The 56321-nt window shown below is 71.3% G+C and carries 54 protein-coding genes (2 of these 54 only partly in view); 29 read left to right on the forward strand and 25 right to left on the reverse strand.

Features of this window, described 5'->3' with window-relative positions; genetic code table 11:
* Positions 1 to 324: the 5' portion of an aminoacyl-tRNA hydrolase gene (pth, locus tag Q5425_RS15935; protein ID WP_308672997.1), read on the reverse strand. 270 nt of this gene lie to the left of the window's left edge; 324 of the gene's 594 nt are visible here — the first part of the coding sequence; it begins with the start codon at positions 322 to 324; its stop codon lies off the left edge, out of view.
* Between the two features lie 22 nt (positions 325 to 346).
* On the reverse strand, positions 347 to 946 hold the full coding sequence (locus Q5425_RS15940; RefSeq protein ID WP_308672998.1) for a 50S ribosomal protein L25/general stress protein Ctc: 600 nt from the start codon (positions 944 to 946) through the stop codon (positions 347 to 349).
* Positions 947 to 1288: 342 nt separating this feature from the next.
* On the opposite strand from Q5425_RS15940, the gene Q5425_RS15945 reads away from it, so the two are divergent.
* A complete protein-coding gene (locus Q5425_RS15945) occupies positions 1289 to 2383 on the forward strand; it encodes a hypothetical protein (protein WP_308672999.1) in 1095 nt (364 codons plus the stop codon).
* Positions 2384 to 2482: 99 nt separating this feature from the next.
* Entirely contained in the window at positions 2483 to 3124 is a 642-nt protein-coding gene (locus tag Q5425_RS15950) for an NAD(P)H-binding protein (protein WP_308673000.1), read from the forward strand.
* A gap of 78 nt (positions 3125 to 3202) precedes the next feature.
* Here the strand turns inward: Q5425_RS15950 and Q5425_RS15955 are convergent, their stop codons facing one another.
* Positions 3203 to 5938, reverse strand: coding sequence for an FAD-binding and (Fe-S)-binding domain-containing protein (locus Q5425_RS15955; protein ID WP_308673001.1), 2736 nt, complete (start codon positions 5936 to 5938; stop codon positions 3203 to 3205).
* Between the two features lie 84 nt (positions 5939 to 6022).
* On the opposite strand from Q5425_RS15955, the gene Q5425_RS15960 reads away from it, so the two are divergent.
* From Q5425_RS15960 to Q5425_RS16025, 14 genes are all read left to right on the forward strand, one after another.
* A complete protein-coding gene (locus tag Q5425_RS15960; protein ID WP_308673002.1) occupies positions 6023 to 7162 on the forward strand; it encodes a GAF domain-containing protein in 1140 nt (379 codons plus the stop codon).
* Positions 7159 to 7782 (forward strand): response regulator, encoded by a 624-nt coding sequence (locus tag Q5425_RS15965; protein WP_396135178.1) that lies wholly within the window; start codon positions 7159 to 7161, stop codon positions 7780 to 7782. Before Q5425_RS15960 ends, Q5425_RS15965 begins: the two co-directional genes overlap by 4 nt.
* Positions 7783 to 7914: 132 nt before the next feature.
* On the forward strand, positions 7915 to 8937 hold the full coding sequence (locus tag Q5425_RS15970; protein WP_308673004.1) for a polyprenyl synthetase family protein: 1023 nt from the start codon (positions 7915 to 7917) through the stop codon (positions 8935 to 8937).
* A 25-nt stretch (positions 8938 to 8962) separates the two neighbouring features.
* On the forward strand, positions 8963 to 10474 hold the full coding sequence (locus tag Q5425_RS15975) for a prenyltransferase/squalene oxidase repeat-containing protein (RefSeq protein ID WP_308673005.1): 1512 nt from the start codon (positions 8963 to 8965) through the stop codon (positions 10472 to 10474).
* 7 nt (positions 10475 to 10481) lie between these two features.
* The gene (locus tag Q5425_RS15980; RefSeq protein WP_308673006.1) at positions 10482 to 11687 is read left to right on the forward strand and encodes a cytochrome P450; all 1206 of its coding nucleotides are present in this window, start codon (positions 10482 to 10484) and stop codon (positions 11685 to 11687) included.
* Complete coding sequence (locus tag Q5425_RS15985) at positions 11684 to 12577, forward strand: sulfotransferase domain-containing protein (protein WP_308673007.1); 894 nt, start codon at positions 11684 to 11686, stop codon at positions 12575 to 12577. The genes Q5425_RS15980 and Q5425_RS15985 overlap by 4 nt, the downstream gene beginning before the upstream one ends.
* A complete protein-coding gene (locus Q5425_RS15990) occupies positions 12574 to 13356 on the forward strand; it encodes a class I SAM-dependent methyltransferase (RefSeq protein WP_308673008.1) in 783 nt (260 codons plus the stop codon). The genes Q5425_RS15985 and Q5425_RS15990 overlap by 4 nt, the downstream gene beginning before the upstream one ends.
* Positions 13346 to 15634: a PEP/pyruvate-binding domain-containing protein gene (locus Q5425_RS15995; protein WP_308673009.1), complete on the forward strand. Its 2289-nt coding sequence runs from the start codon at positions 13346 to 13348 to the stop codon at positions 15632 to 15634. Before Q5425_RS15990 ends, Q5425_RS15995 begins: the two co-directional genes overlap by 11 nt.
* Positions 15631 to 16239 carry a gamma-glutamyl-gamma-aminobutyrate hydrolase family protein gene (locus Q5425_RS16000; protein ID WP_308673010.1) on the forward strand — a complete coding sequence of 203 codons (609 nt, stop codon included), beginning with the start codon at positions 15631 to 15633 and terminating at the stop codon, positions 16237 to 16239. Before Q5425_RS15995 ends, Q5425_RS16000 begins: the two co-directional genes overlap by 4 nt.
* Entirely contained in the window at positions 16227 to 16970 is a 744-nt protein-coding gene (locus tag Q5425_RS16005) for a phosphocholine cytidylyltransferase family protein (protein ID WP_308673011.1), read from the forward strand. The genes Q5425_RS16000 and Q5425_RS16005 overlap by 13 nt, the downstream gene beginning before the upstream one ends.
* Positions 16967 to 17491: an adenylyl-sulfate kinase gene (locus Q5425_RS16010; protein ID WP_308673012.1), complete on the forward strand. Its 525-nt coding sequence runs from the start codon at positions 16967 to 16969 to the stop codon at positions 17489 to 17491. The genes Q5425_RS16005 and Q5425_RS16010 overlap by 4 nt, the downstream gene beginning before the upstream one ends.
* Positions 17488 to 18315, forward strand: a complete 828-nt coding sequence (locus Q5425_RS16015) for a PHP domain-containing protein (protein ID WP_308673013.1) — start codon at positions 17488 to 17490, stop codon at positions 18313 to 18315. The genes Q5425_RS16010 and Q5425_RS16015 overlap by 4 nt, the downstream gene beginning before the upstream one ends.
* Positions 18312 to 19202, forward strand: a complete 891-nt coding sequence (locus Q5425_RS16020; RefSeq protein WP_308673014.1) for a terpene synthase family protein — start codon at positions 18312 to 18314, stop codon at positions 19200 to 19202. Before Q5425_RS16015 ends, Q5425_RS16020 begins: the two co-directional genes overlap by 4 nt.
* Positions 19203 to 19207: 5 nt before the next feature.
* A complete protein-coding gene (locus Q5425_RS16025; protein WP_308673015.1) occupies positions 19208 to 19402 on the forward strand; it encodes a hypothetical protein in 195 nt (64 codons plus the stop codon).
* On the opposite strand, the gene Q5425_RS16030 is transcribed toward Q5425_RS16025, so the two are convergent.
* Positions 19371 to 20405, reverse strand: coding sequence for a Glu/Leu/Phe/Val dehydrogenase dimerization domain-containing protein (locus Q5425_RS16030; RefSeq protein WP_308673016.1), 1035 nt, complete (start codon positions 20403 to 20405; stop codon positions 19371 to 19373). The two genes, Q5425_RS16025 and Q5425_RS16030, sit on opposite strands and share 32 nt — an antisense overlap.
* A gap of 80 nt (positions 20406 to 20485) precedes the next feature.
* On the opposite strand from Q5425_RS16030, the gene Q5425_RS16035 reads away from it, so the two are divergent.
* The 3 genes from Q5425_RS16035 to Q5425_RS16045 all read left to right on the forward strand — a co-directional run bounded on the left by Q5425_RS16035 (position 20486) and on the right by Q5425_RS16045 (position 21952).
* Positions 20486 to 20941, forward strand: coding sequence for an Lrp/AsnC family transcriptional regulator (locus Q5425_RS16035; RefSeq protein ID WP_308673114.1), 456 nt, complete (start codon positions 20486 to 20488; stop codon positions 20939 to 20941).
* A 139-nt stretch (positions 20942 to 21080) separates the two neighbouring features.
* Positions 21081 to 21338 (forward strand): hypothetical protein, encoded by a 258-nt coding sequence (locus Q5425_RS16040; protein WP_308673017.1) that lies wholly within the window; start codon positions 21081 to 21083, stop codon positions 21336 to 21338.
* Positions 21339 to 21379: 41 nt separating this feature from the next.
* A complete protein-coding gene (locus tag Q5425_RS16045; RefSeq protein WP_308673018.1) occupies positions 21380 to 21952 on the forward strand; it encodes a GNAT family N-acetyltransferase in 573 nt (190 codons plus the stop codon).
* Between the two features lie 67 nt (positions 21953 to 22019).
* Here Q5425_RS16045 and Q5425_RS16050 read toward each other — a convergent pair whose 3' ends face one another.
* Genes Q5425_RS16050 through Q5425_RS16065 form a run of 4 tightly spaced genes read right to left on the reverse strand, consistent with a single transcriptional unit; the run spans position 22020 to position 26113 of the window.
* Positions 22020 to 22853, reverse strand: coding sequence for a carbohydrate ABC transporter permease (locus Q5425_RS16050; RefSeq protein WP_308673019.1), 834 nt, complete (start codon positions 22851 to 22853; stop codon positions 22020 to 22022).
* On the reverse strand, positions 22850 to 23782 hold the full coding sequence (locus Q5425_RS16055; RefSeq protein WP_308673020.1) for a sugar ABC transporter permease: 933 nt from the start codon (positions 23780 to 23782) through the stop codon (positions 22850 to 22852). Before Q5425_RS16055 ends, Q5425_RS16050 begins: the two co-directional genes overlap by 4 nt.
* Positions 23782 to 25122 (reverse strand): sugar ABC transporter substrate-binding protein, encoded by a 1341-nt coding sequence (locus tag Q5425_RS16060; RefSeq protein WP_308673021.1) that lies wholly within the window; start codon positions 25120 to 25122, stop codon positions 23782 to 23784. The genes Q5425_RS16055 and Q5425_RS16060 overlap by 1 nt, the downstream gene beginning before the upstream one ends.
* Entirely contained in the window at positions 25109 to 26113 is a 1005-nt protein-coding gene (locus Q5425_RS16065) for a zinc-dependent alcohol dehydrogenase family protein (RefSeq protein ID WP_308673022.1), read from the reverse strand. Before Q5425_RS16065 ends, Q5425_RS16060 begins: the two co-directional genes overlap by 14 nt.
* A gap of 127 nt (positions 26114 to 26240) precedes the next feature.
* Between Q5425_RS16065 and Q5425_RS16070 the strand changes: the two genes are divergently transcribed.
* A complete protein-coding gene (locus Q5425_RS16070; RefSeq protein WP_308673023.1) occupies positions 26241 to 27230 on the forward strand; it encodes a sugar-binding domain-containing protein in 990 nt (329 codons plus the stop codon).
* A 154-nt stretch (positions 27231 to 27384) separates the two neighbouring features.
* The gene (locus Q5425_RS16075; RefSeq protein WP_308673024.1) at positions 27385 to 28071 is read left to right on the forward strand and encodes a hypothetical protein; all 687 of its coding nucleotides are present in this window, start codon (positions 27385 to 27387) and stop codon (positions 28069 to 28071) included.
* Here the strand turns inward: Q5425_RS16075 and Q5425_RS16080 are convergent.
* Positions 27959 to 28285, reverse strand: coding sequence for a helix-turn-helix domain-containing protein (locus tag Q5425_RS16080; protein ID WP_308673025.1), 327 nt, complete (start codon positions 28283 to 28285; stop codon positions 27959 to 27961). The genes Q5425_RS16075 and Q5425_RS16080 overlap by 113 nt on opposite strands.
* Positions 28286 to 28354: 69 nt before the next feature.
* Here Q5425_RS16080 and Q5425_RS16085 point away from each other — a divergent pair, with 69 nt between their 5' ends.
* A complete protein-coding gene (locus tag Q5425_RS16085; protein ID WP_308673026.1) occupies positions 28355 to 28936 on the forward strand; it encodes an NAD(P)-binding domain-containing protein in 582 nt (193 codons plus the stop codon).
* A gap of 20 nt (positions 28937 to 28956) precedes the next feature.
* Here the strand turns inward: Q5425_RS16085 and Q5425_RS16090 are convergent, their stop codons facing one another.
* Positions 28957 to 31461, reverse strand: coding sequence for a DUF3516 domain-containing protein (locus Q5425_RS16090; protein ID WP_308673027.1), 2505 nt, complete (start codon positions 31459 to 31461; stop codon positions 28957 to 28959).
* A 151-nt stretch (positions 31462 to 31612) separates the two neighbouring features.
* Between Q5425_RS16090 and Q5425_RS16095 the strand changes: the two genes are divergently transcribed.
* On the forward strand, positions 31613 to 32878 hold the full coding sequence (locus tag Q5425_RS16095; protein ID WP_308673028.1) for a primosomal protein: 1266 nt from the start codon (positions 31613 to 31615) through the stop codon (positions 32876 to 32878).
* 187 nt (positions 32879 to 33065) lie between these two features.
* Here the strand turns inward: Q5425_RS16095 and Q5425_RS16100 are convergent, their stop codons facing one another.
* On the reverse strand, positions 33066 to 34274 hold the full coding sequence (locus Q5425_RS16100) for an MFS transporter (RefSeq protein ID WP_308673115.1): 1209 nt from the start codon (positions 34272 to 34274) through the stop codon (positions 33066 to 33068).
* A 101-nt stretch (positions 34275 to 34375) separates the two neighbouring features.
* Entirely contained in the window at positions 34376 to 35470 is a 1095-nt protein-coding gene (locus tag Q5425_RS16105) for an adenosine deaminase (protein ID WP_308673029.1), read from the reverse strand.
* Positions 35471 to 35682: 212 nt separating this feature from the next.
* On the opposite strand from Q5425_RS16105, the gene Q5425_RS16110 reads away from it, so the two are divergent.
* Positions 35683 to 36807, forward strand: a complete 1125-nt coding sequence (locus tag Q5425_RS16110; RefSeq protein WP_308673030.1) for a PA containing protein — start codon at positions 35683 to 35685, stop codon at positions 36805 to 36807.
* Positions 36808 to 36974: 167 nt separating this feature from the next.
* Here Q5425_RS16110 and Q5425_RS16115 read toward each other — a convergent pair whose 3' ends face one another.
* From Q5425_RS16115 to Q5425_RS16145, 7 genes are all read right to left on the reverse strand, one after another.
* A complete protein-coding gene (locus tag Q5425_RS16115) occupies positions 36975 to 38252 on the reverse strand; it encodes a thymidine phosphorylase (RefSeq protein ID WP_308673031.1) in 1278 nt (425 codons plus the stop codon).
* Positions 38249 to 38641: a cytidine deaminase gene (locus tag Q5425_RS16120; RefSeq protein WP_308673032.1), complete on the reverse strand. Its 393-nt coding sequence runs from the start codon at positions 38639 to 38641 to the stop codon at positions 38249 to 38251. The genes Q5425_RS16115 and Q5425_RS16120 overlap by 4 nt, the downstream gene beginning before the upstream one ends.
* Positions 38641 to 39870, reverse strand: a complete 1230-nt coding sequence (locus Q5425_RS16125; RefSeq protein WP_308673116.1) for an ABC transporter permease — start codon at positions 39868 to 39870, stop codon at positions 38641 to 38643. Before Q5425_RS16125 ends, Q5425_RS16120 begins: the two co-directional genes overlap by 1 nt.
* A gap of 32 nt (positions 39871 to 39902) precedes the next feature.
* Positions 39903 to 40994: an ABC transporter permease gene (locus Q5425_RS16130; protein ID WP_308673033.1), complete on the reverse strand. Its 1092-nt coding sequence runs from the start codon at positions 40992 to 40994 to the stop codon at positions 39903 to 39905.
* Positions 40991 to 42562 (reverse strand): ABC transporter ATP-binding protein, encoded by a 1572-nt coding sequence (locus tag Q5425_RS16135; RefSeq protein ID WP_308673034.1) that lies wholly within the window; start codon positions 42560 to 42562, stop codon positions 40991 to 40993. The genes Q5425_RS16130 and Q5425_RS16135 overlap by 4 nt, the downstream gene beginning before the upstream one ends.
* An 80-nt stretch (positions 42563 to 42642) precedes the next feature.
* Positions 42643 to 43785 (reverse strand): BMP family ABC transporter substrate-binding protein, encoded by a 1143-nt coding sequence (locus Q5425_RS16140; RefSeq protein WP_308673035.1) that lies wholly within the window; start codon positions 43783 to 43785, stop codon positions 42643 to 42645.
* A gap of 322 nt (positions 43786 to 44107) precedes the next feature.
* Positions 44108 to 46099, reverse strand: coding sequence for an NPCBM/NEW2 domain-containing protein (locus Q5425_RS16145; protein ID WP_308673036.1), 1992 nt, complete (start codon positions 46097 to 46099; stop codon positions 44108 to 44110).
* 393 nt (positions 46100 to 46492) lie between these two features.
* Between Q5425_RS16145 and sdhC the strand changes: the two genes are divergently transcribed.
* Genes sdhC through Q5425_RS16165 form a run of 4 tightly spaced genes read left to right on the forward strand, consistent with a single transcriptional unit; the run spans position 46493 to position 49937 of the window.
* Positions 46493 to 46975 (forward strand): succinate dehydrogenase, cytochrome b556 subunit, encoded by a 483-nt coding sequence (gene sdhC / locus Q5425_RS16150; protein ID WP_308673037.1) that lies wholly within the window; start codon positions 46493 to 46495, stop codon positions 46973 to 46975.
* A gap of 1 nt (position 46976) precedes the next feature.
* Positions 46977 to 47393 (forward strand): succinate dehydrogenase hydrophobic membrane anchor subunit, encoded by a 417-nt coding sequence (locus tag Q5425_RS16155; RefSeq protein WP_308673038.1) that lies wholly within the window; start codon positions 46977 to 46979, stop codon positions 47391 to 47393.
* Positions 47394 to 47412: 19 nt separating this feature from the next.
* The gene (gene sdhA, locus Q5425_RS16160) at positions 47413 to 49167 is read left to right on the forward strand and encodes a succinate dehydrogenase flavoprotein subunit (RefSeq protein ID WP_308673039.1); all 1755 of its coding nucleotides are present in this window, start codon (positions 47413 to 47415) and stop codon (positions 49165 to 49167) included.
* Entirely contained in the window at positions 49167 to 49937 is a 771-nt protein-coding gene (locus Q5425_RS16165) for a succinate dehydrogenase iron-sulfur subunit (protein ID WP_308673040.1), read from the forward strand. The genes sdhA and Q5425_RS16165 overlap by 1 nt, the downstream gene beginning before the upstream one ends.
* Positions 49938 to 50326: 389 nt before the next feature.
* On the opposite strand, the gene Q5425_RS16170 is transcribed toward Q5425_RS16165, so the two are convergent.
* Complete coding sequence (locus Q5425_RS16170; RefSeq protein WP_308673041.1) at positions 50327 to 51724, reverse strand: S8 family serine peptidase; 1398 nt, start codon at positions 51722 to 51724, stop codon at positions 50327 to 50329.
* Between the two features lie 70 nt (positions 51725 to 51794).
* Entirely contained in the window at positions 51795 to 52034 is a 240-nt protein-coding gene (locus tag Q5425_RS16175; RefSeq protein ID WP_308673042.1) for an SCO4848 family membrane protein, read from the reverse strand.
* 43 nt (positions 52035 to 52077) lie between these two features.
* Here Q5425_RS16175 and Q5425_RS16180 point away from each other — a divergent pair, with 43 nt between their 5' ends.
* Positions 52078 to 53319, forward strand: a complete 1242-nt coding sequence (locus Q5425_RS16180; protein WP_308673043.1) for a D-alanyl-D-alanine carboxypeptidase family protein — start codon at positions 52078 to 52080, stop codon at positions 53317 to 53319.
* On the opposite strand, the gene Q5425_RS16185 is transcribed toward Q5425_RS16180, so the two are convergent.
* The 4 genes from Q5425_RS16185 to Q5425_RS16200 all read right to left on the reverse strand — a co-directional run.
* The gene (locus tag Q5425_RS16185; protein ID WP_308673044.1) at positions 53316 to 53753 is read right to left on the reverse strand and encodes a helix-turn-helix domain-containing protein; all 438 of its coding nucleotides are present in this window, start codon (positions 53751 to 53753) and stop codon (positions 53316 to 53318) included. The genes Q5425_RS16180 and Q5425_RS16185 overlap by 4 nt on opposite strands.
* The gene (locus Q5425_RS16190; protein WP_308673045.1) at positions 53750 to 54859 is read right to left on the reverse strand and encodes an acyl-CoA dehydrogenase family protein; all 1110 of its coding nucleotides are present in this window, start codon (positions 54857 to 54859) and stop codon (positions 53750 to 53752) included. The genes Q5425_RS16185 and Q5425_RS16190 overlap by 4 nt, the downstream gene beginning before the upstream one ends.
* Before the next feature lie 57 nt (positions 54860 to 54916).
* Positions 54917 to 55927 carry an inner membrane protein YhjD gene (yhjD, locus tag Q5425_RS16195; RefSeq protein WP_308673046.1) on the reverse strand — a complete coding sequence of 337 codons (1011 nt, stop codon included), beginning with the start codon at positions 55925 to 55927 and terminating at the stop codon, positions 54917 to 54919.
* A 92-nt stretch (positions 55928 to 56019) separates the two neighbouring features.
* Positions 56020 to 56321, reverse strand: partial view of an ATP-binding protein gene (locus tag Q5425_RS16200; RefSeq protein WP_308673047.1) — the 3' portion only. Its footprint extends 199 nt past the window's final position; 302 of the gene's 501 nt are visible here — the last part of the coding sequence; its start codon lies beyond the right edge, outside the window; it ends in the stop codon at positions 56020 to 56022.

The following is a 56321-nucleotide window of genomic DNA, read 5'->3' on the forward strand; positions in this document are numbered from 1 at the left end:
GCCGAAGTCGACGTCGAGCTCGTCGTGCACCACGACCAGGCCGGACGGCGGCACCTTGTAGAACTTCGCCGCGCCGACGACCGGCCCGCCGGAGAGGTTCATGTACGAACGCGGCTTCACCAGCACCACGCGGCGGCCGGCCAACCGGCCTTCGAGCACTTCGCCGCCGCTCTTGTGCGTCTTGAACTTGCCGCCGATGCGGGCGGCGAGCTCGTCCAGCACCATGAACCCGACATTGTGCCGGTTTCCGGCGTACTGGGGTCCGGGATTGCCGAGGCCGGCGAGCAAAATCAGCTCGCCGGCCCCGGGCACGTCTTCGGTCACGCTCGAAACGGTAACAGCGGCGTTATTCGGCGGCTTCGGCCGACTCTTCGCCCGCTTCGGCGTCGTCGTCGGCCTCTTCACGCTGCGGCTCGTTGACGGCCACGACGAGCGACTCCGGGTCCGTGATCAGGGTGGCGCCCTGGGGCAGCTCGACCTGGCCGGCCAGCACCTGGGAACCGATCTCCAGGCCCTCGATCGAGACCTCGAACTGCTCCGGGATGTGCAGCGCCTCGACCTCGACCTGCAGGGTGTCGACGTCCTGGTTGACCAGGCCGCCCGGGCCGGGGTTGCCGGTCACGACGACGGGGACGTCGACGACGATCTTCTCGCCGCGCTTCACGACCAGCAGGTCGACGTGCTCGATGTAGTTCTTCAGCGGGTGGACCACGATGGTCTTGGTCAGCGCCAGCTCGACCGAACCCTCCAGGTCCAGCGTGATGACGGCGTTCGAGCCGTTCTCGCGGACGACGCGGGCGAACTCGATCGCCGGCAGCGCGAAGTGCCGCGGGTCCGACCCGTGGCCGTAGAGGACGGCGGGGATCTTGCCGGCGCGACGCGTGCGGCGCGCGGCGCCCTTGCCGAACTCGGTGCGCGGCTCGACGGACAGACGTACCTCGGACACGGTGTGGCACTCCTTCAAATCACGACAGCATGCTGCGGCGGGGAAGCGTTGTGTTGTTCAGAAGTATCGGCGGCGAGTTTCCGGGCGTGCACGACGACGGGGGCTACTCGAGCCGCCGCGTCGATCACGCCGGGCACCCCAGAAGGGCCCCGCCTCGCCGAGACAACCTCAAGAGTGTAAACCAACCTCATCACGGTGGGTTGCGGCGGGTGCCCGGCCCAGGCTAGAACCCTCCTGAACCCCGGTGCGTGACGACACAAATCCGGTGGCGGGACGACGCCGGCCGAGGTGTGCTCGGTAGCGGGAGAGCAGGGGGCGGGAATGCGGGCTCGACGGAGCAGGGTGGCGGCGGTGCTGCTGCTGGGCGGGCTGCTGGCCGGCTGTCAGGTGGCGGTCGCCGGCACGGCCGGTGTCTCCGCGGCCGACCAGGCGACGGCGGACCGGCGCGCCGAGCAGCGCGCCGCGGTTGACGCGGCTCTCACCGCGCTGGGCCAGGCACCCGCGGTGGCGCTGAAGTCCACGGTCAAGGGCGCCGACCAGCAGTTCCGGGTCACCCGCGGCGGCAACGCCGTCGGCGGGCTGCCGCTGGACGGCCGCTTCGTCCAGGTGACGGCCGCCGCCGGCCAGTTCTACCTGCAGGCCGACGCCGACTACTGGAAGGCGCACGCCATCGACGAGGGTGCGCAGTTCGGCACGAGCTGGGTGCGTTCGCTCGGCTCCGAACTGCCCTTCGACCCGGCGGCCCGGTTCGCGCCACCGGCGCTGGCCGAAGGGCTGCGCAAGGCGCTGGCCGGTCTCGACCGCCTCGACGAGCCGGTCAAGGCGAAGCTCCAAGACGGCACCGAGGTCTACCAGCTCGGCGCCGCGCCCAGCGTCCTGCGCGTCACGACGGCCAAGCCGAACCGCGTCGTCAGCTTCGCCCCGGCGCTGCTCGACCCGCAGGCCGGCCCGAAGTACGGCGCCGAGTTCCAGGTCACCGCGCTCACCGGGGACGCGCTCAAGGCGTTCCACACCGACCTCGACGCCACCGTCGGCGGGCTGGGGCAGCCGTTCGAGGGGCTGGTGCAGGCCAGCGCCGTCGTCACGAACCAGGTCCTCGACTGCAAGGACTTCGTCGGCTCCTGCACGACGACGGTCGACGTCTCCAACAGCGTGGTCGGCACGCCGGCGTCGGGGGAGAAGAGCGTCGTGCACATCTCCCTCTCGGTCGAAGTCAGCGCCGAATCGCTCGGCGCGCAGACCTGCACGGCGGCCGGGGACGCGGAGCCGTACGCGACGATCAAGCTGTCCTGCGCGGTGAAGTTCAAGCTGCCCAACCGCACGGCCAGTTACCAGGTGCTGTCCAAGCCGAACGCGACGGCGGAGGTCCGCGCGGGCCTCGACGTCAACGCCGTCAAGCAGAAGGTCGCGGCCGAGTTCGCGGGCCTCGGGGGCTGACCTGGACGCATACCCCCAGGTGTGTAGCTCCCGTTGAAGTAGGTGATCTTCCGTTCCTAGCATCGGCTGCGGACAGCCGAGACGAACGGAGAAACAGACATGGCCAAGCTGGTCATTTTCGGGGCGACGGGGTACGCCGGGGGCAAGATCGGGGCCGAGGCGCTGCGGCGCGGGCACGAGGTCGTCGGCGTCGCGCGCCACGCCGGCTCGGTGCCCGAAGGCGTCGACGAGCGGCAGGGTTCGCTGCACGACGAGGAGTTCGTGGCGGGCTTGGCGAAGGACGCCGACGTCTTCGTGGTCGCCACCCCGGCCCGCGAGATCGACGGCAAGAAGCTCATCGACGCCGTCCCGGCCCTGGCGCGGATCGCGACCGAGCACGGCGTCCGGCTGTCGTTCGTCGGCGGCGCGGCGAGCCTGCACGTGGCCGAGGGCGGCCCGCGGCTGTTCGACACCCCGGAGTTCCCGGCCGAGTACAAGGAGGAGGCCGGCAGCCACGCCGAGGTCCTCGGCCTGCTGCGCGAGCAGCCCGAGAGCCTGGACTGGTTCTACGTCAGCCCGGCCGCCGAGTTCGGCGCGTGGACGCCCGGCGAGCGCAAGGGCGAGTTCCGCGTCGGCGGCGACGTCCTGCTGACCGACGAGAACGGCAAGTCGCACATCGGCGGCGACGACTTCGCGATCGCGTACGTCGACGAGATCGAGCAGCCGAAGCACCGCCGCGCGCGCTTCACCGTGGCTTACTGAAGTCTGCCGCGGCTGGTCGTGAGTGGTAAGGCGGGTTCGAACCCGCCTTACCACTCACGACGACTTGCGGGAGGCTCGTCACGGCAGCGCCCGGCGGAGCAGCTCCGCGAGGTGCACCGGCGTCCGGCCCGACTCCTGGGCGATCTGCGTCCGGCAGCTGAAGCCGTCCGACACGACCACCGTGTCCGGGGCGGCCGCGCGGATCGCGGGCAGCATCCGGTCCTCCGCCACCGCCTTCGAAACCTCGTAGTGGCCGCGCTCGAACCCGAAGTTGCCGGCCAGCCCGCAGCAACCCGAGTCCAGGGTCGTGTTCCGGACACCGGCGGCCGCCAGCGCGGACTCGTCGGCGCCGAAACCCAGCACGGCGTGCTGGTGGCAGTGCACCTGCGTGATCGCGTCGACGTCGAGCGCCGCGAACGGGATCGGCGCCCGCTCCAGCAGTTCCGCGAACGTGAAGGTCCGCGAAGCCAGCAGTGAGGCACGCGCGTCACCCGGCATGAGCGCGGGCAGGTCGCCGCGGAACAACGCCGTGCAGCTCGGTTCCAGGCCCGCCACCTCGCAGCCGTCTTCGAGGTAGGGCATGAGCACGTCCAGGGTCCGGTCCAGGACGCGCCGCGCGACGCCGAGCTGGCCCGTCGACACCCAGGTCAGTCCACAACAGACGCCACGGTCCGGCAGCACGACGTCGTACCCGGCCGCGGTGAGCACCTCGTGGGCGGCGTCGAGCACCGACGGCGTCAGGTAGTTGTTGAACGAATCCGGCCACAGCACCACCCGGCGCTCCCCCGTGGCCCGGCGGCGCAGATCCGCCCGGGCGCGGGTGAACGGCGACGGCGCGAACGACGGCAGCTCGCGTTCCGGGGCGATCCCGCCGAGCCGTTTCACCCAGCGCGCCAAGGACGACCGCCCGACGGCGTTGGCCAGCCGCGGCACCCGCGCGCTGAGCCGCAGCCACAACGGCAGCCAGCCCATCGAGTAGTGCGACGCCGGGCGCAGCCGCCGCCGGTAGTGCTGGTGCAGGAACTCCGCCTTGTAGGTCGCCATGTCGACGTCGACCGGGCAGTCCGACAGACACCCCTTGCAGGACAGGCACAGATCGAGCGCGTCGCGGACCTCGGTGGAGCGCCAGCCGTCCGTGATGACCTCGCCGTTGAGCATTTCCGCGAGCAGGTGGGCGCGCCCGCGCGTCGAGTGCTGCTCCTCGCGGGTGGCGCGGTAGCTCGGGCACATCACACCGCCACCGCCGGTGTTGCGGCACTTCCCCACCCCGACGCAGCGCCGCATCGCCTGGCCGAAGTTCCCGCGGTCCTCCGGGTACCCGAGGAAGACGGTGTCCTCGACGGACGACGGCGTCGATCGCACCCGCAGGTCGGCGTCGACCGGCCGCGGCGCCACCAGGATGCCGGGGTTCATCCGCCCGGCCGGGTCGAAGACCGCCTTGAACCGCGCGAAGACGTCCAGCATTTCCGGGCTGTACATCCGGGACAGCAGCTCGGAGCGCGCCTGGCCGTCGCCGTGCTCGCCGGACAGCGAGCCGCCGTGCGCCGCGACGAGGTCCGCGGCCTCCTCCAGGAACCGCCGGAACCCGGCGATCCCCGGCGGCGACAGCAGGTCGAAGTCCAGCCGCAGATGCAGGCAGCCTTCGCCGTAGTGGCCGTAAACGACGCTGCGGCGCCCGTGCCGCCGCATCAGTTCCTTGAACTCGCGCAGGTACGCGCCGAGCCGCTCGGGCGGGACGGCGGCGTCCTCCCAGCCGGGCCACGCCTCCGAACCGTCGGCGAGCCGCGTCGCGAGCCCGGCGCCTTCCTCGCGGATGCGCCACAGCCGGCGTTGCGCGGCCGGGTCGTCGAGGACGGCGAAGCCGGTGAGGTCGAGCGACGCGGCCAGCGCGCGGGCCCGCTCGGCGGGGTCGTCCCCGGCCAGTTCGACGAACAGCCACGCCCCGCCCGGCGGCAGGTCGCCCGCCCGGCCGGGGAGCATCGCGACGAGCTCGGCGTCCACACCTTCGACGGTCAGCGGGGACCACGGCAGGATCGACGGCACCGCGTCGGCCGCCGCGATGTCGGAGGGGAAGCCCAGCACCGCCAGCACCTTGTGGTCCGGGAGCCGCGCGAGCGAAACCGTCGCCTCCAGGATGGTCACGCACGTGCCTTCCGAGCCGACGAGCGCCTTGGCGACGTCGAAGCCGTTCTCGGGCAGCAGGTGTTCGAGCCCGTAGCCGGAAACCCGGCGCGGCCACGTCGAAAGTTCCCGGCGCAGCAACGCCAGGTTGTCCCGGACCAGTGCGCGCAGCTCGTCGAAGATCCGGCCCTCGGTGGGCTCGTCCGGGCCCACCCGCAGCCGCGTGCCGTCGTAGAGCAGGACCTCCAGCGAGCGGACGACGTCGACCGTGCGCCCCCACGCCACCGAGTGCGAACCGCACGCGTTGTTGCCGATCATCCCGCCGAGCGTGCAGCGGCTGTGCGTCGACGGGTCGGGGCCGAACCGCAGGCCGTGCGGGGCCGCGACCGTCTGGAGGTCGTCGAGCACCGTTCCGGGCAGCACCCGCGCGAGCCGGGCCTCGGGGTCCAGGGACAGCACCCCGCCGAGGTGGCGCGAGGTGTCGATCACCAGCCCCGGCCCGCACGCGTTGCCGGCGACGCTCGTGCCCCCGCCCCGCGCGATCACCGGCAGGTCGCGGGCGCGGGCCTCGGCGACCGCCGCGACGAGGTCGTCGACGGTCTCCGGCAGCACCACGCCGCGGGGCACGTGGCGGTAGTTCGATGCGTCGGTCGTGTACAGGGCGAGCGTGGCGGCGTCGGTGAGGATCTCCACACCCCCATTCAAGTCGACCGGAGGCCGTCGTACCTCTCCAGCCGGGTATGTCCGGAACCACACCCGGTGTGCGATCGTGACTGCGTGACGGCAAAGGAGCACGTCGCCGAGTACAGCGCGGTGCTGGGCGAGCTGCTGCGCGAGCGCGAAAAGCTGCTCGGCACGCTCGACCGGGTCGCCGCACTGCACGGGACCGCGCGCCTGATCCGGGAAGCCGTCGGCGCGAAGGCCGGGTTCGTCGCCGAGCTCGACCGGCCCGAGCCGGCCGTGATCCGCTGGATGTCCGGGACCCGGACGAACTCGCTGCAGGACCTCGAAGTGCCGGTCGGCCAGGGCATCGGCGGGCGGGTGCCGGCGCTGGACCGCCCGGTGCGGGTCGCCGACTACGTCAGCTCACCCGCCATCACCCACCACTTCGACGCCCAGGTCCGCGGCGAGGGCCTGGCCGCGATGCTCGCCGTCCCGGTCGTCGCGCGCGGGGAGACCGTCGCCATCGCCTACGCCGCCATGCGCGAGCCCGCCGACTTCGGTGACGACGCCGTCCGGCGGATGGAGGAGGTCGCGCGCGAGGCCGGCACGGCGCTGCACCTGGCGAGGGTCGCCGAAACGGACCGCACGGCGGCGGTGGCGGGCGAGCGCCTGCGGATGCAGAGCGCGCTGCACGACTCCGTCGGCGCGCTGCTGTTCTCCATCGGGGTCCAGGTGCGCGACCTGCACGAGGACTTCCACGGGAACCCCGGCCTGGAGGCGCGGCTGCGGCGGCTGGAAGGCGACGTCTCCGCGGCGGCGGGCGCGTTGCGCGAGTCCCTGCTGGCGCTGTCGGAGTGCAGCCCGGAGCGGGCGCTGCCGGTCGAGCCGGCCGAGCACTGCCGCTCGTTCCGGGCGCGCTGCGGCGTCCCGGCGCGGTTCGTGCAGCTCGCGGCGGTGCCGCCGCTGGACGCCGAGCGCACCGCGCTGCTGGTCGCCGCGGTCCGCGAAGGACTGCTCAACGTCGAGAAGCACGCACGGGCGTCTTCGGTGATCGTCAGCCTGCTGCCCAGCGACGACGGCGTGCAGGTCGTCGTCGCGGACGACGGCGCGGGCACCGACGTCGTCCCCGGCACCGGCATGGGCCTGCGGACGCTGACCGAGCGCGCCGCGCGGCTCGGCGGCCGGGTCAGCCTGGTCCGCGACGACGACGACGGCTGCACCCTGCGCGCGTGGGTGCCCCTGGTGCGACGGTGACCCCCGCGACCGTCTTCGTCGTCGACGACCACCCGGTGGTCCGCGACGGCGTGACGCTGCTGCTGCGCTCGGACCCGTGCCTGACCGTGATCGGCTCGGCGGAGTCGGGGCGGCCGGCGATCGAGCGGGTGGCGTCGCCGGCCCCGGACCTGATCCTGCTCGACCTGCGGCTGCCGGACATGCTCGCGCCGGAGGTCGTCACCGAGCTGCGCCAGGTCCACCCCGACGGCAAGATCGTGGTGTTCACCGCGCACGGCGACCACCAGGGCGTGCTGGCGGCCTCGGAGTCGGGCGCGCACGGCTGCCTGCTGAAGGACGCGGCCGGCGCGCAGCTGGTGACCGAGCTGCGCCGGGTCCTGCGCGGCGAGCGCGTGGTCGACCCGCGGATCCTCCCGGACGCCGGGCAGCGCTCGGACGCCGTGGCCCGCAGTGGCCTGACCCGCCGCGAGTACGAGGTCCTGCGGCTGGCCGCGCAGGGCCGGACGAACCCGGAGATCGCGGAGTCGACGGGGCCGGCGCGCAACACGGTGAAGACGTACCTGCAGTCGGCACTGCACAAGCTGGGCGCCCGCAACCGCGTCGAGGCGATCGGCAAGGCCGGCGAAGCCGGGCTGCTCTGACCGTCCACTGAGGACCGACGCGCGCCGGTCATGCGAAATCCACTTCCCTTCCGTGCGCCATCGACTGGTGGCCGGGTGCGCGCCCGCAGGACGATGCCAGTTCCGGATCGATCCGGCGAGGGAGGTGGTCACGTGGACGGGACGAGCCGAAGCGGCGAAGACCTTTCCGCCGCGGAGATCGTGGCTTGGGGCCGGGACCTGGTGACCCCGGCGCTCCAGGTGGTGGTGAAGCGCCTGCCGACGGAGATCGCCGACCTGGCCGCGCACCACTTCGGCTGGGCGTCCGGCGGGGACGGCGGGAAGGCCGTCCGGGCCACCCTCGCACTGCTCTCCGCGGAAGCGGTGGGCGGGCAGGCCGCCGACGCGCTCGACGCGGCGGTCGCGGTCGAGCTGGTCCACAACTTTTCGCTGCTGCACGACGACGTCATGGACGGCGACCGGACGCGCCGGCACCGGCCCACCGCCTGGGTGGCCTTCGGGGTCCCGGCGGCGATCCTCGCCGGGGACGCGCTGCTGGCGCTGGCCGGGCACGTGCTCGCCGAGAGCGACGGCCCGCTGGCCGGACCCGGGCCGTCGTGGCTGGCCGAGGCGCTCCTCGCCCTCGTCGAGGGGCAGAACGCGGACCTCAACCTGGCCGGCCGCGCACAAGTCGGGCTGACCGAGTGCGTCGAAATGGCCGCGGGCAAGACCGCGGCGCTGCTGGGGGCGTCCTGCGCGCTCGGCGCCTGCGCCGGCGGTGCCGGCACCGCTCGGACCGCCGCGCTGAAGGAGTTCGGCGACCAGCTCGGGCTCGCCTTCCAGCTGGTCGACGACCTCCTCGGGATCTGGGGTGACCCCCGGGTCACCGGCAAGCCGGTGCGCGCGGACCTCGCGGCCCGCAAGCGGTCCCTGCCGGTGGTGGCCGCGCTGAACGCCGGTGGCGCCGCCGCCCGCGAGCTGGCCGAGCGCTACGCCTCGCCGGAACCGTTCGGCGAGGAGGGGGAACTGGCCGTGGCCGCGCTGATCGAGCGGGCCGGTGGCCGGGACTGGGCCCGCGCCGAGGCCCGCCGCCGGCTCGACGCCGCACTGGCCGCACTGGCCGCCGCCGGCCCGGTCCCCCGCGCCGCCGCCCGGCTGACCCGCATCGCCCACCTGGTCGTCGACCGGGATCGCTGAGGCTGTCCGCGCCCGAGGAGACATGGTGCCCACCGTCAACGAACTGCTCGACAGCCTGCTCGCCGAACCGGCGGGCCGGGTCTCGCCCTCGGTCTACGCGACCGGGCGGCTGGTGACGTCGGCCCCCTGGCTCGCCGGGCACCGCGATCGCTGCGAATACCTGCTGGCCGGGCAGCAGGCCGACGGCACGTGGGGCGGGCCGGTGGGCTACCGGCTGGTCCCCACCCTCAGCGCCACCGAGGCGCTGCTGACCACCGTGGCCCGGGACGCACCGGATCCGGCACTGCGCACCCGCCTGCGCACCGCGGCCGAGTCCGGCCTGGCCGCCCTGGTCCGGCTGCTCGGCACCGGCGAGCCCGTCACCCTGCCCGACACCGTCGCCGTCGAACTGCTGGTGCCGGACCTGATCGGGCAGCTGAACGACCACGGGGCCGTCCGGCTGCCCGTGCCGCGCAACCTCGACGCCGCGAAGCCGGGCAAGATCCGGGCGGCCGTCGCCGCCGGGGCGCCGATCCCGGTGAAACTCGCCCACTCGCTGGAACTGGCCGGTTCGGCCGCGGCGGGCGCGGCCTCGGTCACCGCGTACGCCGGGTCGGTCGGCTGCTCACCGCCGTCCACGGCCGTCTGGCTGGCCGACGCGGAGTTCCGCCGCCGGCACCCCGAGAGCGTCGCCCACCTGGAAGCCCTGGTCGCGCGCCACCGCGGGCCGGTGCCGACGGTCGTGCCGATCACCGAGTTCGAACGGGCGTGGGTGGTGGCGGACCTGGTGCGCGGGTTCCCCGGCGTCCGCGTACCCGCACAGCTCGTGGCGGCCATGGCCGCCGCCGTCGCCGGCGGCCCCACCGGCGGCGCCGCCGGCCTGCCGCCGGACGCGGACACGACCAGCGCGACCCTCTTCGCGCTCTCCCGGCTGGGACGGCACCGCAGCCCGGAGTGCCTCTTCGAGTTCGAACTGGACACCCACTTCTGCTGCTGGCACGGCGAACGGACCGCGTCGCCGACCGCCAACGCCCACGTGCTGGAGGCTTTCGACGCCCACCTGGTCCACCGGCCCGCCGACGCCGTCCGCTACCGCGCGGCGATCGCGAAGATCGTCCGGTTCCTGGGCGAGGCCCAGGAGGCGGACGGCAGCTGGACCGACAAGTGGCACGCCTCGCCGTACTACGCGACCAGCTGCTGCGTCCAGGGACTGACCGTGCCGGAAGCGGCGGGCCTCGGTGCGGCGGCGGCCGTCCGCCACGCGGTGAACTGGGTGCTGGGCACCCAGCGCCCCGACGGGTCCTGGGGCCGCTGGGGCGCCACCGCGGAGGAAACCGCTTACGCACTGCGCGTCCTGCTGGCCGCCGAGACCCCCGAAGCGAGCCGGGCCATCGACCGGGGCAGCGCGTTCCTGCGCGGCATGGGCGGCCGGTTCGACCTGGTCCCGCTGTGGCACGACAAGGACCTCTACACCCCGCCCGCGGTCGTCGGCGCGGCGATCCTCGCGACGTCGAACCAGCTCCGGTACCGCTCGGCCGTCCGCCGGATCGCGAGCTGAGGCCGCGATGACCACCGAGGACCTCGCCCCGGCGATCACGCTGGACGACGCCTACGTCGACGACCTGTTCGGGGTCTCGGCGCGGCTGCGGGCCGCGGGCCCGGTGCACCGGATCGTCACCGCCGAAGGGGAAACCGCCTGGCTGGTGACGCGCTACGCCGACGTCCGGGCGGCGCTGGCCGACCCCGCGCTGTCGCTGGACAACACGAACGCCCGGTCCGGGTACCGCGGGTCCTCGCTGCCCCCGGCCCTGGCCCGGCACCTGCTCAACACCGACCCCCCGGACCACGCCCGGCTGCGCCGGCTCGTCGGCCAGGCCTTCACCGCCCGCCGGATCGACGGGCTCGCGGACGGGGTCCGGGCCACCGCCGACGCGCTGCTCGACCGGCTCGCCGGCCGGGCGGAGGCGGACCTGGTCGCCGACTACGCCGCGCCGCTGCCGATGGCCGTCATCTGCGACCTGCTCGGCGTGCCCGCGGCCGATCAGGACGAGTTCCGCGCCTGGACGCACACCCTGGTCGATTCGGCGCCGGACCGCGGGCGGCAGCTGCGGGCCGCGGTGGCCGGCATCGACGGTTACACCCGCGACCTGATCGGGCGCAAGCGCGCGGACCCCGGCGACGACCTCCTCTCGGCCCTGATCGAGGCCCGCGACGTCGGCGACCGGCTGTCCGAGGACGAGCTGACGTCGTTCACGTTCGTCCTCTTCGCGGCCGGTTACGAGACGTCCATGGGGCTGATCTCCGTGGGGCTGCTCGAAGTCCTGCGCCGTCCGGGCCTGCGCGCGGCCCGGCGCGCCGATCCGGCCGGGCTCGTCGAGGAACTGCTGCGGTTCTGCGTCCCCGCCGCGCTGGCCACCCGGCGGTTCGCGCTCGAACCGGTCGAGATCGGCGGCGTGCGCATCCCGCCCGGCGAACTGGTGCTGCTCTCGCTGGCGTCGGCCAACCGGGACCCGGACCGGTTCGACAACGCCGACGACCTCGTGCCGTCCCGCGCCGGGCACGGCCACCTCGCCTTCGGACACGGCGTCCACCACTGCCTGGGCGCTCCCCTGGCCCGGCTCGAGGCGCGCATCGCGATCGAGCGGCTGCTGGACCGCTTCCCCGGGCTCGGCCTGGCCGACCCCGCCGCGCCGCCGGAGTGGCGGCCGTCCACCCGCACGCACGGGCTCCGCCGGCTGCCCGTCACCTTGGAGAAGGAGCCAGCATCGTGACCGAGGCAGCCCGCGGCGACGTCGCGGAACAGACACAGGCGTTGTCCGACCGGTACCAGCGCAACGCGGCCCTGCTCGGCGCGGGCGACATCGTGGTCGCCACCGTGCCGGGCTCGGGCTCGTCCCTGTTCGGCACGCTGATCCTCGAACTGGGTTTCCAGCACCTCGACCAGTACTTCAACATCCTGCACGAGGACGGTTCGATCGGCACGGACCCCGCGTTCGCGGCGATCCGCGCCCGGATGTCCGGGTACGCCGCCCTCGACAGCGGCGAAAAGGCGGGCCCGGACGACCGGCGGGCCCGGTTCTACCGCTGCCAGGTCCCGCCGGCCGGCTTCGACCTCGGCGCGCTGCACGGCGCGGTCGTCCTGGTCCGCGACCCGCGCGACGCCGTGCACTCGCTCTACCAGTTCCTCGGCAAGTACGCCGCCCGCCAGGGACTCGCCGCTCCCGGCACGTTCGCGGAGTTCCTGGCGAGCACCGGGTTCAACGGCTCCCCGCCGGTGCGCGCGTGGACCGACGTCTACGCCGGCTGGCTCGCGGCGCGGCCGGAGCTGAAGCGGTTCGCGGTCGTGCACTTCGCCGACCTCAAGCAGCGGCCGGTCGAGGCCGTCACCGAACTGCTCGCGACGCTGGAGCTCGACGTGGCACCGGCGGTGGTCGAACGGGCCGTCGAGCGCAGCTCGTTCGAGTCGATGCGCGCCCACGAGGAGCGGGCCGTCACGAAACTGTCCGAAAAGGACGCTCCAGACCTGCGCATGATGCGGCGCGGCAAGGTCGACGAGTGGCAGGAGTGGTTCACGCCGGAACTGGCGCCGTTTTTCGCCGATCCCGAGTTGCGCGCGGTCGCCGCCGAACTCGGCTACCGCTGGGAAGGAACCGATCGATGACTCAGGTCGAGTACGGATACGCCGACTACACCGAGTACGCCGCGACGTACGAACAGCGGCCCGACTACGCGCCCCGCGCCATCGAGGCCGCCTTGCGCACGACGGGCGTCGTGCCGGGCGACCCCGCCTGCGACATCGGCTCGGGTTCGGCCCACCTGGCGCTTCCCCTGCTGGAGTACGGCCTCCGCGTCGACGCCGTGGAGCCGACGGCCGCGATGCGCGAGATCGGGCAGCGCCGCACCGCCGGGTTCGGCACCGTCGCCTGGTTCGACGGGCTGGGCGAGCGCACCGGGCGGCCGGGCGACGCCTACGAGCTGGTGACGTTCGGCAGCTCGTTCGACCGGACCGACCAGCCGGCCGCGCTGCGCGAGACGGCGCGGCTGCTGCGGCCCGGCGGGCACTTCCTGTGCTGCTGGAACCACCGCGACTTCGACGACCCGCTGCAAGGGGCGATCGAAGACCTGATCGCGAGCCGGATCCCCGGGTTCCGGCACGGCCTGCGGCGCGTCGATCCCACGAAGGTCATCGTGGCGAGCGGCCTGTTCACCGAGCCCGTGCACATCGCGAGCACCGTGGTGCACGAAGTCGACAGCGCGGCGTGGAGCGCGGCCTGGCGGTCGCACAAGACGCTCGGCGACCAGGCGGGCGAACACTTCGAGGAGATCCTCGACGGCATCGCCGCGCTGGTCGGCGAACACGCCGGCGACCGCGTCCGCGTCCCGTACACGACGCGGATGTGGGTCGCGAAGCTGCGGGAGGGCACCGGGGATGCGCGGTGACCCGATCCCCCTCGGCACCAAGGCCCGCACGCTGGCGCGGCTGACCGGGCGGATCCGCACGGCCGAGGTGCTCCCGCTCGACTTCGTCGACCACGCCACCTGGCAGGCCTCGCGCCGGGACACCCTGCGCCGGCTGTACGCCCACCCGTGGGCGGGCGGCGCGCTGATCGTCCGCAGCAGCGCGCTGGGTGAGGACTCGGCGACCGCGTCCGGGGCCGGCCAGTACCTGACGCTCACCCGGGTGCACGGCGCGCACGCCCTCGAAGTGGCGGTGGAGAAGGTGTTCGCCTCCTACGGCGAACCGCGGCCCGGCGACGAGGTGCTGATCCAGCCGGAACTGCTCGACGTCGTCCGGTCCGGGGTCGCGTGCACGCACGAAACGACCAGCGGGGCACCGTACACGGTGATCAGCTGGAGCGAGGAAGCCGACACCGACGTCGTGACCGGCGGCCGCGAAGGAGACCTGCGGACCTGGTACGGCGCCGCCTACTCCGGTGCCACGGGCCCCGGGCCGGTGCCGGACGTGCTGGCGCTGCTGGCGGAACTGCGCGCGCTCACCGGGCACCGGCGGCTCGACGTCGAGTTCGCCGTCGCCACCGGCGGGCGCCTGGTCCTGCTCCAGGTGCGCCCGCTCGCCTGCGTGTCCGACGAAGTCCCGGAGCCGGCGCACGACGCGCTGCTGACCCGCGTCGAGCACGCGGTCGAGGCGGCGACGGCGGCCCCCGGGGACGGGCTCGGCACCCGGACCGCGTACGGGATCATGCCGGACTGGAACCCGGCGGAGATGATCGGCCTGCGGCCCCGGCCGCTCGCGCTTTCGCTGTACCGCCGCCTGATCACCGACACCGTGTGGGCCGGGGCGCGGCACCGCTACGGCTACCGCGACCTGCGCGGCACCCCGCTGCTGGCGAGTTTCTGCGGACTGCCCTACGTGGACGTCCGGGCGAGCGTCAGTTCCCTGATCCCGCGCGAACTGCCGGACGGCCTCGCCACGCGGCTCACCGAGGCGTGGGTGGCGCGGCTGCTGGACCGGCCGGAGCTGCACGACAAGCTCGAGTCGCGCATCGTGATCTCGTCACTGGGGCTGCGCGAGCCGGGCCGGCTCGCCGGGCTGCGCGAGCTCGGCGCCGGGGACGTCCGGCTCCTGGAATCGGTGCTGCGGCGGCACACCGACCAGCTCCTCAACAGTCCGTTGTGGATTGAAGACCTGAACCGCGTCGGCCGGCTGCGGTCCCGCTCCGGCGGGCAGCCGGGACTGCTCGCCCGCCTCGGCCACTGCGCGGAGTACGGCACCCTGCCGTTCGCCGGGCTGGCGCGGGCGGCGTTCGTCGGGAACGAGCTGCTCGACGACCTCGTCGCCGAAGGGGTCTTCACCGAGGACGAGAAGGCGCGGTTCATCGGGGGCCTCGGCCTGGTGACCGGCGAGCTCAACCGGGACTTCGCCGCGCTCAGCCCCGAAGCCTTCCTCGCCCGCTACGGGCACCTGCGGCCGGGCACCTACGACATCCGCTCGCTGCGCTACGACGAGGATCCGGCGCACTACTTCGACTGGTCGGCCCGGCGGGCCGAGGAGCCGCCGCCGGCGTTCGCCCCGTCAGCCGCCCAGCTCGGCCGGATCGGCGCACTGCTGGAGCGGGCCGGCCTGACCGCCGGGCCGCAGCGGCTGCTGGACTTCATCGGCAGCGGCATCCGGGGCCGGGAGCTGGCGAAGTTCGAATTCAGCCGGGTGCTGTCCGACGTGCTGCGCGACCTGCGCCTGCTGGGCGAGCGGCACGGCTTTTCCGCGTGCGACCTGTCCTTCGCCGAGATCGGCGTGCTCGGCGAGCTGACCGGGGACCGCGGCCACGATCGCGCGGTGCTGGCCGCGGCGATCGAGCGCGGCAGGCACGAGTTCGAGGTGACCCGCCGCGTCACGCTGCCGCCGTTGCTGGCGGGGCCGGAGGAGGTCCGCAGTTTCACGCTCTCGTCGGTGCAGCCGACCTACGTCACCCAGGCCCGGGTCCGCGCGAAGGTCGCCGACGTCGACGCGGGCGTGCGGCCGGACGGCGCGATCGCCCTCGTCAGCAGCGCCGACCCGGGGTACGACTGGCTCTTCGCGCGCGGCATCGCCGGGCTCGTCACGGCCTACGGCGGGGTCAACTCGCACATGGCGATCCGGGCGATCGAGCTCGGCGTGCCCGCCGTCATCGGCGTCGGGGAGCAGGTGTTCCGGCAGTGGTCCGCGGCCACGGCACTGGACCTGGACGCGGCCAACCGGCACGTGGCGGTGATCCCGTGACTCCGGTCGCCGTCGGGATCACCCAGCGGAGCCTGCCGCCGACGGAGTTCGGCGAGCGCCGCTACGGGCTGGACAGCCGGTGGTTCCGCTTCCTCGCCGCGTGCGGCCTGGTCCCGGTGCCGCTGCCGAACCTCGCCGGCGTCGCCGTCCACACCGCCGAGGCGCTGGACCTGCGCGGCCTGATCCTCACCGGCGGAGACGACCTCGCGCGCTACGGCGGTCCGACACCGGAACGCGACGAAGCCGAGCTCGCCCTGCTCGGCTGGGCGCGCGCCGCCCGGCGGCCGGTACTGGGCGTCTGCCGCGGCGCCCAGCTGCTGCTGGACGCGCACGGTTCGGCGCTCGAGCCGGTCGACGGGCACGTCGCCGCCCGGCACGTGCTCTCCAGCGGCCGCTCGGTCAACAGCTACCACCGGTACGCGGCCTTGTCCGCACCGTCCCCGCTCCGGGTCACCGCGACCTGCGGCGGTGTGGTGGAGGCCTTCGACCACGAGCACGCGGCGATCACCGGCATCATGTGGCACCCCGAGCGGGAGGAACCGGCGGCGCCGGAGGACATCCGGCTGGTGCGGGAGCTGTTCGGAGGCCCGCCATGCGCGCGGTGATCCTGGCCGCCGGCCGCGGCAAACGGCTCGGCCCCTACACCGCAGACCGGCCCAAATGCCTCGTGGAACTGGCCGGCCGAAGCCTCCTCGACCGGCAACTGGCCGCTCTCCGGGCAGGCGGAGCCACCGACGTCGCCGTCGTCGCGGGCTGGCACGCCGAGCTGTTCGACCGCACCGGGCTCACCGTGTTCCGCAACGAGCGCTGGGCCGAGACGACCCAGGTGGAGTCCCTGCTGGCCGCGGACCCGTGGCTGCGCGCGGGTCCGGTCGTGGTGAGCTACGGCGACATCGTCTACTCGGCGGCGACCGTCCGGGAGCTGGCCGGCTGCCCGCACGACCTCGCCATCGCCTACGACCCCGGCTGGGCGGCCGTCTGGGCCCGCCGGTTCGCCGATCCGCTGGACGACGCCGAGACCTTCCGGCTCGGCGACGGCGGGCTGCTGGCCGAGATCGGCGGCCGCCCGGAGTCGGCCGAGGAGGTCGAGGGCCAGTACGTCGGGCTCCTCAAGTTCACCCCCGAGACGTGGGCGCCGCTGCGCGAAGCCGTGCTGACCGAGGTCGCCGTGCACGGCGCCGACCTGACCGGGTTGCTCCGGTACCTGCTGCGCGAGCGCGGCACGGCGATCGGGACCGCGCCCGTGCGCGGCCCGTGGTGGGAGTTCGACCAGCCGTCCGACGTCGAAGCCGGGCTCGGCGTGCTCGCCGAGCTGGACCAGCGGGAGCGGGCATGACCGAATCCGGTGTCGTCTGGCTGACCGGGTTGTCCGGGGCGGGCAAGAGCACGGTCGCCGAGCTGCTCGACGCGCGGTGGCGCGCCGAAGGCCTGGCGCCGGTGCGGCTCGACGGCGACGAACTGCGGGCGATGCTGCCCGTCCGGACCGGCTACACCCGGGAGGACCGGCTCCGGCTCGCGCGGTTCTACGCCCGGCTGGCCGCCGGCTTCGCCGCGCGGGGCCACCTGGTGATCTGTGCGACCATTTCGCTGTTCCACGAGGTCCACGCGTGGAACCGGGCGCACGTGCCCGGCTACTTCGAGGTCTGGCTGCGGGTGCCGGTGCCCGAGCTGCGCACGCGGGCGGGGCGCGCGGCGCTCTACCGCGGCGCCGACGAGGTCGTCGGCGCCGGGATCGAGCCCGAGCTGCCGCGGCGGCCGGACCTCGTGATCGACAACCGCCCGCCGGTGACCGCCGCGCGAGCGGCCGAGCTGGTCCACGCCGCCTGGCGGCAGCGGAACCGGAGGGAAGCCGCATGACGATCGACCTGCACACGCACAGCACCGCCTCGGACGGGACGACCCCGCCCGCGGAGATCCCGCTGCTGGCCGCCAAGGCCGGGCTGGACGTGGTCGCGCTCACCGACCACGACACGTTCGCCGGGCTGGCCGAAGCCGGCCGCGCCGCGGCGGACGCCGGGATCGAACTGGTGCCCGGGGTCGAGATCTCCTGCCGGCTCGACGACGCCGAGGTGCACCTGCTCGGCTACTTCGTCGACCCCGCCGACGGACCGCTGGCGGCCGAGCTGGAGCTGATCCGCACCGACCGCACCCGCCGCGCGGTCCGGATGGTCGAGCGCTGCCGGGAACTGGGTGCCCCGATCACCCTCGACGAGGTCCGCGCGATCGCCGCCGGCGCGCCGCTCGGGCGCCCGCACGTCGCGGCGGCGCTGGTCGCGGCCGGGGTCGTCGCCGACGCCCGCGCGGCGTTCACCGACGACTGGCTCGGTGACGGCGGCCGCGCCGACGTCCCGAAGCACGTCCTGCCCACGGCGGAGGCGATCGCGCTGGTCCGCGGGGCCGGGGGTGCGGCGGTGCTGGCCCACCCGCGGTCGGAGAAGCGCCGCGCCGAGGTGTCCGACCCGCAGCTGGCCGCGCTGGCCGGGGCGGGCCTCGCCGGGATCGAAGCGGGCCACCCGGAACAACCGGCGGAGGTCGCGCAGCGGCTGTGGGCCGTGGCCGCCGGGCTGGGCCTGCTCACCACCGGGTCGAGCGACTTCCACGGCGACCGCAAACCGGTCCGCCTCGGGGACTTCACGACGCCGCCGGACGTGCTGGCGGCCCTGCGGGAGAGGACGCGATGACCGCCGCCGCGCTCGACCTCTCGGGCGCGCCGTCGCCGGAACGCTACGCCACGCTCTGCGCCCGGTTCCTGCGCACGCACGGCGACCTCAGGACGTGGGCCGCGGGCTACGGCGACCTGCTGCCCGACTCGCTGCTCGAGCCGCTCTGCCTGATGCACGTCTTCCACGCGCCCTGGCAGAGCGCCGCGGAGCTCCGGCTGCACAACCGGATGGCCGCGTGGCTCTTCGCGCTGGACAACCACGCCGAAGAGGCGGCGACCCAGGCCGACCTGGACGCGCTGACCGACCGCTGCCGCCGGGTGCTCGACGGCGGCGAACCCGATCCCGCCGACGCCTTCGGCCGCTGCCTGAAGGACATCCGCGCCGAGCTGCGCACCCTGCCCCTGTGGCCGGCGCTCGGGGCGCGGTGGCGGGAGCTGCTCCTGGACACCCTCGCGGCCATGCGCGGCGAACGGCTGCTCCGGCACCGCATGGACACCGGCGGCGGCGCGCCGACGGTCGAGGAGTACATCGCCAACTGCGACAACGCCGAGGTCCGGATCGCCTACTTCACCTACTGGCTCTCGATGGACGGGACCGCCCTGCTCGACCACCCCGGCGTCCTGATGCCCGCGCTGTGGGAGGCCCAGGTGGCGACGCGGTGGGCGAACGACTACCGGAGCGCCCACCGCAAAACCGGCGAGCCCACCGCGCTCAACGCCCGGCTGCTCGGGATCGAACCGGCGGAGAGCCTCCGGCGGGCCCACGCGGCGGCCGAGCGGTGCCACCGGCTCCTGGAGCCGCTGCTGGCGGCCTCGGTGCCGGAAGCGGTCGTGCTCGACCGGATGGCCCGCGCGGTGGTCGGGTTCTACGGCACCAGCGACTACCGCCCCGAGGGCCGCATCTGACGGCCGTGTCCGCCTCGGCGGGTGCACCACCTCGCCGAGACCTGGTCGCGGCGCTCGACTTCTCCAAGCCGGGGACACCGGCGACGCGCCAGGTGTACGCGGCCACCCCGGACGCCACCGCGGACGGCGGCGTCCGGTACGTCAAGCCGCTGTTCGAAGCGCCCGAGGCTAAGGAGTACGTGGCCCCGCACCAGAAGTGAGCCTGCGCCCGGCCAGCGCGGCCGCCTCGTGCAGCGGGGTGGTCGCGTTGGCCTCGGCCGCGGCGAGGAGGGTGCGCACGGTGTCCTCGATCGTCTCGACGCGGGCGAGGGCGGCCTCGTGGTCCAGGCCCTCGGCTTCCCTCGAAAGGGTGTAGAGGATGCCGCCGGCGCTCGCCACGTAGTCCGGGATCCACCGCACTCCGCGGGCGGCGAGGAGGTCGGCGACGCTGTCGTCGGTGAGCTGGTTGTTGGCCGGGCCGACGACCAGCGGCGTGTCGAGCCGGGCCACCGTCTCGGGGCCGAGCACACCGCCGACGGCCGCGGGGATCACCACGTCGGCGGTGAGGGTGAGGGCCTTCTCCGGCTCGACCCAGGTCAGGCCCTGCTGCTCGGCGCCGGCCCGCTTGGCCGGGTCGATGTCGGAGACGACGACGTCGGCTCCGCCGGTGTGCAGGCTCGCCGCGAGGTGCGCGCCCACCGAGCCGTAGCCGTGGATCACCACCCGGCGTCCGGTCATGTCCGCCGAGCCCGCCGCCGCCCGGAGCGCCGCCAGCACCCCGATGGCGGTCGGGCCGCTGGAGGAACCGGTCCCGCCCGCGGACTCGGGCGTGCAGAACGCGTACGGCGAGGCTTCGCGGAGCACCAGCATGTCGGCCGGGCCGGTGCCCACGTCCGGGCCCGCCCGGTAGCGGCCGCCGAACTCGGCGACCAGGTCGGCGTGGTCGAGCAGGACGGCCCGGCGCTCCTCGGGCGAGAGCACGCGGCCCGGCTCGGGGGCGATGACGCTCTTGCCGCCGCCGAACGCCAGCCCGGCGACGGCGCACTTCGCCGTCATGGCGGCCGACAGGCGGAGGACGTCCCCCACGGCTTCTTCGAGCGTGGCGTAGGGCTTGAAGCGGCAGCCGCCGACGGCGGGGCCGAGAGCGGTCGAGTGGATCGCGACCATCGTGGTGATGCCGGATCGACGGCCCCGGCGGGCTACAAGCTGCTCATGTGCGGTCATGAGGGCCGAAGTTAGAGTGATGATCGGCAGGCCGGATTGGCTGCCGAACGAAATTCGGTACGGACCGGGAGGGTGCGGTGCTGGACGAACTTGATTCGGCGATCGTGCGGTTGCTGCAGGAAGACGCCCGCCAGACCAACCGGGACATCGCCCGCAAGGTCGGCATCGCGCCGTCGACGTGCCTCGAACGCATCCGGCTGCTGCGCGAACGCGGTGTCATCCGCGGCTACCACGCCGACATCGACCTGCCGAGCCTCAACCGCGGCGTCCGGGCGCTCGTCACGGCGCAGGTGCGGCCGCTGAGCCGCGCGGTGATCGATTCCTTCCAGCGGTCGATCGCCGAACTCCCGGAGGTGCTCTCGGTGTACGTCACGGCGGGAAACGACGATTTCCTGATCGAAGTGACCACCCCGGACATCGACGCGTTGCACGCATTCCTGACCGACCGGCTGGCGTTGCGCCGGGAGATCGTCGGGTTCCGGACGTCGATCGTTTTCCGGCACCTGCGGAAGACGACGCTTGAACCGCTCCCGTAGGGGTATCCGGGGGTACCCCGGAACGGCACGACACGCCGACCCCTACGTGGACCCCTGAAATACCCGGGTTCGCACGCTCGGAGGCGGAAACTGTCGGTGGCGGGGCGTCTAATGAGCACGACGGGAAGGAGGCGCCGCCATGATCACCACATTGAACCATCGTGAGCGGGCCACGTTGAGAGCCGTGGCCGGGGGTCACGCCGAGATCAGCTGCAGTTGCGAGCCCGACCTCTTCATCGACGGCCTGAGCTGCTGCGACCAGTCCACCGTGCACCGGCTCGCCCGGCTCGGCCTGATCGCACCGGCCCGCTCCGGCAAGTGCGGCGAGCGCGTGCCCGCCCTGCTCACCGAGGCCGGCTCGCAGGCGCTGGGCGAGGTCCTCGCCATCGCCGCGTAAAAGACGTTGCTCACCACTGGGGTCACTGCCAGCATCACCCGATGCACGTATTCCTCGAAACCGAGCGGTTGATCCTCCGCCGGTTCACCGAGAACGACGCCGACGCGCTCTTCGAGCTCTACGACGACCCGGCCGTGATGAAGTACCTCAATGGGGGACAGCCGGCGGACCGCGCCGAGATCGTCGCTTTGGATCTCCCCGCGTTCCTCGGTTACTACGAGCGTTTCCCCGGTTACGGGTTCTGGGCGGCGATCGAAAAGAGCACCGGCGACTTCCTGGGTTGGTTCCATTTCCGCCCGAAGCCGGAAGATCCGCCGGACGAGCCCGAACTCGGCTACCGGCTGCACCGGAAGGCCTGGGGCAAGGGCTACGGCACCGAAGGCTCGGCGGCCCTGCTCGCGCAGGGTTTCACCGAACTGGGGGTCACCCGGGTGACCGCGTTCTCCATGACGGTGAACACGCGCTCGCGCCGCGTGATGGAAAAACTGGGGATGAAATTCGTCCGCACGTACTTCGAGGAGTTCCCGGAACACGAGCGCGCCCCGGGTAGCGAGCACGGCGAGGTCGAGTACGCCATCACCCGCGACGAGTGGTCTGCCGCGGCCGGGTCGTGAGTGGTAAGGCGGGTTAGAACCCGCCTTACCACTCACGACAGCCAGCCACCTGCCCAGCGGAAGACGCTTACTTGACCGCGCCCATCGACAGGCCGCGGACCAGGTGGTTCTGCGCGATCCAGCCGACGATCATCACCGGCAGCGAGGCCAGCAGCGCGGCGGCGGACAGCTGCGCCCAGTACAGGCCCTCGCTGGTGATGAACCCGACGAGGAACACCGGGACCGTGCCGGCGCGGGCCGCGGTCAGGTTGACCGCGTAGAAGAACTCCGTCCAGGAGAAGATCACGCAGATCAGCGCGGTCGCCGCGATCCCGGGCGCGACCACCGGCATGATGATCTTGCGCAGCAGCGTCGGCAGGTTCGCGCCGTCGATCCGGCCCGCTTCGATCATCTCGTGCGGCACCTCGAGGAAGAACGACCGCATCATCCAGATGGCCAGCGGCAGGTTCATCGACGTGTACAGGATGACCAGCGCCCACACCGTGTCGAGCAGCTCGGTGTTCTGCGAGATGATGTACAGCGGGATGATCGCCGCCACGATCGGCAGCATCTTCGTCGAGAGGAAGAACCCGAGCGCGTTCGACGTGCCCTTGACCGGCGCCAGCGACAGCGCGTAGGCGGCGGGGATGCCGAAGAGCAGCACCAGCAGCGTCGAGACGATCGTGACGAACGCCGAGTTCGACAGGTACGGCAGGAACCCGCCGCCCAGGACGTTGCCGAGCTGCTCGAACGTCGGGGTGAACAGCAGCTTCGGCGGGTCGGTGTAGGCGTCCGCCTCCTGCTTGAACGCCGTGAGGATCATCCACAGCAGCGGGAAGACGAACAGGATCGCGATGATCCAGGTCGCGACGGTCAGCGCACCCTTGCCATAAGCTCGCTTGCGGGGAGCAACGGTCGTCATTTGATTCCTCCGCTCACGGAAAACGTGCGGAACATCAAGCGCAGCGCGAAGGTCGCGACGATCATCGTCAGGATCACGACGATCACGCCCATCGCCGAGGACTGGCCGACGTCGAAGCCTTCGAACGCGCGCTGGTAGATGTAGTACGGCAGGTTGGTGCTCGCCGTGCCCGGCCCGCCCTGGGTCATCAGGAAGATCGCGTCGAAGCTGTTCACGATGTAGATCGCGCCCAGCAGCGTGGCCAGCTGCAGGAAGCGGGCCAGGTGCGGCAGCGTGATGGAGACGAACGTCCGCCACCGGCCCGCACCGTCCACATTGGCCGCTTCGAGGACGTCCTTGGCCTGGCTCTGCAGGCCGGCGAGGATGAGCAGCATCATGAACGGCGTCCACTGCCAGACGATCTGCGCCATCACCGCGGCCAGCGGGAACTCCGAAAGCCAGTCGACGTCGGTGCCGAAGACGAAGTGCAGCAGCCCGTAGGTCGGGTCGAACACCGTCGTCTTCCACAGCAGTGCGCCGGCCGCCGGCAGGATCAGGAACGGCGTGATCAGCAGCGTCCGGACGACGCCGCGGCCGAGGAACTTGCGGTCGAGCAGGATCGCCAGGCCGAGGCCGAGCAGCAGCGCGACGAACACGCACACCACCGTCAGCACGACCGTGTTGAGCAGCGCGACCAGGAACGTCGTGTCGCTGAAGACGTCGACGTAGTTCTGCAGGCCGACGAAGTGCCGCGAGCCGGGCCGGACCAGGTTCCACGACTGGAACGAGTAGAACACGGTGAGCAGGAACGGCAGCTGCGTCACCGCGATGACGAAGATCAGCGCGGGCAGCAGCGGCAGCCGCCGCTTGGCCGCGGTGCTCAGGCCGCGTTTCTCCTCGACCTTCGCCTGCGAGGTGGACTTCGGCGTGGATACGGAGAGTGTGGACATCACTGCACCGCCTTGTACGAATCGCCCACGGTTTGCGCGTAGTCCTGGGACTGCTTCAACGCGTCTTCGACGGATTCACGGCCGGCGATCGCCGCCGACAGCTGCTGGCTCACCCGGGTGCCCAGGTCCTGGAACTCGGGGATGCCGACGAACTGGATGCCGGGGTAGGGCACCGGGCTCGCCATCACCTTCTGCTGGTTCGCGTCCGCGATGCCGTCCAGCGTGGGCTTCGCGTAGGCCTTCGCCGCGTCGGCGTACTCGGGGATCGCGTACGTCGACTGCCGCACGCCCGGCGGGACGCGGTTCCAGCCGTAGGTCTGGCCGACCTTCTGCACGTACGCCTTGTCGGTCATCCAGGCCATGAACTTCCAGGCCGCGTCCTTGTCCTTGGCCACCTTCGGGATGCCGAGGGCCCAGGTGTAGAGCCAGCCGCTGGCCTGGGTCTTGACGACCGGCGCGGGCGCGTAGCCGGACTTGCCGACGATCTTGCTGCTGGAGGGGTCTTCGTTGGTGCCCGCCATGACCGTGGCGTCGTACCACATCGCCGCGTTGCCTTGGGTGTAGCGCGTGCCGCACTCGGAGAACCCGGCGCTGGAGGCCCCGACTTCACCGTGCTCGCGGATCAGGTTGACGTAGAAGTTCGCGGCTTGCGTGAACTCCGGCGACGTCAGCTTGGCGTTCCAGTCCTGGTCGAACCACTGGGCGCCGAATGTGTTGGCCACGGTCGTGAACGGCGCGAGGCTCTCGCCCCAGCCGGGCTTGCCGCGCAGGCAGATCCCGGCGACACCGGCGGCCTTGTCGTCGAGCTTCGCGGCGAAGCCGGCGATCTGCGGCCAGGTCGGTTTGGCCGGCATGGTGATCCCGGCCTTGTCGAAGAGGTCCTTGCGGTAGGCCAGGAACGACGACTCGCCGTAGAACGGCACCGCGTACATCTGGTTCTGGTACGACAGCGACTGCTTGATGCTGGGGATGAAGTCGCCTTCGTCGTAGCCCGGGGTCGCGGCCATGTGCGGTTCGAGGTTCTCGAGCCAGCCGTTGGCCGCCCACTGCGGGGCCTCGTAGTTGCTGATCATGACGACGTCGAACTCGCCGCCCTCGGTGGCGGTCGACGCGGTGATCTTGGCGCGGGCCTGGTTTTCCGGCAGGGACACGAACTTCAGCCCGATGCCGGTGGCCTTCTCGAACTCCGGCGCGAGCGCGATCGCGTCCTTCATCTGCGGGTTGGACACGATCGCGATGACGAGCGTGCTGCTGCCGGTGCCGAGCGAGCCGGCACCCGCGCAGCCCGTGGCCAGCAGCGACGTCGCCGCGAAGAGGGTGAGGAGCTTACGCACGGCCACCTCCGGGGAGGACCTGCACCTTGAGGCCCGAGCCGCTGCGCATCTTGGCCAGCGCCTCGGGGTACTGCTCCAGCGGCAGGGTGTCGGTGAGCAGCGCATCGGTGTCGATCGCGCCGCTCGCGACGAGGTCGAGGGCGGCGCCGAAGCTGTGCAGCACGGCCATCGAGCCGACGACGGTGATCTCGTCGTTGTAAATGCGGAACGGCGAAAGCGCGACGCGGGCTTCGGCCGGGGCGACGCCGAAGACGAGCAGCCGTCCCCCGCGGCGGATCGAGTCGAAGGCGGCTTCGATGGCGGGCGCGGCGCCGGTGCAGTCGACGGCGACGTCGAACTTCTCGCCGTTCAGGTCGCCGACGTCCTTCGCGGTGGCGACGGCGCCGAGGGTCGTCGCCCGGGGCAGCCGGGCTTCGTTGCGGTCGACCACCGTGACCTGCGCGCCCGAGCGCTGCAGCAGCTGCTGCATGATCAGGCCCATGGTGCCGGCACCGACGACGAGGAAGCGCTCGCCGGCTTCGACACCGACGCGGCGGACGCCGTGCACGGCGCAGGAGACCGGCTCGACCAGCGCGCCCTGCTCCCAGGTCATCGAGTCGGGCATCCGGTAGCAGGTGGACGACGGAACGGCGACGTACTCGGCGAAAGCGCCGTTGACGGTGTCGCCGGTGGCGCCCCAGTTCGCGCAGAGGTTGCCGTGGCCGGCGCGGCACGGGCCGCAGTAGCCGCAGAACAGCGACGGGTCGACGGCCACGCGGTCGCCGATCTTCCACTCGCCCGGCACGTCGGCGCCGAGCTCGACGATTTCCCCGGCGAACTCGTGCCCGGGGACGATGGGGTACGGCGTGGGCGGGAAGTGCCCGTCCGCGATGTGCAGGTCGGTGCCGCAGATGCCGCACGCTCCGACCTTGACGACGACCTGACGTTCCCCGGGTTTCGGATCGGGCACCTCGCCGACCCTGATCTCACCGGGCCGGTCGACGATGGCGGCACGCATGCCTGCCCCTTCCTCGCGCTCAAACGAGCAACGTTGACCTATGGCGTCGAGAACATGTGAAGGCATTACAGGTCTGACGTCGGTATCTCGTCAACCTTTCGGGTGGATTTCGCGCTATTATGCTCATATGAGCGCCACTAAGAAGCAGGCTTCGTTGACTGAAGCCCTGCTGCTCGCCACCGTCGCCCGGCGCTTCTACGTGCAGGGACGGTCCAAACTGGAGATCGCCGACGAGTTCGGGGTCAGCCGGTTCAAAGTGGCGCGAATGCTCGACACCGCCATGGAGTCCGGCCTGGTCAGGGTGGAGTTCTCGCTGCCGGCGCCGGTGGACCTGGCGTTGTCGGACGAGGTGCGCTCGGCGTACGGCCTGAAGCGGGCGCTGGTGCTCGAACGCTCAACCGAGCGCGAGCCGAAGGAGGTCGTCCGAGCGAAGATCGGCGCGCTGGCGGCCCGGTTGCTCGAGGACATCGCCGTCCCCTCGGACGTCATCGGGCTGTCGTGGGCGCGGTCGGTGAACGCGATGGCGGAGGCGATCCGGTCGCTGCCGCGCTGCCCGATCGTCCAGCTCTGCGGGGTGCAGGCCGGGATGGACATGCGCGGCCGCTCGGTCGAGACGGTCAGCCGCGTGACGTCGGTGTCCGGCGGCGACGCGTACCCGATCTTCGGCCCGCTGGTGCTGCCCGACCGCCGGACGACGGAGACGCTGCGGCGGCAGCCGGGGATCGCGGAGACGTTCGGCCAGTTCCGGCTGCTGACCAAGGCCGTGGTCAGCATCGGCGCGTGGCAGCCGGGCGAATCGACGGTGTACGACGCCCTGGACGAGACCGAGCGAGCGGCGATCGCGGCCCGTGGCGCGACGGCGGAGGTCGCGGCCCGGCTCTTCGACGCGTCCGGCAACGCTCTCTCCACCGGCTTGGCCCACCACGTGCTGGCGATCAGCCACGAGGAGCTGACGGCGGTCCCGGAGGTGATCGCCCTGGGCTACAGCAAGCCGAAAGCGGCGGCGGTGGACGCGGTCCTCCGTTCCGGCATGGTCTCGACCCTGATCACCGACGCCGCCGCAGCAGTCCCGCTCCTGGCCCTGGCCGCGAAAAACCCCGTCGTGAGTGGTAAGTAGGGTTCTAACCCGCGTTACCACTCACGACCACCTGGGGAGTACGGCCGGTGCGGTGGTGTACTCCGGTGGGAGTAGGCGAGCGCGTCTCGGGTCCGGGGCGAAACCCGGGTCGCGCCCGATGTGCCCGCGCCGACGCTCGGCGAGCCTGGTTCCCGTGACTACCAAGACTTCTCCGCGCTGGCGCCAGGCCGTCGTCTGGCTGCACGTCGTGTCCTCGGTCGCCTGGATGAGCCAGGCCCTCGCCCTCGTGGTGCTGATGTCGCTCGCGGCGACGCGCCCCGCCCAGGCCGGCGCCGCGACTTCGATGGCCGCCCGGCTCGACTCCGTCCTGCTGGCGCCGATGGCGAACGTCTCCGCGTTCACCGGCCTGCTGCTCGCCGGCGCGACGGCGTGGGGCTACTTCCGGCACTGGTGGGTGCTGACCAAGTTCGTCCTGACGCTCGCCCAGCTCTACGCCGGGATCTTCCTGCTCTCCCCCGCGCTGCACGCCGCCGTCGCGTCCGGAGTCGTGCCCTGGCTGCAGATCGCCGGGACCTCGCTGATGGTGACCGCCCTGGCCTTCCAGGCGTGGCTCTCGGTCGCGAAGCCGGGGAAGAAGACGTCGTGGTCTCCGGCCGCAAAGCCGCCGACCGCACCGACCTGGGTGTTCGTGGCGGCAATCGGCGCGCCGGCCGTCGACGTCGCCGCCGGGATCACCCTCGGCTATCCGCTGCCGGCCTTGGAGCTGGTCATGCTGATCGTTCTGCTCGGGTTTGAGCGGCGACGACGTCGTCGCCGTGCTCAGCGGCCCAGCGCCCGAACCCCTCGATCGGCTCCAGCAGCGTCAACCCCAACGGCGTAAGCGCGTACGCGCCTTCGCGCCGCTCGACGAGACCGTCGGACTCCAGGCGCCGCACGGTTTCCGTGAGCACCTTCGCGCTGATGCCGCCGATGGTGCGCCGCAGGTCGACGTGCCGCTGCGGGCCGTCGCGCAACGCCCACAGCACAACCGGGTTCCACGTGTTGGCGACCAGGTCGAAGGCGAGCCGCGTCCGGCAATCCGCGAGGAAGTCCATGGTTACCGTTCGGTTCCTTCCCGGGTTCCTACCGTCGTGCCGGTAGCAAGCCAAGCACAAGGAGGACGCATGCGGATCGGCATTTTCGGGACCGGCGGGATGGCGGACGCGCTCGGCACGCAGTGGGCGCGGGCGGGCCACGACCTGGTGGTGAGCGGCCGGTCGGACCCGGCCGCCTTGGCCGGGCGGCTCGGCGCCGCCACCGGCACCTGGCGTGAGACGGCCGCCTTCGCCGACGTGCTGCTCCTCGCCATCCCCGCCGGAGCGATCGGCGACGTGCTCGCGGCAGCGGGCCCGCTGCCCGGGAAGGTGCTGGTGGACTGCACCAACGACCCCGGCCTGACCGGCACCCCGGTGGCGTCGCGGATCGTCACGGACGCCCACGTGGTGAAGGCGTTCAACCTGGCCCACGTCGACGTCTGGCGGATGACCCCGCCGGTGTTCGACGGCCGTCCCCTGTCGGTCCCCCTGTGCGGCGACGACCCGGCGGCGCTCGAGGCGGTGAGCACGCTGGTCCGGGACGTCGGCGCCAAGCCGGTGCGCGCGGGCGGCCTGGACCGCGCGGCCCTGCTGGAGGCCACGGCGGCGTTCGCCATCGGGCTGTGGTTCGCCGGCGAAGACGCCCAGGCGATCCTGACCCCGGTGAGCTGAGCCTCGGAGCCGGGCGCGGCTCAGTGCGCGCCCACCTCGGTCACCCGGACGACCGCCATCCCGGCCTCGTCCGACGCGGCCAGGTCGACCTCGGCGCTGATGCCCCAGTCGTGGTCGCCCGCCGGGTCGTCGAAGATCTGCCGCACCTTCCAGACGGCCGGCTGCTGCTCGATCAGCAGCAGCTGCGGGCCGCGCGCGTCCGGGCCGGTGCCGAGCGAGTCGTACTCCTCGAAGTAGTCCTCGATGGCGTCTTCCCACGCGTCGGCGTCCCACCCGGACTCCGCGTCCAGCTCGCCGAGCACGTTCCACGCCCGCCGCGCGAACAGCTCGACCCGGCGGAACAGCTCGTTGCGGACCAGGACGCGGAACGCGCGCTCGTTGCGCGTGACGGCCGGCGGCAGCTCCGGCGGCCGGTGCGACACCGGGCCTTCTTCCGACGGGTGGCGCAGCGCCTCCCACTCGTCCAAGAGACTCGAGTCGACCTGGCGGACGAGCTCGCCGAGCCACTCGATGAGGTCCTGCAGCGACTCGGTCTTCGCCTCGTCCGGGACCGTGTGGCGCAACGAGTCGTAGACGTCCGTGAGGTAGCGCAGCACCAGCCCTTCCGAGCGGGCGAGCTGGTAGAAGCCGATGTACTCGACGAAGTTCATCGCGCGCTCGTACATGTCCCGCACGACCGACTTCGGCGACAGCTCGTGGTCGGCGACCCACGGGTGGCCCTGCCGGTAGCTGTGGAACGCGCCCTGCAGCAGCTCTTCGAGCGGCTTCGGGTAGCTGACGTTCTCGAGCAGCTCCATGCGCTCGTCGTACTCGATGCCTTCGGCCTTCATCGCCTGCACGGCCTCGCCGCGGGCCTTGAACTGCTGCTGCGAGAGCACCGGCCGCGGGTTGTCCACTGTGGATTCCACAACGGACACGACGTCGAGCGCGTAGCTCGGCGACTCGAGGTCGAACAGCTCGATCGCGGCCAGGGCGAACGGCGAAAGCGGCTGGTTGAGGGCGAAGTCGAACTGCAGGTCGACGGTGAGCCGGATGATCCGGCCCTGCTCGTCCGGTTCGGGCAGCCGTTCGACGACGCCGGCGGCGAGCAGCGCGCGGTAGATCGCGATGGCGCGCAGGATGAGCTTGCGCTGCGACGGCCGGTCCTCGTGGTTGTCCTCGAGCAGGTGCCGCATCGATTCGAAGGCGTTGCCCGGCCGCGAGATCACGTTCAGCAGCATCGAGTGCGTGACCTTGAAGCTGGACGTCAGCGGCTCGGGGTCGGCCGCGATGAGCCGGTCGAACGTGCTCTCCGTCCAGTTGACGAACCCCTCGGGGGCCTTCTTCCGGACGATCTTCTTTTTCTTCTTCGGGTCGTCGCCCGCCTTCTCGAGGGCCTTGGCGTTCTCGACGACGTGGTCGGGGGCCTGGACGACGACGTAACCGTCGGTGTCGTAGCCCGCGCGCCCGGCCCGGCCGGCGATCTGGTGGAACTCCCGCGCCTTGAGGTGGCGCTGGCGGACGCCGTCGTACTTCGTGAGCGCGGAGAAGACGACCGTCCGGATCGGCACGTTGATGCCGACGCCGAGGGTGTCGGTCCCGCAGATCACCTTGAGCAGCCCGGACTGGGCCAGGGTCTCGACCAGCCGCCGGTACTTCGGCAGCATCCCGGCGTGGTGGACGCCGATGCCGTGGCGGACCAGCCGCGAGAGCGTCTTGCCGAAGCCGGCGGAGAACCGGAAGTCGCCGATCAGCTCGGCGATGGCCTCCTTCTCGGCCTTGGTCGTGACGTTGATGCTCATCAGCGTCTGCGCGCGTTCGATGGCCGCGGCCTGCGAGAAGTGCACGACGTAGACCGGCGCCTGGCCGCCGTTGAGCAGCTCGGACATGGTCTCGTGCAGCGGCGTGAGCGCGTACCGGAAGGTCAGCGGCACCGGGCGCTGCGCCGACGTGACGACGGCGGTCGGCTTGCCGGTGCGGCGGGTGAGGTCCTTTTCGAAGAAGGACACGTCGCCCAGGGTCGCCGACATGAGGACGAACTGGGCCTTGGGCAGCTCGAGGATCGGCACCTGCCAGGCCCAGCCGCGGTCGGGCTCGGAGTAGAAGTGGAACTCGTCGGCCACGACCTGCCCGACGGGGGCCTCGGCACCGAACCGCAACGCGATGTTCGCCAGGATCTCGGCCGTGCAGCAGATGATCGGCGCGTCCGGGTTGACGCTGGAGTCGCCGGTCATCATCCCGACGTTCTCGGCGCCGAAGATGTCGATGAGCTGGAAGAACTTCTCCGAGACGAGGGCCTTGATGGGCGCGGTGTAGTAGCTGCGGCGGCCTTGGGCGAGCGCGGTGAAGTGCGCGCCGACGGCGACGAGGCTCTTCCCGGAGCCGGTCGGCGTCGAGAGGATGACGTTCGATCCGGAGACGACCTCCATCACCGCCTCCTCCTGCGCCGGGTACAGCTCGATGCCCCGTTCGGCCGTCCAGGTGGTGAAGGCTTCGAAGAGGGCGTCAGCGTCGGGATCCGCAGGCAGGAGGTCTGTGAGAGTCATCAGACGTCCATCGTGCCATCCGCTCGTCGCAAAGTCGGCAGGGGCGATCGCATCGCGAGTGCGAAACCCGTAGGCTTCGCGGTACCGCGCGTCGACTGGGTGATACTTACAGTCCCGCGCGCACACGGGCGGTACTCCGGAGGGCTTAGGAATGGCACAGGACATCATCCCGATCGAACTCGGCCTGCCGCAGGGCGACGTCGTCACCCTGTGGGCGCCGCGCTGGCGGGAAGACGGCGAGGAGTGGGAAGCGTTCCTCGGCGACGAGGACGACCTGTACGCCTTCCCCGACGCCGCTCACCTGGCCGCCTTCGTCCGCACGTCCGAGCGGCACGACCTGCTCGACCACCCGGCCTGGGACGCGGTGCCGTCGCTGAACGTGCCCGAGCTGATCCCGGACGAGGACCACACGTACGACCTCGTCGGCGTGCCGGAGCTCGTCGCCGAGGAGCCGGACGTCTGGCACATCGCCGAGCTGGCGGAGATCGTCGGCATCGTGCGGTCGCTCGCCGACGTCTGCGACCTCGAAGAGGTCCACGAGATCCTCGACTCGACCGAGGGCTTCTCGCTGCTCGACCAGGGCACGCTGCCGTTCACCGGCAGCGTCGGCGTGCAGGTGTGGAACGACCTGTCCGAGACGGTGTCGCAGAAGTGGGACAGCGTGCTCGACGCGATCGACGGCCTGGTGACCCAGCCGGAGGTCGACGAGAAGGTGCTGGAGCAGACCGCCGAGGAGCTGGCGGCGTTCCACGAGGAGTCCGCCGAGGCCGAGGCCGGCACCGAGGGCGAAGAGGACCTCGAAGCACTGGACGTCGATTCTTCGGACGACGAGCCGGATGCGGTCGAGGAGGAGGGCCCGGTCGGCTTCTGGGCCGAGGTCGGCATCGACCCGATCAAGATCATCACGTCCGGCGCGGAGTACTACACGCTGCGCTGCTACCTCGACGACGCGCCGGTGTTCCTGGGCAGCGAGGGCGAGATCGACGTGTTCACGTCCACGGGCGCGCTCGCCCGGGCCCTCGCCGACGGCAAGGACCTGGCCGACACGGATCTGGCCGACGTGTCCACGTGGGACGAGGTACTGGCGAAGGCGACGGCGGGCGAACTCGAAATCGAGGTCGACCCGGAGAACACGTACGTGCTGACGGGCCTGGACGCGGACATCGCGGAGGGCCCGGAGGCGATCGACCCGACGCAGCTGGAACTGGCGGTCGAGCTGATCACGGACGCGGCGGAGTGGGCGGGCGACGACTCGGCCGAGACGGCACTGGCGGGCAACGAAAGCCTGGGCTGGCTGGTGTCGTTCGTGCTGCGCCCGGACCCCACGCGCCTCGAGCCGTCGGCCCCGTTCGACGCCGAGCAGGGCGCTTGGCGCAAGCTGGTGGAGACGTTCGAGAACCGCCTGACGGTGGCTTGAGTTTCCGGTTGGCCGAAGGCCGCCTCCCGTGGTTGGGGAGGCGGCCTTCGTCGTGGGCGGGGTAACGCGCCCGGAGCCATCCACAGCCTGGCCGGGATGTGGACAACCGGGCCCGCGGCCGGCGTCGGCGGCCGGTTTCCGTCGTAGGCGGCCGATACGCTGGAGACGGGGGGCGCCCCGCGGGCCCTCAGTCGTGTTCGCGCTCCGCGCGGGTCGGGACCACCGCCACCGCCAGCGCCGGGAAGATCGCCGCCACGCAGAACGCGAGCGCGTACCTGCTGTCGCCGATCACCAAGCCCAGTAGCGGCGGGGTCAGCGAGGCCGCGATGTTCTGGCCCGTGTTCTGCGTGCCCATCGCGCGCCCCGACCACGCCAAGCCCGCCAGCTCGGCCGACGCCGTGAAACCCAGGCCGTTGTCCGCCACCGTGATCACCCCCGCCAAGGCGAGCGCCAGCAGGACCAGCCAGGGCCACGAAGCGTCGCCCAACGCCACCAGCAGCATCACCGAGCAGCTGGCAAAAGCGAGCTGCCGCATCGGGCGCAGGCGGCTGCCGACCCGGTCGGACCACCAGCCCGACCCCAGCCGCCCGGCGGCGCCGAGCACCTGGACCGCCGCCAGGTACCAGCCCGCCGACAGCGGGCTCCAGTGCTGCACCGCCACCAGGTACACCGGTGCGAACGCCGACACCGCGAACTGCGGCACCACCAGCAGCGCGCTCGCCCCGTGCACCCGCCACAGCGCCGAATGCCGGTACGGCGACGGCGGCTTCACCCCCGAAGCCGATCGAGGCGGCCGCGGCGGGTCCGTCACCAGCCACGCCACCAGCAGCGCCACGACGATCGCGAGCGCCGCCGGCAGCAGGATCGCCGCGCGGAAGCCGAAGTGGGCGGTCAGCGGCGGCAGCCCCAGCGCGGCGACACCGACGCCGAGCGGCTGGGCCGTCTGGCGGATCCCCATCGCCACGCCCCGCTCGGACTTCGCGAACCAGCCCATCACGACGCGGCCGCTCGCCGCGTTCACCGAGGCCGTGCAGGCGCCGGCCGCCAAGAACACCCCAAAGAGGAGCCCGACCGGGTGATTTCCTGCCCCCGCGTACACCAGGAGTAACCCTGAGGCGCCCAGACCCAGCGCCATGATGAGGCGTTCTCCGTAACGGTCCGCAGCCGCGCCCCACACGATCAGGGTGAACAGCAGCCCGATGCTCGGCGCCGCGACGACCGTGCCCGCCTCGGCCAGCGTCAGCCCCTCCGCCGCGCGCATGGCCGGGACCAGGAACGGGATGCCGTAAAGGAAGGAGCAGCTCGCGGTCTGCGCGGCGAGGCCGAGCGCGAGGATGAGCCACCGCCGTGAACTGGCCTGCACCTGCTCACCCGCACCGCCCGCGACCTGCGCCATCTTCGCCACCGTCTCAAATTATGAGAAATACTTCCTACATGTTGAACAATAGTTGGCATGGCTAAGGACCGCAAGCAAGTTGCGGTCCTCAGCGGGGAAGGTCAGGCCAGTGCGGCGTACCCGGGCTTGATCACGTCGTCGATCAGCGCGAGCCGGGCGTCGAAATCGATGAACGCGGATTTCATCGCGTTGATGGTGAACCAGCGGAAGTCGTCGATACCATAGCCGAACGTCTCGTGCAGCGCAGCGAATTCGCTGGTCATCGTGCATCCGCTCATCAGCCGGTTGTCCGTGTTCACGGTCACCCGGAAGCGCAGCTTGGCGAGCAGGCCGATGGGGTGCTCGGCGATCGAGCGGACCGTGCCTGTTTGGACGTTCGACGTCGGGCAGATCTCCAGGGGGATGCGGCGGTCGCGGACGTACGCGGCCAACCGTCCAAGGTGGACCGTGCCGTCCGCGTCGGTCTTGATGTCCTCGACGATGCGCACGCCGTGCCCGAGCCGCTCGGCGCCGCAGTGCTGAATCGCTTCCCAAATGGACGGTAAACCGAAGGCTTCGCCCGCGTGAATGGTGAAATGCGCATTGTTGAGACGCAGGTATTCGAACGCGTCGAGATTGCGGGTCGGCGGGAATCCGTCTTCCGGCCCGGCGATGTCGAACCCGGCGACGCCGGCGTCGCGGTAGCGGACGGCCAGGTTCGCGATCTCGAGCGCCCGGGCGTGCTGGCGCATCGCGCAGAGCAACGTCGCGACGCGGATGGTGCCGCCGTTCGCGGCCACCCGCCGGGTGCCCTCCGTGAACCCCGCTTGAACGGCCTCGACCACCGCATCGAGTGACAGACCGCGTTCGACGAACAACTCCGGTGCGTAGCGCACCTCGGCGTAGACGACGCCGTCGGCGGCCAGGTCCTCCACCGCCTCCGCGGCGACCCTGACCAGCGCTTCCTCCGTCTGCATCACCCCGCAGGTGTGCGCGAAGGTCTCGAGGTAGGAAACGAGCGAGCCGGAGTCGGCCGCCCGGCGGAACCAGCTGCCCAGCTCGGCCGGGTCGGTGGTGGGCAGACCGGCATAACCGGTGGCGTCGGCGAGCTCGGCGACGGTCGCCGGGCGCAGGCCGCCGTCGAGGTGGTCGTGCAGCAGCACCTTGGGTGCGCGGCGGAGTGTCTCGGTGGGCAGAACAGGGCTTTCGTCAGGCATCCCCCAACGGTAACCTTGTTGTCATTCCCCTACATGGCCGTAACTCTCAGGTTCGGGTTCACCCTCAGCGTCGACGATCAGGTGACGAATCGGCCATCCGGGGGCGGCCTCCGCAATAGGCACTTCACGGGGGCCATACGCACAGCAATTTCGCAATCGATAAGCTTCGTGGCACGTCCCTCCATTTCCCCGCCGACGAAGGACACACAGCAGTGACCACTGACAACCACATTGCCGCCCCGTCCTTCGACCGGATGCGCAACATGCTGGTGCGCGCGGCCGAAGTGCGTGAGAGCGAGCAGCAGCAGATCTTCGACGCGCTCGACGACATCTACGCCCGCCTCGCGCCGGTGGACTCGCTGGGCGCGGTCCGCAAGCGGCTGTCCGAGATGCCCGACCGCACCGAGGTCGGCGTCCTGGCCGAGCGCCTCGACGAGACGATGTCCCGCCTCGAGGCGCAGGACACCGCGATCGCCGCGCTGACCCGCGCGGTCGAGAGCATCGTCGACAAGCTCGCCAAGCCCTTCGCGCAGCTCGACGGCCGTCTCGACGGCGTCGCCGCGCGCTTCGAAGGCGTCGCCGGCCGGATGGACGGGCTCGAGGACAAGCTCCAGAACATCCACCGCCGGATCGACGAGCTGGGCGGGCACCTCGACAAGCAGGACACGAAGATCGAGGCGCTGCCGCAGTCGGTCACCGGCCCGGTCCGCGAGCGGATCGAGCAGGCCGAGGCGTCGCTGCGCGACCGCGTCGACCACACCGACCACGAGCTGCGGGGCAAGGTCGACGAGCTGAGCCGCGTCACGCAGGAGCGCGTCGGCGAGCTGGGCCGCACCACGCACGAGCGGATCGACGCCAACACCGAGGCGCTCAAGGTCGCGCTGACCGAGACCGGCGAGATGATCGACGCGTCCGACCGGCTGGAGAACCTGGGCAACCGGCTCGAAACGGTCACCACCCGCCTGGACGACCTGGCCTCCCGCCTCGACAAGGTGGAGGACGGCTTCCTGTCCGGCATCGGCGACCTCGACGGCGCGCTCAAGGCCGGGCTGTCGAAGGTCGAAGGCACGCTGTCGAAGCAGCCGGACACCGACTCGGTCGACTCGCTGGTCCGCCGGAGCAACGACGAGAGCGTCCGCCGCATCGGCGGCCAGCTCGACGAGGCGATGGCGACGTTCGCGGAACTGATGCTCGGCGGCGGACCGGCGGTCCAGCAGATCGCCCCGCCCCCGCCGGCCCCGCGCCAGCCGCGTCGCAGCTCCCGCAACGGCCGCGCCCCCAAGCCGGCCGACACCAAGGCCAAGCCGAGCGAAGACTCGGAAGAAGCCACGGAGTAACCCCAGCCCCGCAAGAAGGCCCCCACCGGCACACGCCGATGGGGGCCTTCTCACGTTCCGGAGGCAACTCCTCCGGTTCACTTTCACGTGAAAGTGCGGGCCCCAGGTCGGAGCTTTCACGTGAAAGCTCCGGATGGGTCATCTTCGCGATGATCGTCACAGTCCGGCTAGCTGCGGATGGTCTCCGCGACGATCGGGCCCGGCGAAGGCGCCGACGCGGCGATCGTGAAGCCGCCGTCCAGGGCCGCCAGGGCCGCGGGGACCACGGCAGGCGTGTCCGTGTGCAGCTCCAGCAGGGGGTCGCCGGCCGAGACCGGGTCGCCCGGCTTGGCGAGGCAGAGGATGCCCGCCGCGGCCTGGACCGGGTCCTCCTTGCGGGCCCGGCCCGCGCCGAGCCGCCATGCCGCGACGCCGACCGCGTACGCGTCCAGCGAAGCCAGCACGCCCGAAGCCGGAGCAACTACCGTGTGCACGTGAGCGGGCGTGGGCAACGGCGCCGACGGGTCGCCGCCCTGGGCCGAGATCATCCGGCACCAGACCTCGTACGCCTCGCCCGAGGCCAGCACGGCCGCCGGGTCCACGTCGAGACCCGCGAGGGCCAACATCTCCCGTGCCAAAGCGAGAGTCAGCGCGACCACGTCCGAAGGGCCGCCGCCCTGAAGCACCGAGACCGACTCCGCGACCTCCACCGCGTTCCCGACCGCCCGGCCCAGCGGGACGTTCATGTCAGTCAGCAACGCCGTCGTCGGGACGCCGTGATCGGCGCCGATCGAGGTCAGCGCGGAAGCCAGCGACCGCGCCTGGTCCAACGACTTCATGAACGCGCCCGACCCGAACTTCACGTCCAGGACCAGCCCGGACGCGCCTTCGGCGATCTTCTTGCTCATGATCGAGCTGGCGATCAGCGGGATCGACTCCACCGTCGACGTCACGTCCCGCAGCGCGTACAGCTTCTTGTCCGCCGGTGCCAGCCCGGACGTCGCCGCGCAGATCACCGCGCCGACGTCCTCCAGCTGGGCCGCGATCTCCGAAGTGGACAGTGCGGCCCGCCAGCCCGGGATCGACTCCAGCTTGTCGAGCGTTCCGCCCGTGTGGCCGAGCCCGCGTCCGGAGAGCTGCGGCACCGCCGCGCCGCACGCCGCCACCAACGGCGCCAGCGGCAGCGTGATCTTGTCGCCGACGCCGCCCGTCGAGTGCTTGTCCACCGTCGGGCGCGACACCGAAAGCGACAGCCGCTCCCCCGACGCGATCATCGCGCGCGTCCACCGCGAGATCTCGGCGGTGGACATCCCCCGCAGGAAGATCGCCATCGCCAGCGCCGACATCTGCTCTTCGGCCACGACCCCGTGGGTGTAGGCGTCGACGACCCAGTCGATCTGCTCGTCGGACAGCGTCCCGCCGTCCCGCTTGGTCCGGATGACGTCGACCGCCGCGAACCCGGTCACGGCAGGTCGTCCGGGCCGAAGGCGTCCGGCAGGACGTCGGACATCGGCAGGATCCCGCTGGGCGTGTCCACCAGGCACGGAGATCCGCCGAGCTCGAACAGGATCTGCCGGCAGCGCCCGCACGGCATCAGCAGGTCACCCGCGCCGCTGCGGCACGCGACGGCGACCAGCCGCCCGCCGCCGGACAGCCGCAGCTGCCCGGCCATCGTGCACTCCGCGCACAGCCCGAGCCCGTAGGAAGCGTTCTCGACGTTGCACCCGGTCACGACCCGGCCGTCGTCGACGATCCCGGCGACTCCGACGTGCAGCCCCGAATAAGGCGCGTACGCGTGGGAAGCCGCTTCGATCGCCTGGGAACGCAGAGCGTCCCAGTCCACTGTAGACGTCATCAGTCTTCACCCCGTCGGTACGGCTGCCCGTCGGCCTTCGGCGGCCGCAGCCGCTGCGAAGCCACGGCCAGCACGATCAGCGTCACGAAGTGCGCGGTGTACGGGATCAGGTCCGACGACAGCGTGTCGTTGGACCAGTAGATCGCGTACAGCACGCCCGCGCCGACGACGCCGAGCCCGGCCGCGATCCACTGCTTCCGGAACAGCTGCACAACGACGATCACGGCGACCAGGATCACCGCGCCGTACAGCAGCGCGAGCACCGCTTCGCCGCCGCCGGCGAGCTGCAGGCCGTCCGCGTAACCGAACAGCGCCGCGCCGCCGAGCAGACCGCCCGGCCGCCAGTTGCCGAAGATCATCGCCGCCAGGCCGATGTACCCGCGGCCGTTCGTCTGGTTCTCCAGGTAGTCCGCGCCGCCGCGCAGCAGCACCAGCGAAGCGCCACCCATGCCGGCGAACGCACCCGAAATGATCACGGCGACGTACTTGTGCAGGTACACGTTGACGCCGAGCGACTCGGCCGCCACCGGGTTCTCGCCGCAGGAACGCAGCCGCAGGCCGAAGCGCGTCCGCCAGAGCACCCAGAAGCTCACCGGCACCAGGACGATCGCGATCATCGTCAGCGGCGCGACTTCGGTGACGAGCCCGCGCAGGATGCCGGCGACGTCGGAGATTCCGACCCGCTGCTCCTTCTCCAGGTCACCCAGCCAGTCCGAGAGGAACGACGCCGAGTAGGTGTCGAACTTCGGCACCACCGGCGACTGCCGCGGGTTGCCCGAGATCGGCGCGAAGATCAGGTTCGCCAGGTACTTCGTGACGCCGAGGCCGAGCAGGTTGATCGCGACGCCGGAGACGATGTGGTTGACGTTGAACGTCACCGTCGCCACCGCGTGCAGCAGCCCGCCCAGCGCGCCGAAGACGAGCGCGGCCAGCAGGCCGGACCACACGCCGCCGTAGTAGGAACCCCAGGCCGCGCCCCAGGTGCCGAGGATCATCATGCCCTCGAGACCGATGTTCACCACGCCCGCGCGTTCGGCCCAGAGGCCGCCCAGCGCGCACAGCAGGATCGGCAGCGCCAGGCGCAACGCCGTCTGCGCGGTGTTCGACGACGTCAGCGCGGCGACGCCGGTGGAGTAGGACGCCGCGGAGACGACGGCGATGGCGATCACGGCCCAGATGACCCCGCGGAGCCAGCCGGGGATCCGGCCGCGCTTGCGCTGCACCGGCATGGTCGAGCCGGACTCGGGAGCGACGTCGGTGATCACACCGCACCCCCTTCGGCGACCGAGGAACCCTTGCGGCCGGCGAGTGCGCGCCCGACCCTGCGTTGTTCGGCCGCGAGGTCGGCGCGCCGCACGATCTCGTACGCCACGACGACCGACAGCACGATGATGCCCTGCATGATCGTCGCGATCTCCTTGGACACGTTGATCTGCTCCAGCGACACCGCGGAGGTGTCGAGGAACGCCCACAGCAGCGCGCCGAGCGCGATGCCGCCGGGGTGGTTGCGGCCGAGCAGCGCGACCGCGATGCCGGTGAAGCCGTACATCTGCGTCGCGGTGATGCCGTAGCTGAAGTCGCGGCCGAGCAGTTCCGGCATGGCGACCAGACCGGCGACGCCACCGGAGAGCAGCATCGCGATCAGCGTCATCTTCTTGGCGTTGACGCCACCCGCGGCGGCCGCGGTGGTGGATTCGCCGGACGCCTTGAGCTCGAAGCCGAACCGGGTGCGGTTGAGCATGAACCAGTAGGCGGCGCCGACGATCGCGGCGATGAACACGAACCCGAAGAGCGTGCCCGAGCCGAGCGGGATGCCCGGGATCCGCCCCGAAGGCTCGATCACGCGGGTGCCGATGTTGTTGCCGGTCTGCACGCCGAACTGGTCGGCGTTGATGAGGTAGGCGATGATCCCGGCGACGATCGCGTTGAGCATGATCGTCGAGATGACCTCGCTGACCCCGCGGGTGACCTTGAGGATCGCCGGGACCGCCGCGTAGGCCATGCCCGCCACGACCGCGACCACCAGGATCGCCAGCACGTGGATCACCGGCGGCAGCTTCATCGCGCCACCGGCGATGGCCGCGACGACGGCGGCGAACCGGTACTGGCCCTCGACCCCGATGTTGAACAGGTTCATCTGGAAGCCGATGGCGACGGCGAGCCCGGACAGGTAGTAGACCGTCGCCAGGTTCACGGTGTCGACCGCGGTCGAGCCCTTGAACATCTGGCCGATCATCGTGCCGTACGCCTCCAGGGGGTCGGCCCCGGAGATGATCAGCGCGATCGCCGACAGCAGCACGGCGAAGACGATCGCCAGCAGCGGCGGCAGCAGTTTTGTGCGCCAGGAAGTCATTCGCCGTCACCCTCTCCTGCGCCGGTCATCGCCGAGCCCAGTTCCTGCGGCGTCACGGTGGCGGGGTCGGCCTCGGTGACGAGCCGCCCGCGCAGCATGACGCGGATCGTGTCCGACAGGCCGATCAGCTCGTCGAGGTCGGCGGAGATGAGCAGCACGGCGAGGCCGGCGGCCCGGGCCTGGCGGATGTTCTCCCAGATCAGCGCCTGCGCGCCGACGTCGACGCCACGCGTGGGGTGCGACGCGATGAGCAGCACCGGGTTGCCGGACAGCTCCCGCCCGACGATCAGCTTCTGCTGGTTGCCGCCCGACAGGGCCGCGGCCGGGACGTCGATGCCGGGCGTGCGGACGTCGTAGTCGCGCACGATCCGCTCGGTGTCGGCGCGGGCGCCGGCGATGTCGAGCAGCTGTCCCTTCGAGACCGGTTCGCGGGTCTGGTAGCCGAGGATCCGGTTGACCCACAACGGTTGCGTGAGCAGCAGGCTGTGCCGGGTGCGGTCCTCGGCGATGTAGCCGATGCCGGCCTCGCGCCGCGCGAGCGTCCCCGCCTTCGTCAGGTCGCGCGCCTTGCCGTCGGCGTCGACCAGCTCGATCGTGCCGGCGGACGGCTTGCGCATGCCCATGATCGTCTCGACGAGCTCGGTCTGGCCGTTGCCCTCGACACCGGCGACGCCGAGCACCTCGCCCGCGTGCACGGTGAAGGAGACGTCGTCGAGCGCGTTGCGGCCCGAACCCTCGGCGCCGAGCGTCAGCCCGGTCAGCCGCAGCACGTCCCGGTCGGTGACCGTGGACTCGCGGGTCTCCGGGCTGGGCAGCTCCGAGCCGACCATCATCTCCGCGAGCTGGCGGGAGGTGATGGTCTTCGGGTCGGCGGTCCCGACGGTCGTGCCGCGGCGGATCACCGTGACGGTGTCGGCGATCGCGCGGACCTCGTCGAGCTTGTGCGAGATGAAGAGGAACGTGTAGCCGTCGGCCTTCATCTCCCGGACGGTCGCGAAGAGCGCGTCGACCTCCTGCGGCACGAGGACCGCGGTCGGCTCGTCCAGGATGATGATCTTCGCCCCGCGGTAGAGCACCTTGACGATCTCGACGCGCTGGCGGTCGGCGACGCCGAGCTCCTCCAGCAGCGTCTCCGGCTCGGCGTGCAGGCCGGTCCGCTCGGCGAGCTCGGCCAGCCGCGCGCGGGCGGCGCGGCCGATGCCGTGCAGGGCCTCGGCGCCGAGGAAGACGTTCTCGCCGACGGTGAGGTTGTCGGCGAGCATGAAGTGCTGGTGCACCATGCCGATGCCGGCGCGGATGGCGTCCTGCGGGTTGCGCAGCTTCACCTCTTCGCCGTTGATCGCGATGGTGCCCTCGTCCGGCGGCTGCATGCCGTACAGGATCTTCATCAGGGTGGACTTGCCGGCGCCGTTCTCGCCACAGATGGCGTGCACCTCGCCGGCAGCGACGGTGAGGTTGACGTCGGAGTTGGCCACCACGCCGGGAAAGCGCTTGGTGATCCCGGTCAGCTGGACGGCGGGGGCGCCCCGGTCGGGGACGGCCTCGGCCGGGGCCTCGGCTGTGCTCATGGGCGGGAGAATTCCATATCTCGTCCAAACGCGTGAGGGGCCCGGAGGAAAAGTTCCTCCGAGCCCCGGCGCGTAGTGAGTTACTTCTGCGGCTTGTCCGAAACGGTGATCGCGCCCGAGATGATCTGGGCCTTGTACCCGTCCAGGACGTCCTTGATGTCGTCGACCTTGCCGCCGGAGGTGGCGTAGCCGACGCCGTCGACCTTGAGGTCGAACCGCTTCGGCAGGGTCGTCAGGTCGCCCTTGGCCAGCGCGGTGACGTAGTCGAACACCGCGACGTCGACGCGCTTGAGCATGGACGTGATGATGACGTCCTTGTCGGCCTCGACGGTCTTCTGGTTGTACTGGTCGGAGTCGACCCCGATGGCCAGCGCGTTGCCCGCCTTCGCGGCGTCGAAGACGCCCTTACCCGAGGCGCCCGCGGCGTGGTAGATGACGTCCGCGCCCTTGGCGATCTCGGCCGCGGCCTTCGCGTTGCCCTTCGGCGGGTCCTGGAACCCGGAGAAGTCACCGGCCGGGGTCAGGTACTCGTCCTCGATCTTGATCTTGGACGAAACGGTCTTCGCGCCCTGCAGGAAGCCGGCTTCGAACTTCTGGATCAGCGGGGTGTTGACGCCGCCGACGAAGCCGATGTGGCAGTTCTTGCTCTTGTACGCGGCGGCGACGCCGGCCAGGAACGAGCCCTGCTCCTCGGCGAAGACCAGCGACGTCACGTTCGGCAGCTGGATCGAGTCGTCGTCGACGATGGCGAACTTGGTGTTCGGGTACTTGGCCGCGACGGCCTTGACCGACGGCGCGTAGGCGAACCCGACCGCGATGATCGGGTTCAGGCCCGAGGAGGCCATCTGGTCGAGGCGCTGCTGCTTGGCCGACTCGGCCTCGCTGGCGGAGGCGGTGCTCTCGCTGACCGTCGTCACGCCGAGGTCGGACTTCGCCTTGTCGGTGCCCGCGGCGGCGGCGTCGTTGAACGACGCGTCACCCCGGCCGCCGACGTCGAAGGCCAGGCCGATCTTCAGCTTGCTGCCGTCGACCTTGCCACCGGCGGCGGTCGAGCTGCTCGCGGCGGCGGGCGCGGCCGGCGGCTTCTGCGCGGTGACGCAGTCGGAACCGCCCGTCGAGGCCGCGGTGTTGTTCGAGCTGTTACCACCGCCGGAATCCTTGGCGCACCCGGCCAGGGTGAGCACCCCGGCCATGGCCGCGGCGGCCAGCGCGGTTCCACGCATGCGACGCAACGTGTGTCTCCCTCCCCGCTGATCCAGCGGATGGTCAAGGGCACGACCCGGCCCTACTGCCGGGTCGACCGCCAGACCGTACCCGCCGGACCGGAATGCGCCATAGGAAAGGCACGCTACGTAACACAAACGTTTACTCGCGAGTCGCGCGCGCGACGAACCGGACACCCAAAGTGATCATCGCGCCGCCCCAGCGCAGCTTTCCCTGATTCAGTGCGGGTGAGGGGCCACCCAAAAGGCCGCGGCGTGTCACGGAGTGTGCCGGCCTGACCGAGGAGTGGGCCAGGCCGGTCACTCTGTGAGATGACGAGAATCAGCCGCAGGTGAGCCGGGCGGCGGCCCAGTCGCTGCGGTCGCAGGAGTTGCCGTCCCCGCCGTCGGTGACGACCAGCCGCAGGTACCGGGCCCCGTGGAGGTCCGCCGTCAGCGGCACCGCCGGGTCCTGCCACGTCCGGACGCCCGTGGCCGCCGCCTTCGCCCCGTCCGCGTAGACCTCGAACGTCGCCGAGCCCTGCTTGTTCGTCGCCTCGCGCTCGTCGTCGACGCCGACGTCCGCGGTGAACGCCGTGCAGCGGCCGCCCAGGTAGAAGACGACCTCGCTCGGCGCGTGCGCCCCGAGACCCTTCGGGTAGCCGACGCCGTTGATGGTCAGCGGTTTGCCGTCGCCGGCCGGGATGCTGCCGTTCGACATGTCACGCTCGACCGGACCGTAGCCGTTCTTCTCCGCCGCCCAGCGCAGGTCACTGGCCCACGCGGGCGTGGTGGGCGGCGCCGCCGGGACGGTCAGCCCCTGTTCCCCGGTCCAGGTGAGCCGGCCGAACCCGAGCGCGCGATAGGTGACGCCGCCGCGCAGCACCGCCGTCGTGCCTTCTGCCCCGGCGGGCGGGGTCACCCGCCAGCGGCCGGCCGCGGTCTCCCCGGTCCCGAGCACGACGGCCCGCGGCCGGGTCAGCTGCTCGACCCGCCAGCCCGCGGGCGCGGTGAGCGTCACGCGCGGGTCGAACACCGGCAGGCGGGCCTCGTCGGTCGCGGACACCTTCACTTCGAAGGGCTGCCCGGCGGGCGTGATCTCGCCCGGGACACCCGGCACCGAGGCCACGACCTCGACACCCGTGCTCACCAGCGGCGCGTTCTGCCACCACGAGCCGCCCGCGTGGACCCGGTAGACGACCGTCGCGTGCGGCGGGACGACCGCGGAGAGCCGGCCCGCCGTCTGCAGGTCGCGGCGCGCCCAGAGGTCGCGTGCGGTGTAGCCCGCGGACCGGGGCAGCCCGGCGGCGGCCGCGGTGGTGCCGATCGTGGCGCTCGACGTCGTCTCGTTGAACAGCGCGATCGCCACGTCGCCGTTCGACAGCGGCTTGGCGAACACCCAGTGTCCGTCCTGGTTGGACAGCACCCGGGCCTGGACACCGCGGCGGTCCTGGTCGAGGGCGATGACCTCGCTGTTGCGCAGGACGTCGAAATTCTCCGGCGACACCTTGCGCAGGTCGGCGCCGATGAGCAGCGGGGCGGCCATCATCGCCCACAACGAGAAGTGCGAGCGGTACTCCTCGGTCGTCATCCCGCCGTTGCCCACCTCGAGCATGTCGGGATCGTTCCCGTGCCCCGGCCCGGCGTAGGGCGCGAGCGGCGCGTTCGCCTTGAGGATCTGGAGCATCTTGGCCCAGTTGTCCTTGATGTCGCCGGTGGTCCGCCACAGGTGCCCGACGTCGGCGCCCCACGTCCACGGCTTGTTCTCGCCCCACTCGCAGAGCGAATACACGATCGGGCGGCCGGTCTTGAGGAGCGCGTCGCGCATCTTCGTGTAGCGCTCGAGCGCGGGCTGGCCCTGGTTGTTGCAGTTGTCATACTTGAGGTAGTCGACACCCCAGTCCGCGAACGTCTGCGCGTCGACGTCTTCGTGGTCGAGGGCGCCGGGCATGGTCTTCGCGCAGGTCAGCGTGCCCGCGCTCGTGTAGATGCCGAACTTCAGCCCCTTCGCGTGGACGTAGCCGGCCAGCGCCTTGATGCCGCTCGGGAACCGGGCCTTGTTCGCCTGCAGGCGCCCGTCGGCGTCGCGGGACGGCTCGGCCCAGCAGTCGTCGACGTTGACGTACTCGTAGCCGGCGGCCTTCAGTCCTTTGTCGACGAAGATGTCGGCGGTGTCGCGGATCAGCTGCTCTTCGACGGCGCACCCAGTGGTGTTCCAGTTGTTGAAGCCCATCGGCGGCGTGAGCGCCAATCCGTCGGGGAGTGCTTCCGCGGGCGTGACCGACACCACGGGCAGCAGGGCCGCGACGGCGATCACCAAGCCGAGTCGTCTCACCAGAACGTCACCCCATCGTGAGAGATCCGATGTTTGCCCGAGCAGGGCTAGGGAGGTGTTGCACTTGGTCAATGACACACGGAAACCACCAGCCCTTCGGCGTAGCGCATCAGATATCAGATATTGCAGAGGTCAGATGACCGGTGAGCGGGACAGGGAAGGCCGACGCGCCACCGAGTGCGCTGCACCACACCGACGGGTGGCGGCGCGGGAGTACCGGTGTCTGGTCCATCACAGAGAGGAACCCGGAGGTGAGCCGCGTGCCGGGGGCGGGTCTAGCATCCGATTCATCCAGGCTCGATGACGTTGACTTCGGCATAGCCGCCGTTCCCGCGGCGACTGCGGACCTCACGGCCACCGGGCGCACAGTCAGACGTTGGAGGCCGTTCACCGATGTCCACCACGGCGAGCACTGCCAGCGGGGTGGGTTCGCCCCCTTCGGGGGCGGGGACCAACACAGCGGCAGAGGCGAGCGATCGGGCGGGTGCCTCACGCCGGCAGGGGACCTTCTACCGGGGCGACCCCGGCATGTGGTCCTGGGTCCTGCACCGCATCACCGGCGTGCTCACATTCTTCTTCCTGTTCGTGCACGTGCTCGACACCGCGCTGGTGCGCGTGTCGCCGAACACCTACGACCAGGTCATCGAGACCTACAAGACGCCGATCGTCAACCTCCTGGAGGTCGGCCTGGTCGGCGCGGTGCTCTTCCACGCGCTCAACGGCATCCGCGTCATGCTGGTCGACTTCTGGTCGAAGGGCGCGCAGCTGCAGAAGGCGATGCTCTGGGTGATCGGCGTGGTCTGGGTCGTCGTGATGGTCCCCGGTGCGTTCTTCATGCTGAAGCGCACCGCCGAAATGCTCTTCGGGGGTAACTGACATGGCCGAGTCGCTCACCCTCGACAAGCCGCGCTCCCCGAAGCGCCCCGCCGCGCGCCGGAGCAACTTCGAGCTCTACAGCTGGCTGTTCATGCGGATCTCCGGGATGGCGCTGGTCATCCTGGTGCTCGGCCACCTGCTGATCATGAACATCCTCGACGGCGGCGTGCACCGGATCAACTGGGGCTTCGTCGCCGGCCGCTGGGCTTCGCCGTTCTGGCAGTTCTGGGACCTGCTGATGCTGTGGCTCGCCGAGATCCACGGCGGCAACGGCCTGCGCGTCATCATCGACGACTACGCCCGCAAGGACAGCACGCGGTTCTGGCTGAAGATCCTGCTCTACGTCTCGATGGTGCTGATCCTGGCCGTCGGCACGATGGTGATCTTCACCTTCGACCCGAACATGCCCGCGAACTGAAGCCACGGAGACTTTTTCGATGCAGTTCCACAAGTACGACGTGGTGATCGTCGGCGCCGGCGGCGCCGGCATGCGCGCGGCCATCGAGTCCGGCCAGCGCGCCCGCACCGCGGTCCTCACCAAGCTCTACCCGACCCGGTCCCACACCGGCGCGGCCCAGGGCGGCATGTGCGCCGCGCTGGCGAACGTCGAAGAGGACAACTGGGAGTGGCACACCTTCGACACGATCAAGGGCGGCGACTACCTGGTCGACCAGGACGCCGCCGAGATCATGGCGAAGGAGGCCATCGACGCGGTCCTCGACCTCGAGAAGATGGGCCTGCCGTTCAACCGCACGCCCGAAGGCAAGATCGACCAGCGCCGCTTCGGCGGGCACACGCGTGACCACGGCAAGGCCGCGGTCCGCCGCGCCTGCTACGCCGCCGACCGCACCGGGCACATGATCCTGCAGACGCTGTACCAGAACTGCGTCAAGTACGGCACCGAGTTCTTCAACGAGTTCTACGTGCTCGACCTGCTCACCACCCCGGACGAGAACGGCAACCCGGTCGCCTCCGGCGTCGTCGCCTACGAGCTGGCCACCGGCGAGCTGCACGTCTTCCAGGCGAAGTCGATCGTGATGGCGACCGGCGGCGCGGGCAAGATCTTCAAGACGACGTCGAACGCGCACACCCTCACCGGTGACGGCCTCGGCATCATCTTCCGCAAGGGCCTGCCGCTGGAGGACATGGAGTTCTTCCAGTTCCACCCGACCGGCCTCGCGGGCCTGGGCATCCTGATCTCCGAAGCCGTCCGCGGCGAGGGCGGGATCCTGCGCAACGCCTCCGGCGAGCGGTTCATGGAGCGCTACGCCCCCACCATCAAGGACCTCGCGCCCCGCGACATCGTGGCGCGCTCGATGGTGCAGGAAGTCCTGCAGGGCCGCGGGTGCGGCCCGAACAAGGACTACGTCGTCCTGGACGTCACGCACATCCCCGAGGAGACGCTGAACGCGAAGCTCCCGGACATCATGGAGTTCTCCCGGACCTACCTGGGCGTCGACCCGGTGAAGGAGCCGGTGCCGGTGTTCCCGACGTGCCACTACGTGATGGGCGGGATCCCGACCAACGTGCACGGCGAAGCGTTGCGGGACAACGAGAACGTCATCCCCGGCCTGTACGCCGCGGGCGAGGTCGCGTGCGTGTCCGTGCACGGCTCGAACCGGCTCGGCACGAACTCGCTGCTCGACATCAACGTGTTCGGCCGCCGCGCCGGCATCGCGGCCGCCGAGTACGCGCTGGCGCACGAGCACGTCGAGCTGCCGGAGAACCCGACCACGCTGGTCGAGGAGCAGCTCGCGGGCCTGCTGTCGGAGCACGGCGACGAGCGCGTCGCCGACATCCGCAAGGAAATGCAGCAGACGATGGACTCGCACGCGTCGGTGTACCGGACCGAGGACACGCTGAAGCAGGCGCTGACCGACGTCCAGGCGCTGAAGGAGCGGTACCAGCGGATCACCGTGGCGGACAAGGGCAAGCGGTACAACACCGACCTGCTCGAAGCCGTCGAGCTCGGCTTCCTGCTGGAACTGGCCGAGGTGCTGGTCGTGGGCGCGCTGGCGCGCAAGGAGTCCCGCGGCGGCCACGCCCGCGAGGACTACCCGAACCGCGACGACACGAACTTCATGCGCCACACCATGGCCTACAAGCAGGGCGCGGGGCTGTCCTCGGACATCCGGCTCGACTACAAGCCCGTCACCTTCACCCGCTACGAACCGATGGAGCGGAAGTACTGATGACCACCGCTACCGAAGCTCCCGCGTCGTCGACCGGCTCGGACCACACGCCGATCACGGTCACGCTGAAGATCCTGCGGTTCAACCCGGAGGTCGACACCGAGCCGCACTGGGAGTCCTACGACGTCCCGGCGCAGCGCACCGACCGCCTGCTGAACCTGCTGTTCTACGTCAAGGACTACATCGACGGCACGTTCTCGTTCCGCCGCTCGTGCGCCCACGGCGTGTGCGGGTCCGACGCGATGCAGATCAACGGCATCAACCGGCTGGCCTGCAAGGTCCTGATGAAGGACCTCCTGGCCAAGGACGGCAAGAAGACGACGATCACCATCGCCCCGATCAAGGGCCTGACGACGTTGAAGGACCTCTACGTCGACATGGACCCGTTCTTCGAGGCGTACCGCGCGATCAAGCCGTACCTGATCACCTACGGCAACGAGCCGACGCGCGAGCGCATCCAGTCCCAGGCCGACCGCGACCGCTTCGACGACACGACGAAGTGCATCCTGTGCGCGTGCTGCACGTCGTCCTGCCCGGTGTACTGGAACGACGGCTCGTACTTCGGCCCGGCGGCGATCGTGAACGCCCACCGGTTCATCTTCGACTCCCGGGACGAGGGGTCGGAGGAGCGCCTGGACATCCTGAACGACGGCGAGGGTGTCTGGCGCTGCCGGACGACGTTCAACTGCACCGACGCCTGCCCGCGCGGGATCCAGGTGACCAAGGCGATCCAGGAAGTGAAGCGCGCCCTGCTCTTCAAGCGCGTCTGAGTTTGCAGAAAGGCCCTCCGGCGGGACTCGCCGGAGGGCCTTTTCGTGCATGGGCAGGCAACCGGCGGCGGGCGACCGCGGCCGGCGGCCGGCAACCCAAGCCGACCACGACGTCACCAGACCTCCCCCGCCCCCTGCCGCGGCAGAAGCAAAAGACTGTCCTCGCCGGACGGGCAGGCTCTGGGATGGCCACCGCTAGCGCTAATCCCTCACCTTGTCGTTGGGCCGCTGGGTGGTCATCCCGTCGCCTGATTGAGGCCTATCACTTTGAGCCAGGCCCGCAAGCTTGCGTCTTCGCCTCGCCTTGGTTTTTCGGTTGCGGGCCTGGCTCAAAGTGATTTCACGGCCTCAGGCGACGGGATGACCACCCTGCTCCTCTTTCGTGTGATCTACCGGACCGCGTCCAAGGCGTCGACCAGGCCGTGGCCGTAGTACGTGTTGTTCTTCGCCGGGCCCGTGCACTCGGTCTCCGTGGCCGCGCACTTCACCGCGTCGGCTTCACCCGCCAGGATCCTGGCCAGCAGCTGCGGCGGGATCCCGCGGAACCGGGACGCGATCAGCGCCGCCACACCCGCCGCGTGCGGGGAAGCCATCGAGGTGCCGCACTTGGAGCCGTACTGGCCGCCGATCACGGTCGAGAGGGGGCAGGCCGGGCCCGCGCCGTCGGGCGGCGTCTGGAGGGGGTCACCGCCCGGCGCCGTCACGTCGATCTCGCCGTAGTTGCTGAAGTACGACTTTGTGCCCGCGTAGCCGACCGACGACACCGTCACGACCCCGTCGATCGCCTTCGGGAGGATGCCGCACGACGAGTCCACCGGGTGCGGGCGGTTCGGGTCCGTGGTCTGCTCGGTCGTGTCGAAGCCCGAGTTGCCCGCCGCCGCCACGTTCAGCACTCCACGGCGGCTCGAGAACTCCACCGCGCGGCGGACCGCTTCGAACGCCGCCGCGTCACCCGGCTGCTTCGGGCAGTAGAACATGCCCGGGTCGATGTAGTAGCTGTTGTTCGTCACCGGGAAGCCGTGCTGGGCCGCCCAGACGAACCCGCACACCGCCGACTCCGGGAAGATGTAGCCGGCGTCGTTGACGACCTTCACCGAGGCCAGCCGCACGCCCGGGGCGACGCCCGTGAAGCCCGCCGCGGGGTCCTTGCCCGCGATCGTGCCCGCCACGTGCGTGCCGTGGTCCGACGTCGTCGGGGCCCAGGACGCCGGGGAAAGGTCCGGCGCTCCCGTGATGCAGCCGGCCGAGGAACGGGCGTCGACCGCCGCCTTCAACGCCGGGTGGGTCGCGTCGATGCCCGAGTCGAGCACGCCGACCGTCACCGCGCGGCTGCCCTGGAAGATCTTGTTCGCTTCGGGCGCGTGGATCGCCTTCATGTCCCACTGCTGCGCCGAGAGGTCACCCTCGGCGGCGATCGACCGCGTGTCCTCCAGCGTCCGCACCGCGCCCAGCGAGCGGGCCGAGGCCGCGGCGCCCTGGGACGCCACGTCCTTGGCGCCCGAGTAGGCCCGGTAGACGCCGACCTTCTGCTGGAAGTCCGCGTTGCGCGAGCTGGCGATCGCAACACCGATCTCGGCGTAGTAGGCCACCTTCGTGCCGCACTTGGCCGCCAGTTCCTTGTCGACGGCCGACACGCGGGTGCCCGGCTGGTACGTCACGACGTAGGTGTACGGCGTGCTCGTCGTGTCGCAGACGGCCGGCGCGGCCTCCGCGGCCGGGGCCGCCGCGAACAGGCCGCCCCCGACGGCCAGCACGAGCGGGGCCGCCATTCGGCGTAAACGGGACATTCCACCTCCAGGTTCGGTGGCGCCAACCTAAACCGGGCCGCCGGACCGCGCCACCGACCAAGGAGGGGATTCAGGCGTCGACGCGCGAAGAGGCACGCACGCCGCGCCAGCCCAGCACGCCGATGACCGTGCCGAGCACGAACGAAACGACGGTCAGCACGGCGTGCACCACGAAGTACGCGGTGGGCGAGCCGTCGGGGCTCCAGGCCCGGTCGCTGTCCCACAGGTTCTTGGCGAACGTGATCCAGATGATCCACGACCACACACCGAAGGCCAGCAGGAACAGCGAGGTGCCTCGCGAAATGCGCATGCCCCTGAGTATGCGACGCGGGTCGCGGCGCTAGATTGCGTGGGTGCACTCCGTTGTCTCCCGGTCGCTCATGGTTTTCACGACGACGCTCGCCGCCGCCCTCCTGGCCCTGAGCACCCCGGCTCTGGCGGCCGCGGCGCCGCAGGGCCAATGCGCGAACCGCCAGGCTCCCCCGCCGCCGGTCGACACCTCGGAGAAGCCCGCGCCGGGCAAGCAGGCCCCGCCGCCGCTGGCCGTGCCCGCGGTCCCGGTCGGCGGCGACCGGATGGCCGAGTGCGGCCTGATCACCCCGGACGGCGCGCTCAACCCGCCGGACGGCAACACCGCGGCGTCGTGGCTGGTGCAGGACCTCGACACCGGCGCGGTCGTCGCGGCGAAGGACCCGCACGCCCGGCAGCGGCCCGCGTCGCTGATCAAGACGCTGCTCGCGCTGGTCGTGGTCACCGAGCTGGACCCGCGCCAGGTCGTCGTCGCGACGAAGGAGGACGCGGAGCAGGAGTGCACCTGCGTCGGCCTCGTCGCCGGCGGCCAGTACACCGTCGACCAGCTGCTGCACGGACTGCTGATGCACTCGGGCAACGACGTCGCGCACGCGTTCGCCACGGTGCTCGGCGGACCCGACGCCGCGCTGGCGAAGATGAACGCGCTGGCCGCCCGCATCGGCGCGCTCGACACGCGCGCCGCGACACCGTCGGGGCTGGACGGGCCGGGCATGTCGACCTCGGCCTACGACCTCAGCCTGATCTTCCACTACGCGATGAAGCAGCCGGAGTTCGCGAAGGTCGTCTCGACGAAGAACTTCGAGATCCCGCCGACCGGCGGCAAACCGGCCATCCCGATCTGGAACGACAACAAGCTGCTCGGCGTCTACCCCGGCTTCCTCGGTGGCAAGACCGGCTTCACCGACGACGCCCGCCACACCTACGTCGGCGCGGCGCAGCGCAAGGGGAAGCGGCTCGCGGTCGTCATGCTGCGCGCCGAGCAGAAGCCGACCAAGGTGGTCGACCAGGCGGCGAAGCTGCTCGACTACGGCTTCGAGCTGGAGGCCGACCGCGCCGCGCCGGTCGGCCGGATCACCTACCAGGCGCCCGCCGCGACCCCGTCGAGCAGCGACCCGTCCGTGCTCGCCGACGGCGGCACCGGCAACAGCGGCACGTCGTCGGCCGCCGCGGCCGCCAAGGAAGACCCGTTCGGGGTCACCGGCTGGATCATCACGCTGGTGGTGTTCTTGATCATCCTCGGCGGGTTCGTGGTCGGGCACCAGCGCAAGCGGGCCGCGCGCTAGCGGAACCCGGGCCCCGGCTCGGGGGTCACCTTGTCGGTGGCGATCGTGCCCCCGCAGTGCCCGCAGGCCACGACCGCCTCGGTGATCTCGCCGCAATCCTGGTGGCGCAGCAGGATCGGCGGCCCCTCCGGCCCCGCGAGGTACCGGTCGCCCCACTGCATGAGCGTGACGACGGCGCCGAAGAGGTCACGCCCCGCGGCGGTCAGCACGTACTCCGGCACCGGGTCGACGCGTTCGAGCACCCCCGCGTCGACGAGGGTCTTCAGCCGGGCGGACAACGTCGGGCGCGGGATCGACAGGGTGCGGGCGAACTCGCCGTAGCGGCGCACGCCGAAGAACGCCTCGCGCAGGATGAGCAGGCTCCACCGCTCGCCGACCAGGTCGAGCGCGCGGCCGACCGAGTCCGCCGTGAACCGGTGGGCGAGGCCGGTCACAGCTGATCCGTGCGGGCCGGGACGCCCAGCAGGAGCTTGCCGGACAGCTCGTAGCTGGCCGGGTTGACCTGGAAGTGGGCGGTCGCGGTGTGCGCGTCGCGGAACCGGCGCTGCAACGGCGAAGTCTCGTAGATCGCGGCGCCGCCACCGAGGTCGTACATGCTTTCGGCGACCTTCGCGGCCGTGCGCGTCACGTGCGTCGCGGCCAGCCGGAGGCCCAGCTTGAGCGAGTCCGGCACCGGTTCGGTGCCCTGCGCGGCCTGCCAGGCGTCGTCGATGCTGCGGTAGAACAGCAGCCGGGCCGCACGCAGGGCCGCTTCGGCCTCGGCGACGGCGGCCTGCGTCGGCGACCGCTCGGCCAGCGACCGGCTGGAGCCGAGGGGCCTGCGCGTCGAGGCGAGCTCGACCAGGTCGTCGATCGCCCCGCGCGCGTTGCCCAGCGCGGCGGCCGCGACCGACAGCGCGAAGAAGCCGAAGAGCGGGAACCGGTGCAGCGCCCCGGCTTCCGCGGGCGGCCCGGTCAGCACCGAGAAGACGCGGTGGTCCGGGACGAACAGCTCGTCGGCGACGCAGTCGTGGCTGCCGGTACCGCGCAGGCCGTTGGTGTGCCAGGTGTCGAGCACCTCGATCTCGGCCTTCGGCAACGCGGCGACGTAGAGCGCCTTCTCGTGGACGAACCCGGCGAAGAGCCAGTCCGCGTGCGGGATGCCGCTGCAGAAGGCCCAGCGGCCGGAGACGACGTACCCGCCGTCGGCCTTCTCGCCGGTCCCGTGCGGCGCCCACACCCCGGCGGCGACCGTCTTCGGGTCCCCGAAGACCTCCTCGGCGCACTTGCGCGGGGCGTAGGCCGAAAGCAGGCTGCTCGTCACGGCGATCGAGACGCACCAGCCGGCCGACGCGTCCCCGCGCGCGATCGTCTCGGCGGTTTCGAGGCTGACCGCGGGCGGCGCTTCGGGACCACCGAGGGAGGCGGGGACACCGGTGCGGAACAGCTGGGCGCCGGTCAGCTTCGCGACCAGCTCGGACGGCAGCGCACGCTGCTGCTCGGTGACGGGCGCGAGGGTCTTGGCGAGATCGGCACACTCGCGGGCGGCATCCAGCAGCACAAAACCCTCCGGTTCAAATTTCTTACCGGTTCAGTTTCTTTACTGGTTTGCCGGGTGTCAAGACTTGCGGCGGCCACCCAGCCACGCCAGCAGCGCCCCGGCGCCAAAGGCACCGGCGACAGCGCCGAGGCCCGCCCCGCGCTGCACGGTGACGCTCTGCTCGAGCCGGACCGGCGGCGGGGGCGCGACGACCTTGCGCTCGTTCTCCGCCGCCGTCGCGGTCCACGCCGTGATGAGCAGGAGGAAGCGCGAGACGAGGTTCGCGAACACGAGCAGCCCGATGACCGGCCCGAACAGCGCGGCCGACGGCGACTTCGTGACGCTGGCCAGGTAGATCGACCCGACCTGCTGCAGGATGACGAACCCGACGGCGGCGACCACGGCCCCCTTGACGGCACTGCGCAGCGCGACCTGTTCCCGGGGAAGGCGGGCGATCACCCAGATGAAGACGAGGGTGTTCGCGGCCAGCCCGAGCACGATGGTCGCCCCGCGGAGCAGGACGATCGCCCAGGTCGCCTGCTCGAGCCCGACGAGTTCGAGCAGGAACTGCCCGACCCCGCCACCGACGGCGGTCAGCGCGAAGGAGACGATGAGGGCAACCCCGAGCCCGATCAGCGCAACGAGGTCCTTGAGCGTCTGCTTGACGATCGGCTGCGGCTGTTTTTCCTGGCCCCACTGCGCGGTGAGCGCGTCCCGCAGGTTCGACATCCAGCCGATGCCGGAGTAGAGGGCGATGAGCAGGCCGAAGATCCCGATCCCGCCGCCGGAGTCGAGCGCGCCCTTGACGATGCCGTTGACGAGGTCCTTGAGGCCCTCGGGCACGGAGTCGTTGATGCCGTCGGTGATCTTCGCGATGATCGTCTGGTCGTGGTTGACGACCAGCCCGACCACGGCGAAGGCGACCATGAACAGCGGGAAGACGGACAGCACGCTGAAGTAGGTGATGGCGGCGGCGTAGTGGTTGCCGTACCGCTCGGTGAAGGCGTCGTTGGCCCGGATGAGGTGATCGAGCCACGGGTACTTCCGCCGCAGCCGCGGCAGGAGCTTTTCCTTCTCTTCGTTCGGCACCGTGAAACGCTAACCACGCCTGGTGCACCCCGCAACGCGAGCGGCCGGCACGGGGGAGGCCGGAGGCAACGAACCTCTTCGCGCGCGACGGCTCAGGTGAGGGCAGCCAGCAAAGCGGAATAGGCGTCCGCCGCGGTGATCACCGGCACGCACCGGCTCGCGGCGAACGCGGCGACCGCTTCGTAGGCGCGGTCCAGCTCCGGCTCGGTCAGGGGAGCCGCGGCCTCGACCTCCGACGAACCACGAGCGGCGAAGCGGCGCCGGGCCACCTCGGGCCCCGGCAACAGCACCACCTCGCGAAAGCTCGCCCCGCATTCGCGAGCCAGCGCTTCCAGACGTTCCGGAAAGCCCGCGCGCGCCACCAGTTGCGGCACCACCACGTCGTGCCCCGCCG

The sequence above is a fragment of the Amycolatopsis sp. A133 genome, assembly GCF_031082405.1.
Lineage (GTDB): Bacteria > Actinomycetota > Actinomycetes > Mycobacteriales > Pseudonocardiaceae > Amycolatopsis.

Excerpts from the sequence above, each read along its gene's own strand:
- sdhC (WP_308673037.1), top strand. The coding sequence starts at position 46,493 with ATGTCCACCACGGCGAGCACTGCCAGCGGGGTGGGTTCGCCCCCTTCG.
- Q5425_RS16050 (WP_308673019.1), bottom strand. The coding sequence starts at position 22,853 with ATGACGACCGTTGCTCCCCGCAAGCGAGCTTATGGCAAGGGTGCGCTG.
- Q5425_RS16130 (WP_308673033.1), bottom strand. The coding sequence starts at position 40,994 with ATGACTTCCTGGCGCACAAAACTGCTGCCGCCGCTGCTGGCGATCGTC.
- Q5425_RS16085 (WP_308673026.1), top strand. The coding sequence starts at position 28,355 with ATGCGGATCGGCATTTTCGGGACCGGCGGGATGGCGGACGCGCTCGGC.
- Q5425_RS15980 (WP_308673006.1), top strand. The coding sequence starts at position 10,482 with ATGACCACCGAGGACCTCGCCCCGGCGATCACGCTGGACGACGCCTAC.
- Q5425_RS16105 (WP_308673029.1), bottom strand. The coding sequence starts at position 35,470 with ATGCCTGACGAAAGCCCTGTTCTGCCCACCGAGACACTCCGCCGCGCA.
- Q5425_RS16040 (WP_308673017.1), top strand. The coding sequence starts at position 21,081 with ATGATCACCACATTGAACCATCGTGAGCGGGCCACGTTGAGAGCCGTG.
- Q5425_RS16140 (WP_308673035.1), bottom strand. The coding sequence starts at position 43,785 with ATGCGTGGAACCGCGCTGGCCGCCGCGGCCATGGCCGGGGTGCTCACC.
- Q5425_RS16090 (WP_308673027.1), bottom strand. The coding sequence starts at position 31,461 with ATGACTCTCACAGACCTCCTGCCTGCGGATCCCGACGCTGACGCCCTC.
- Q5425_RS16100 (WP_308673115.1), bottom strand. The coding sequence starts at position 34,274 with ATGGCGCAGGTCGCGGGCGGTGCGGGTGAGCAGGTGCAGGCCAGTTCA.
- Q5425_RS16155 (WP_308673038.1), top strand. The coding sequence starts at position 46,977 with ATGGCCGAGTCGCTCACCCTCGACAAGCCGCGCTCCCCGAAGCGCCCC.
- Q5425_RS16070 (WP_308673023.1), top strand. The coding sequence starts at position 26,241 with ATGAGCGCCACTAAGAAGCAGGCTTCGTTGACTGAAGCCCTGCTGCTC.
- Q5425_RS16010 (WP_308673012.1), top strand. The coding sequence starts at position 16,967 with ATGACCGAATCCGGTGTCGTCTGGCTGACCGGGTTGTCCGGGGCGGGC.
- Q5425_RS16135 (WP_308673034.1), bottom strand. The coding sequence starts at position 42,562 with ATGAGCACAGCCGAGGCCCCGGCCGAGGCCGTCCCCGACCGGGGCGCC.
- Q5425_RS16020 (WP_308673014.1), top strand. The coding sequence starts at position 18,312 with ATGACCGCCGCCGCGCTCGACCTCTCGGGCGCGCCGTCGCCGGAACGC.
- Q5425_RS15950 (WP_308673000.1), top strand. The coding sequence starts at position 2,483 with ATGGCCAAGCTGGTCATTTTCGGGGCGACGGGGTACGCCGGGGGCAAG.
- Q5425_RS16065 (WP_308673022.1), bottom strand. The coding sequence starts at position 26,113 with ATGCGTGCCGCCATCGTCGACCGGCCCGGTGAGATCAGGGTCGGCGAG.
- Q5425_RS16125 (WP_308673116.1), bottom strand. The coding sequence starts at position 39,870 with ATGCCGGTGCAGCGCAAGCGCGGCCGGATCCCCGGCTGGCTCCGCGGG.
- sdhA (WP_308673039.1), top strand. The coding sequence starts at position 47,413 with ATGCAGTTCCACAAGTACGACGTGGTGATCGTCGGCGCCGGCGGCGCC.
- Q5425_RS16165 (WP_308673040.1), top strand. The coding sequence starts at position 49,167 with ATGACCACCGCTACCGAAGCTCCCGCGTCGTCGACCGGCTCGGACCAC.
- Q5425_RS16175 (WP_308673042.1), bottom strand. The coding sequence starts at position 52,034 with ATGCGCATTTCGCGAGGCACCTCGCTGTTCCTGCTGGCCTTCGGTGTG.
- Q5425_RS16120 (WP_308673032.1), bottom strand. The coding sequence starts at position 38,641 with ATGACGTCTACAGTGGACTGGGACGCTCTGCGTTCCCAGGCGATCGAA.
- Q5425_RS16030 (WP_308673016.1), bottom strand. The coding sequence starts at position 20,405 with ATGACCGCACATGAGCAGCTTGTAGCCCGCCGGGGCCGTCGATCCGGC.
- Q5425_RS16015 (WP_308673013.1), top strand. The coding sequence starts at position 17,488 with ATGACGATCGACCTGCACACGCACAGCACCGCCTCGGACGGGACGACC.
- Q5425_RS16080 (WP_308673025.1), bottom strand. The coding sequence starts at position 28,285 with ATGGACTTCCTCGCGGATTGCCGGACGCGGCTCGCCTTCGACCTGGTC.
- Q5425_RS16045 (WP_308673018.1), top strand. The coding sequence starts at position 21,380 with ATGCACGTATTCCTCGAAACCGAGCGGTTGATCCTCCGCCGGTTCACC.
- Q5425_RS16055 (WP_308673020.1), bottom strand. The coding sequence starts at position 23,782 with ATGTCCACACTCTCCGTATCCACGCCGAAGTCCACCTCGCAGGCGAAG.
- Q5425_RS16095 (WP_308673028.1), top strand. The coding sequence starts at position 31,613 with ATGGCACAGGACATCATCCCGATCGAACTCGGCCTGCCGCAGGGCGAC.
- Q5425_RS16170 (WP_308673041.1), bottom strand. The coding sequence starts at position 51,724 with ATGTCCCGTTTACGCCGAATGGCGGCCCCGCTCGTGCTGGCCGTCGGG.
- Q5425_RS15995 (WP_308673009.1), top strand. The coding sequence starts at position 13,346 with ATGCGCGGTGACCCGATCCCCCTCGGCACCAAGGCCCGCACGCTGGCG.
- Q5425_RS16005 (WP_308673011.1), top strand. The coding sequence starts at position 16,227 with ATGCGCGCGGTGATCCTGGCCGCCGGCCGCGGCAAACGGCTCGGCCCC.
- Q5425_RS15990 (WP_308673008.1), top strand. The coding sequence starts at position 12,574 with ATGACTCAGGTCGAGTACGGATACGCCGACTACACCGAGTACGCCGCG.